We start from the raw sequence: 56,405 nt of genomic DNA, 5'->3' as shown, positions 1-56,405 counted from the left end.
TCGTGCTCGTTCCGCGCGACGGCGGCCCGGCGCGGATCGTGGAGCACGAGACGCTCGTCCACCTCCATGTTGCCAACGCCTTCGAGGACGGCGCGGACACCGTCGTCGACCTGGTGCAGTTCGATGACTACGAGGCGATCAGGCGCGACCTCACCGGCTTCCGCGCGCGCTTCCCCGGGCTGCCGTCCAGCCGGCTGATGCGGTACCGGATCACGCCGTCGGGACGCGTGATCGAGACGCCGCTGGCCGACGTGACCGGCGAGTTCCCGCAGTACGACTGGCGCCGCTCCACGCGCAGGCACCGGTACACCTACATGGCTGGACGGACGGGTTCCGAAGGTCAGTACGACCAGGTCCTGAAAGTCGACAACGACACCGGCCGCACAGAGACCCATGAGGTCGGGCCGCACGCGTACGTGGGCGAGCCCATCTTCGTGCCCCGTTCGCCCGACGCGGCCGAGGACGACGGCTGGCTGCTGGCCGTGGTGTACCTCGCCGCAGAACACCGGTCGCAGCTCACCATCCTGGACGCTCGCGGCCTGGAGGGCGTCGCGGCGCTGAAGCTGAAGCACCACCTTCCGTTCGGTTTCCACGGCACGTTCACGAGCCGTGTCGCCGACCCCGGCGCCCCCATCCCGCACCCCGACCGACTCCCGCTGTGGTGAACGCCACGGCCGTTTGACCAGGGCCGCATCACTCTTCGTAATGGCGGTTCGATACCGTTCGGTCGAGATGGCGATGAGCAGACCGACGGTGGCGCAGTTGCGGGCGTTCCTTGCGCTCGCCGAGCATCTGCACTTCAGGGACGCCGCCGCCGCGCTGCGCATGAGCCAGCCCGCGCTGTCCGGAGCCGTGGCCGCGCTGGAGGACACCCTCGGCACCCGGCTGGTCGAACGGACGACCCGCAAGGTTCTGCTGACCCCGGCGGGGGAGCGGGTCGCACGGCGGGCGGAGGTCGTCCTAGCCGAACTGGACCGCCTGGTAGACGAGGTCAAGGCCGTCCAAGGGACGCTTGTGGGGCCGCTCAGGGTCGGTGTGATCCCGACCGTCGCGCCGTACCTGCTCCCGCTGGTCCTGCCGAGGCTCGCCAAGGAGTTCCCCGACCTGGAGCTGTCGGTTCACGAGGAGCAGACCGAGCACATCGTCGCCGAACTGCTCGCCGGACGCCTCGACGTGGTGCTGCTGGCGCTGCCCGTCGCCGCGGACGGCGTCGCGGAGATCGTCCTGTACGACGAGGACTTCGTGCTCGTCGCGCCGCCCGGGTTCGAGCTGGGCGACGAGGAGGTCCCGCGCGAGGCGCTGAACGACCTCGACGTCCTGCTGCTCAACAAGGGCCACTGCATGCGCGACCAGGCCCTGGACATCTGCCGGGACGTCGGTGCGCGCGCCGCCGCCGCGACCTACGCGACGAGCCTGGCGACGCTTGTCCAGCTCGTGTCGGGCGGGTTCGGCGTGACGCTCGTCCCGGAGACGGCCCTGCCGGTGGAGACGCGCCGGGCGCCGAACCTCGGCCTGCACCGGTTCGCGGCGCCGGCGCCGTTCCGCCGGATCGGGCTCGGGTTCCGGTCGACGTCGCCGCGCGCGGACGAGTTCGAGGCGCTCGCGGAGAGCGTCCGCGGCGCCGTCGCCGACTCCGGGGTGGCCGACGGGGTCCGTCCCGGCGGGTCAAGCGCCGAAGCGTAAGGCTGCGGTAAATCGCGGCCAGGTGAGGTCAAGTCTGCGTCAGGGGACGGGACGGCAATGGCGATGCGTGTTCATGTGGTGGCGTAACGTCACCATGCTCTGTGGGGCGAGGAGGAGGCCCCATGTCCCCGAAGCTCAGCGTCGTCGTGCCGTTCCACAACATCGAGGAGTACTTCCAGGAGTGCCTGGAGTCGCTGGCCGGTCAGACGCTGCGCGACCTTGAGGTGATCCTGGTGGACGACGGGTCCACCGACGGCAGCGCCGTCATCGCCAAGGAGATGTGCGCCCGCGACCCCCGGTTCCGCCTGTTCATGCGTGAGCAGGAAGGTCCCGGGCCGGCCCGCAACGCGGGGGTGCGGCAGGCGCGGGGCGAGTACCTGGCCTTCGCCGACGCCGACGACGTCGTGGACCGGGACGCCTATACGCGGCTCGTCGCGTCCCTGGACCGGACGGGTTCCGACATGGCGGGCGGCAACGTCCAGCGCATGGACGAGGAGCGCACGTGGCAGTCGCCCCTGCACGACGGTGTGTTCACGGAGACGTGCCTGCGGACGCATGTGTCGTCCAAGCCGGTCCTCATGCGCGACCGCACGCCGTGGAACAAGGTGTACCGGCGTGCCTTCTGGGACAAGGCCGCTTTGGAGTTCCCCACCGGCTTCTACGAGGACCCTCCCGTCATGGCGCGCGCGCACGCGCTGGCCCGTTCCGTGGACGTCCTCAGTGAGACGGTCTACTACTGGCGCAGGCGGCCGGGGTCCATCACCGGCGACCGCCATGACCGGGACAACATCCAGCAGCGGTTCGCGTCCGCGTCCGCGCTGCGGGAGGCGATGGCCGAGTACGCGCCCCAGTTCCTGAACGCCTACGACGAGCACTCGCTCATCGAGATCGACCTCCGCATCCTCCTGGAGGCCCTCCCCAGAACGCAGGACGAGCACCGCGAGGAGCTCGTCGCGACGGGCGCCGCGCTGGCGCGCCGGATCGGCCCGCGCGTGCTGAAGCGGCAGCCCGCGATCATGCGCCTGCAACTGCACCTGCTCTGCCGCCGGATGCTGCCGGAACTGCTGGAGGTGCTGCGGTTCGTCCGGCTGCGGAGGGTGGCGGACGCGCCGCGCGTCCGGCGCGGCCTGCGGCACCGCTGGTACGCCGAGTTCCCGTTCTTCGAGGACGAGGAGCGGGGCGTCCCCGCGCACGTCTACGACGTGACCGACGAGCTGACGCCGGTCGCGGCGGTCGACCGCGCCGACTGGGTGGACGGGCGGCTCCGCATCGAGGGGCACGCCTACATCCGGCACCTGGACTCCTCCACCGAGGACGGGTCCCGCATCCGGCTGTGGCTGGTGGCGGCGAACAAGCGCGGCCTCATGCGCGTGCCGGTCACCCGGGTCCGCCGGCCGGACGTGACCGCCCGGTCGCGGCAGTCGGCGGTGTCCTACGACTGGTCCGGCTTCGCCGCCGAGATCGACCCGGCGGCGCTGAAGATGTTCGGGCGCTGGCGGGACGTCGACTGGGTGCCGTGCGTGGAGATCGTGAACCGGGGGCTGCGGCGCCGCGCCACGCTCGGCAACCCGCGCCTCACCCCCCGGCAGTGGCCGGACGACCTTGAGTGCGCGCCGGGCGTCCGCGTGCAGGGCGTCGCGGGGCGGCACCGTTTCACCGTGCAGGTGCGGCGGACGCCCGCCGCGGTCGTCGGCTGCCATCTGGAGGGCGGCGAGCTGTGCCTGGACGGCTGGACCCGCGCCCCGCTCGGCGACGAGCCGCGCGTCACCGCGACGCCGAAGGCGGGCCGGGCCACCGTGACGGGCCCGGTCGAGAGCGTCGGCGGCGAGGGGTTCCGGGCCCGGCTGCCCGTCGCCGGGCTGGTCCGGCGGGAGGGGAACTGGGAGATCGCCCTGCCGGGCGGCGTCAAGCCGTACCTGGACGCCGACGCGGCCGGGACCGGGCTGCCCTTCCCCGGCGGTGAGCTGGAGATCGCCAGGACGCGGCGGAGCACGCTGCGGATCGTCGTGCGCGGGCGGGCCCTCATCGTCGACGAGGTGTCCTGGTCGCCCGAGGGCGCCCTGCACCTGGCGGGGACGTGCACCGACCGCGTCGGACGGCCCGACTCGCTGACGCTGCGGCGGCGGCGCTCGTCCGAGGAGCACGCCGTCGGGCTGCTGTGGGACGGCGACCGCTTCACCGCGAAGTTCGCGCCCGCGCGCATGCCGGTGTTCGGGCTGTCGCGTCCTCTGGTGGCCGGCCGCTGGGACGTCCTCGCGACCGTCGGCGGGCAGGAGCAGCCGGTCGTCATCAGGCGCCACAGCCTGCGCGCCCTGCCGGAGCCCTTTGAGGCGGGCCTTCACCGCATCACCGTCCGCGTCCAGAAGACCGACCAACTGCTGCTGCGGGTCGAGACCGCCCTGGACGACGACGAGCGCGGGGCCTACGCGCAGAGCCGGATACGGTCCGGGCACTACAGGCGCCACCTCAACCTGCCCGTGCGCGACCTCGCCGTGTTCGACGCGTACCGGGGACGCCAGTACTCGTGCAACCCGCGCGGCATCTACGACGAGCTACGGCGGCGCGGCACCGACCTGGAATGCGTGTGGGTCACCGAGAACGGGCAGTTCGGCCGTCCGTCGGGTGCCCGCACCGTCCTGGTCGGCACGCGGGAGCACTACGAGGCTCTCGCCCGCGCGCGCTACGTGTTCGGCAACTGGTCGCAGAGGGACTGGTTCATCAAACGCGAAGACCAGACGTACGTGCAGTGCTGGCACGGCACGCCGCTGAAGAAGCTGGGCTACGACGTCAAGGAGATGCCCTTCAAGCGCACTGAGGGCGTCGACTGGATGGAGTACGACGTCCCCCAGTGGGATCTGCTCCTCGCGCAGAACGCGTTCTCCGTGCCGCTGTTCCGGCGGGCGTTCCGCTACGGCGGTGACGTCTTCCAGAGCGGCTATCCCCGCAACGACATCCTGAACAGCCCGCACCGCGAAGAGATCGCGGCGGCGGTCAGGCGGCGGCTCGGCATCCCCGGGCACAAGCGGGTCGTGCTGTACGCGCCGACATGGCGGGACGACTTCCACCACGCCATCGGGAAGCGCGCGTTCAGCCTCGAACTCGACCTCGACCAGTTCCGGGCCGCGCTCGGCCGCGACCACGTCCTGCTGCTGCGCACGCACTACCTCGTCACCGACCGGCCGAAGCTGCGGCCGGGCGACTGCGTGATGGACGTGTCCGTCTACCCCGACATCTCCGAACTCTTCCTGATCTGCGATGTGCTCGTCACGGACTACTCGTCGTCCATGTTCGACTTCGCCGTCACCGGCCGGCCGATGGTGTTCTTCGCCTACGACCTGGAGCGCTACCGCGACCACGTGCGCGGCTTCTACTTCGACTTCGACGCGGAGGCCCCCGGGCCGCTGCTGCGGACGTCGCGGGAGGTCGTCGAGGCGCTGCGCGACCCGGCCGCGCTCGACGCCGGGTTCCGGGACGCGCGCGCCGCGTTCACCGCCCGGTACTGCCCGCACGACGACGGCCAGGCCGCCGCCCGCGTCCTCGACCGCGTGCTGCGCTGACCCCGGCCGCCCGCCGCACCACCTCGCTCACCCCGCTTCCACCCCATCACGGAGTCGCTCGTGTCCCCGCAGATCAGCATCGTCGTCCCGTTCCGCAGCACCGGCGGCCGCCTCGCCGAGTGCCTGGAGTCGCTCGCCGCGCAGACGTTGCGCGACGTCGAGGTGCTCATGGTGGACGACGCGGCCGACGACGGCGACGTCGCCGTCGCCGAGGAGTTCGCCGGGCGCGACGACCGCTTCACGCTGCTGCGGCCCGATCCGGACGCACCCGCCGGTGACGCCGGCGTCGAACAGGCCAAGGGCAGGTACCTGGCGTTCGCGGACGGCGAGGACGCGCTCCCGCCCTACGCCTACGAACTGCTGGTCGGCACCCTGGACTCCACCGGATCGGACGTCGCCGGCGGAAACGTCATGTGCCTGGACGAGGACCAGGTGTGGCAGTCCCCGCTGCACAGCGAGCCCTACGCGAAGACGATGCGGTCGACGCACGTGACCCGGCACCCCGCCCTCCTCCAGGACCGGATGCTCTGGAACAAGGTCTACCGCCGTTCGTTCTGGGACGCGCACAACCTCGAACTGGGCACGGACCAGGACGCCCTGGTCGCCGTCCAGACCCAGCTCCTGGCCTCCCTCGTGGACGTGCTGGACACGACCGTCTACTACTGGCGCGACCGCCCGGGAACCGCGACGCGGCTCCGTCCTGACTCGGCCAACATCACCCACCGGATGGCGACCCTCACCGCCGTGCGGAACTACGTCCACGACCACGCGCCGGAGCTTCTCGCCGTCCACGACATGTTCGCGCTGGACCTCGACGTGCGCGAGCTGATGCTCGCCCTGCCGGGCGCCACCGACGAGGAGCGCGAGCGCCTGGTCAAGCTGGGCGCTGAGGTCGTCGCCGACGCCGACCGTTCGGCCGCCGCCGGGCTGGAGGCGATCCGGCGCCTGGAACTGCACCTGCTCAGCGAGCGGAAGGTGCCCGAACTGCTCGACGTGCTCCGCTTCGAGGCGAACGGCCTCCAGGACGTGCCGGTCGTGTCCAAGGGGCGCCTGCGTCCGCGCTGGTACGCCCGCTACCCGTTCTACGAGGACGCTGAGCTCCGCATCCCCGAGGCCGTGTACGAGGTCACCGAGGAGATCGGCCTGCTGGCGGACGTCGACGGGGTCGAATGGGACGTCGACACCCTCATCGTCCAAGGGCACGCCCGCTTCGACCGGTTCGAGGTGTCGTCGGAGGCGGACTCCCGCATCCGGCTCTGGATGCGGGACGCGAAGACCGGGCGGGAGATCCGGCTGCCGGTGGAGCGGGTCCGCCGCCCGGACGTCACGGCGGCGTCAGGCCAGTCGGCGGTGTCCTACGACTGGTCCGGTTTCACCGCGCGAGTGGAGCCGGAGTACCTGCTGGACGGCGACGAGTGGCGGACGGCCACCTACGAGCTGTTCGCCGAGGTCTCCACGGCGGGGCGCAGGGCGGCGCAGCGGCTCACCACGACCGCCCCGGCCGTGCGCTGGACGGCGGCGCGGCAGGTGGACGAGCACGTCGCCGTCCAGCCCGCCGCCGGTGACGACGACCTGTTCGTGGTCCACGTCAAGCGGGCCAAGGCCGTCCTCACCCGCATCCGCGTCGACGGGGACGCGCTCGAACTGTCCGGCTGGACGCGGCGCGCCCTCGGCGCCGGCGCCGCCATGGTCGCGGCCCGCCGGCACGGCGGGGAGGAGGTCCGCGGCGAGGTGACGCTGCGCCAGTCGTCCGTCCTGCGGATGGCGGAGGGCACCGGCTTCGACTTCACGGCCCGGCTGCCGCTGGAGTTCCTGTCCTCCCTGCGGGACGGCCCCGCACCCCGCCAGGCGCACCTGCGGGACGCCATCGACTGGGACGTCCGGCTGACCGGCGAGGGCGGCCCGCTGCGGCTCACCGTCGCGAGCAACGTCAAGCCGGTGCGCTGCCTGCTGCCCGCGGCCGCCGGCGGCGGGCGCAGGGAGTTCGCGCTGACGCGGACGGCGTTCGGCAACCTGCGCGGCGTCGAGCGCAGCGTCCGCCCGGTCGTCCGGACGGCCGAGTGGGACGCCGACGGACGGCTCACGCTGCACGGCGACTTCGCCGCCCCCGAGAACCGCCCCGACCATTTCGTGCTCCGGCGGCGCAGGTCCGGCGACGAGCAGCGCGTCCCCGTCACCTGGGAGGACGGCAACTTCTCCGCGGCCTTCACACCTGCCGCCATGGCCGTCTTCGGGACGGACCTGCCGTTGAGCAGCGGCACATGGGACGTGCTGGCGCGATCCACCGAGGGGGACGTGGCGGTCGTCGTCGAGCGCGAGGCGATCCCGGCGCTGCCCGCCTGGCGGCGCGTCGGCACGCACGAGTTCGAGGTGGGCGTCCACCAGATCGATGCGCTGGTACTGCACAGCCGTCCCGCCTACGGCGACGACGAGCGAGGCGGGCACGCGCAGGTGCAGCTCTGGCAGCGCGACTACCCCGTCTACCTGCGCAGCCCCCTGGCGGACGTCGTCGTCTTCTGCAGCTACGCCGGAACCCAGTACAGCTGCAGCCCCAGGGCCATCTACGAGGAACTCGTACGCCGCAACACCGACGTGGAATGCGTGTGGGTCACCCAGGACGGCCAGTTCTCCATCGACGCCCAAGAGGACGCCAAGACCAGGACGGTGCTGGAAGGAACCCGCGAGCACTACCGCGTGCTCGCGCGCGCACGGCACATCATCACCAACCACTGCCTTCCCGGCTGGTACATGAAGCGTGAGGGCCAGACCTACGTCCAGACCTGGCACGGCACCCCGCTGAAGCGCATCGGCCACGACCTCAAGGACGTCCCCTACCAGCGCAGCGAGCAGCGGCCCTGGCTGGACTGGGAGGTGCCGCGATGGGACCTGCTGCTGTCCCCGAGCCCGTACGCCACCGAGGTCATGCGTCAGGCGTTCCAGTACGAGGGCGAGGTCATGGAGGCGGGCTATCCGCGCAATGACGTCCTCAGCACCCCCGAGTGGGAGAACATCGGGACGGGCATACGCAAGCGCCTAGGGATCCCCGACGGCAAGAAGGTCGTCCTGTACGCCCCGACCTGGCGGGACGACCGGCGCCACGCCCCCGGCAAGCAGGGCTTCTCCCTCGCACTCGACATGGACGCCATGCGCCAGGCACTGGGCGACGACCACATCGTCCTCCTGCGGGCCCACCACGCCGTCACGGACAAGGCCCCTGTGGTGACGGACGACTTCGTCATCGACGTCACCCGCTACCCCGACGTGGCCGAGCTCTACATGGCGGCGGACGTGCTCGTCACGGACTACTCGTCCGCCATGTTCGACTATGCCGTCCTAGGGCGCCCCATCGTCCTCTACACCTACGACCTGGAGTGGTACCGCGACCATCTGCGCGGCCTCTACATCGACCTGGAGGTGGAGGCGCCCGGCCCGCTCGTGAGGACGCCGGCAGAGGTCGCCGAGGCGGTCAGGGCCGCGCCCGGCAGCGAGGAGCAGTACGCGGACGCCTACGACCGCTTCTTCGTGAAGTACTGCCCGCATGACGACGGGAAGGCGGCGGCCAGGGTCGTCGACCGCCTCTTCGGCGACGGGAGCGCGTGACGGGGCGCGCGTGACGGGGGCGCGTGACGGGGGCGCGTGACGGGGGCGCGTGACGGAGGGCGCATGACGGAGGGCGCATGACGGAGGGCGCGTGACGGGTCAGCCGGGGCGGCGGGCCCGCGCGAACAGCCAGGTCCCGGGGCAGCCGCCCAGCGGCAGCCGCCGCTCCAGCGCGGCGGACAGCCGCAGCGCCTCGTTGGCGAGCGGGTGCAGCGGGGCGAGGTCCTCGCGGCGGGCCGTCCGGTGCCTGAACCGGCGCAGGAGCGGCCGGAGCAGCACGCCCCGGCTCCACAGCCCCTCCAGCACCAGCCCGGCGCCCTCGACCAGCTCGGTGAGCGCCCGGCGGGTGTAGCGGCGGACGCGGCCGACCGCGACGTCATGAGCCGACCACAGCGCCATGTCGCACGGCACGGACACGAGCGCGACGCCGCCCGGCCGCAGCACCCGGGCGATCTCCGCCGCCGCGCGCGCGTCGTCCTCGATGTGCTCCAGGACGTCCAGCGCCAGCGCCAGGTCGTACTCGGACGGCGGCAGCGGCAGGTAGCGCGCGTCGCCCTCGTACGCCTCGGTGCCGTGCGCGCGCGCCAGGGACACCGCGTCCGGGCTCAGGTCGATGCCCGTCGCGTGCCAGCCGTGCTCGGCGAGGACCCGGCAGGCCGCGCCGGACGCGCAGCCGATGTCGACGGCCGTCCCCGGCATGCTGAACCGCAGCAGCTCCGCGGTCAGGACGTCCCGCCGCTCGCGGTACCACCAGTTGTCGTTCTCGATCCGCGCGACCCGCTGGAGCTCGATCGTGTCCACGGGACAAGCCGACGGCATCGGCGGCGGCGCGTTCCACCGTCGTCGCCGTACACGGGCGGATCGTTGACCCGTGCTTGACCCCGCCCCTGCGCTCGGCCCTCCGCCGACCGGCACTGCCGACCGGCCCCGCGGACCGGTCGCGGCGTCAGCGCTTGCGGCGGCGGCGCCGCAGGAGGAACCGGATGGCGAGCAGCAGCGCGACCAGCCCGCCGAGCGCCGGGACGGCCCGCTTGGCGACCGAGGGCCCCGCAACCTCCAGCAGGTCGATCGCGTCCTCCTCGTCCGCCACGTGCAGCGGGCGCCGCTCGGGACGCTCCGGCGCGGCGGCGGGGACGGCCGCCTCGGCCCTGGCGGCGGCCTCCTCCGTGGCCTTCACGGGGCCCGGCTTGTCCTCCGGCTCCGCGGGCGCCTCCGGCTCCAGGTCCGGCACGGCGACGGGCTTGGCGGGGGCCTCGGCCGCCCCGGCCGGCGCCGCCGGCGCCTCGGCGGCCCCGGCCGCCTCGCCGGACGACTCCAGCTCGGCCGCCAGCGCCTTCGCGAACCGCGCGATGATCTTCGAACCGACCTCGGACAGGATGTTGCGGCCGAACTGCGCGGGCCGCCCCGTCACGTTCAGCTTGGTGTGCACGGCCACCCGCGTGGTGCCGTCCTCGGCGTGCAGCCGCGCCTGGACGGTCGCCGACGCCGTGCCGGAGCCGCGCGCCTCCTTCGCGGCGGCCTCCATCGTCACGGCGCGGCCGGCCTCGTCCGCCGAGACGATCCGCGCGGTGCCGCGGTAGGTGATGGTCATCGCGCCGACCTTCACCTTCATCCGCCCCGAGTACTCCTCGCCGTCGACCGAGTCGAGCGTCGCGCCCGGCATGCAGGCCGCGACCCGCTCCACGTCGAGCAGCACCGACCAGGCCTGATCCACCGGTACGGGGACGGTGAATTCGTGGTCGAGCTCCATGAGCAAAGTCCTTATCGTCCGGAGAACTTGTCCGCGACCCTACGGCGGTGGTCCGCCGCGTCGCCAGTGGGGTCCGCCGACAGGCGGTCCGTTACCCGGCGGGGGTGCGATCATGCGGCCGGGCCCCGGGGCGACGGGGCCCGGCCGCATGCTCGCGGCTCGGATCAGCCGGCGGCCGCCGCCAGCGCCCGCGCGGTGAGCACCGTCGCCAGATGCGTCCGGTACTCCGACGAACCGTGCAGGTCGGTGGGCGGCTCGGTGCCGGCCGCGGCCTGCGCGGCGGCGGTGCGGTACGCGTCCTCGGACGCGGGCCCGCCCCGGACGGCGGTCTCGACCGCGCTCGCCCGCACGGGCACCGGGCCCATGCTGCTCAGCGCGACCCGCGCCTCCCCGACGCCGTCACCGTCGCGGCGGACGGCGCACGCGACGCCGACGATCGCCCACGCCTGCGCCGTCCGGTGGAACTTCTCGTAGTGCACGCCCCAGCCCGCGCCGAGCTTCGGCACGCGCACGCCCACGAGCAGCTCGTCGGGTTCCATCGCCGTCGTCATCCAGTCGACGAAGAACTCCGCCGCGGGGATCTCCCGCTCGCCGCGCACGGACCGGACGAGCAGCACCGCGTCCAGCGCCAGCGCGACCGCGGGCAGGTCGGCGGCCGAGTCGGCGTGGGCGAGCGACCCGCCGAACGTGCCGCGGTGCCGGACGGCCGGGTCGGCGACCGTCTCCGTCGTCACCGCGATCAGCGGGGCGTGCTCGCGCACCAGCGGGTCGCGCATCACCTGGTGGTGCGTCGCCATCGCGCCGATGACGATCGCGTCGCCGGCGTCGCGGATCTCGCGGAGCCCGTCGAGCCGGTCCAGGTCGATCAGCGCGTCCGGGATGGCGAGCCGCATCCGCAGCAGCGGCATCAGGCTCTGCCCGCCGGCCAGCACCTTCGCGTCCTCGCCCGCGTCCGACAGCGCCCTGACGGCGTCGTCGACCGTGGCGGGCCGCGCGTAGTCGAACGTCGCGGGGATCACAGGTCACCTCCGGCCGAGCCGAGCCCGCCGCCGGCGCCCGGTTCGGCGGCCGCGGGCGTGGATTCGGCGCGCAGCGCGCGCCAGACGCGTTCGGGCGTGCACGGCATCGGCACGTCGTGGACGCCGTGCGGGCGCAGCGCGTCCACGATCGCGTTGACGACCGCCGGGGTGGAGGCGATCGTGCCCGCCTCGCCGACGCCCTTCACGCCCATCGGGTTGGACGTGGCCGGGGTCTCCGTGCGGTCGGTCGTGAACGTCGGCAGGTCCATCGCCGACGGGATCAGGTAGTCGGCCATCGTGGTCGTCGTCAGGTTGCCGTCGTCGTCGTACACGGCCTCCTCGTAGAGCGCCTGCGCGATGCCCTGCGCGAGCCCGCCGTGGACCTGGCCCTCCACGATGAGCGGGTTGACGACCTTGCCGACGTCGTCGACCGCCACGTACTTGCGGATCTTCACCATGCCCGTCTCGGTGTCGACCTCCGCCGCGCACAGGTGCGTGCCGTGCGGGAAGGAGAAGTTGTCCGGGTCGAACGTGGCGTCGGAGTCGAGCGAGGGCTCGATGCCGTCCGGCAGGTCGTGCGCGGCGAACGCGGCCAGCGCGACCTCCTGCAGCGTCTTGCCCTCCTGCTGGACGCCGCGGACGCTGAACCGCCCGCCGCTGAACTCCAGGTCCTGCTCGGACGCCTCCAGCAGGTGCGCGGCGACCTTGCGGGCCTTGTCGACGACCTTTTCGCAGGCGGAGAACAGCGCGACCCCGCCCACGGCCAGGGAACGGGACCCGTAGGTGTCCATGCCCTTGTGCGAGATGGCGGTGTCGCCGTGCAGGACCTTCACGTCCTCGAACGGGACGCCGAGCCTGTCCGCGGTGATCTGCGCCCAGGCCGTCTCATGGCCCTGCCCATGCGCGGACGAGCCCGTGACCACCTCGACCTTGCCGGACGGCAGGACGCGCACAGCCGCGTGCTCCCATCCGCCTGCGCCGTAGGAGAGCGAGCCCAGCACGCGCGAGGGCGCGAGCCCGCACATCTCCGTGAACGTGGACACGCCGATGCCGAGCTGGACGGGGTCTTGCCGTTCCCTCCGGTCGGCCTGCTCGGCGCGGAGCTTGTCGTACTCGAACAGCTCCAGGGCCTTGTCGGTCGCCGCCTCGTAGTTGCCGGAGTCGTAGGTGAGGCCCGCGATCGTCTCGTACGGGAACTCCTCGTGCTTGATCCAGTTGCGGCGGCGCACCTCGATGGGGTCGATGCCGAGCTCGTTGGCGAGCTCGTCCATCAGCCGCTCGATCGCGTACGTGGCCTCGGGACGGCCCGCGCCCCGGTACGCGTCCGTGGGCATCTTCGTCGTGAAGACGCCCGTGCAGGTGAACGACAGTGCGTCCATCTTGTAGATGCCGTTGAACATGAACGCGCCCAGCAGCGGGATGCCGGGCGTGACCAGCATGAGGTACGCGCCCATGTCGGCCAGCAGATCCACCTTCAGGCCGCGGATCCGGCCGTCGCGGTCGGCCGCGAGCGTGAGCCGCTGGATCTGGTCGCGCCCGTGGTGGACGGTCATGTTGCCCTCGCTGCGCGTCTCCGTCCACTTGACCGGGCGGCCGAGCCGGCGGGCCAGCAGCAGCGCGAGCACCTCCTCCCCGTACACCTGGAGCTTGGAGCCGAAGCCGCCGCCCACGTCCGGGGCGACGACCCTGATCCGGTGCTCGGGGATGCCGGTGACCGTGGCCAGCATCAGCCGCAGGATGTGCGGGATCTGCGTCGCCGAGTACAGCGTGAACTCGTCGCCCTCCGGGACGCACAGCACCGACCGCGGCTCCATCGCCGTGGGGATGAGCCGCTGCTGGACGTAGCGGCGCTCGATGACGACCGGGGCGTCCCTCATCGCCGCGTCGAGATCCCCGTTCTCGAACACCCACGTGTAGGACTTGTTCGTCCCCAGGTCGTCGTGCACGAGGTCGGCGCCCTCGGCCAGTGCCGCCTCCATGTCCACCACCGCGGACAGCGGCTCGTAGTCGACGTCGATCTCTTCCAGGGCGTCCACGGCGGCGGCCTTGTCGCGGGCGATGACGCACGCCACGGGTTCACCGACGTAGCGCACCTCGGTCACCGCCATGGGCGGGTGGTCCGGGTGCTTCATGTCCTCGGTGACGACCCATGCGCACGGCAGCGACCCCTGCTCGTCGGCGAGGTCCTGCCCGCTGAACACCGCGACCACGCCGGGACTCTTCTTCGCCTGGGACGTGTCGACGCCCGTGATCCGCGCGTGGGCGAGGGGGCTGCGCAGGAACGCCACGTGCAGCGTGCCCGCCGGGGTCATGTTGTCGGTCCACCGGGTGCGGCCGGTGATGAGCCGGGCGTCCTCCGACCGCTTGCGCGGACTGCCGACCTCCTGCACGGTCACGGCGTCACCTCCCGCCCGGCGGGCTCGCGCATCTCGCTCGCCGCCCGCCGCACCGCCTTGACGATGTTCTGGTAGCCCGTGCACCGGCACAGGTTGCCCTCAAGCCCCTCCCGGACCTCCGCCTCGGACGGGTCGGGGTTCTCCCGCAGCAGATCCAGCGACGCCATGATCATGCCGGGCGTGCAGTAGCCGCACTGGAGCGCGTGCTCCTCGTGGAAGGCGCGCTGCATCGGATGCGTTTCACCGTCGATGCCGAGGCCCTCGACGGTCGTCACGTCGCGGCCGTCCGCCTGGACGGCCAGCACGGAGCAGCTCTTCACGCTCATCCCGTCCATCAGGACGGTGCAGGCTCCGCAGTTGCTGGTGTCGCACCCGACCGGGGTCCCGACCTTTCCCAGCCGTTCGCGCAGATAGTGGACGAGAAGGAGGCGCGGTTCGACGTCGTCTTCGTACGTCGTCCCGTCGACCTCGACACGGATACGTGGCATGCGTTTCTCCCAGGGAACGTCTCGGGGTGGACATGGAGAGAGAAGTCCCCAGGGCGGGGCGCGCTGGTCAGGCCACGTCATCGGGGCCACCTCCGTGGAAGGCGACCCTACGAACCTATGCCGGGGTTGAATTCCGTACTAGCCCCTGGGATCGCTTATTTACCGACGTCTGATGCAACGATGGCCGTTGTTGCACGCGAAAAGGAACCTTCGGGGTAAGAGGGCGTTATGTTCCTCTTCTCCTCCTCTCGCCTTGGCTGTCTGGGTTCCTTGGCTCTGACGCTGGTCCTCAGCGGGCTCGTCTATCTGCTCATCAGCCGCTGACCCGGTGCCCGGCCCGGCGGCCGTTCAGCGGCGCGGCGAGAGGGTCTCGGTGTGCAGGGCGGTGCCGTGGAGGTCCCGCAGGTGGACGGTGAGCGTCTCCGACCGTCCGTCGATCTCGACCTCCCCGAAGAACTGGAAGCCCTCGGCCGGGGACGTGTTCGCGCGAGGCGGCGCCTGGACGAACTTGAGCTGGGGACCGAACGTGCCGTCGAGCTTGTTAGGTCCAAAGGCGCCGGCGTTGAGCGGCCCGGAGACGAACTCCCAGAACGGATCGAAGTCGGAGAAGGCGGCCTTCGCGGGGTCGTAGTAGTGGGCCGCCGTGTAGTGGACGTCGGCGGTCAGCCAGACCATGTTCCGGACGCGGTGCCGCCGCGCGTAGGAGAGCAGGTCGGCGATCTCGCGCTCCCGGCCGAGCGGGGCGCCGCCGTCGCCCTGGGCGGCGGACTCCTGCGCGGTGCCGTCGGGGACGATCAGCCCGATGGGCAGGTCCGCCGCGACGACCTTCCAGGTGGCCTTCGAGTGGCGCAGCTCGCGCTTGAGCCAGGCCGCCTGCTCGGCGCCGAGCAGGCCGTCCCGCTGGGTCGGGGACGTGCCGGCGTCGTTCGGGGACTTGTACGTCCGCATGTCGAGCATGAAGACGTCCAGCAGCGGGCCGTAGGAGATCTTCCGGTAGAGGCGGCCGGAGCGCGCGGTACGGACGGGCGTGTATTCGAGCATCGCCCTGCGCGCGCGCCCCGCCAGGACGTCCACCCGCTTCTCGGTGTACTGCGGGAGGTCGAGGATCTCACCCGGGTACCAGTTGTTCGTGACCTCGTGGTCGTCCCACTGGTAGAGCATCGGGACCCGCGCGTTGAACGCCCTGAGGTTCGCGTCCATCAGGTTGTAGCGGAACTGCCCTCGGTACTCGGCGAGCGTCTGCGCGACGGCCGACTTCTCCTCGGTGACGATGTTGCGCCACGTACGGCCGTCCGGGAGCGCCACCGTCTCGGTCAGAGGGCCGTCGGAGTAGACGAAGTCGCCGCTGCACAGGAAGAAGTCGGGGTCGCGGCGGTCCATCGCCGTGAAGATGCGGTAGCCGCCCAGGTCGGGGTTGATGCCCCAGCCCTGGCCGGCGAGGTCGCCCGACCAGACGAAGCGGATGTCCTGCCGCCGCCGGGGCGCGGTGCGCAGCCGCCCGGCGACCGGCTCGGACGACAGCCCCCGGTCGAGGTCGGCCAGCCGCACCCGGTAGTGCAGCTCCTCGCCCGGCGGCAGGCCGCGCAGCAGCGCCTTGCCGGTGAGGTCGGTGTCCGGGGTCACGACGGGGCCGCGCACGGTGCGGGCGTCCCGGAAGTCGGGCCGGCGGCCCACCTCGACGAGCATCCGGGCGGGACGGTCGGAACGCGCCCACACCACGGCCTCCCGCGCGGTCACGTCGCCGCTCTGCACGCCGTGCGTGAGGGCCGGGCGGCCGCGCAGCAGCGCCGCGGCGGGCCGCGCGGCCATGGTCGGCAGCGCCGCGGCGCCGGTCATCAGGAGGCCACCGCGCAGCACGGTTCGACGGTCCATGGGTGCTCCGTTCCTTGATCCGCTCCCGGGCATGCTCGCCGGGCGGAACGGATTCGCGGTGGACACGCGGTGATCGGTTTGACAATCCTCGGTGACCGAGTGTCTCCTTGTGCTCGTGACCCAGCGCCCGTCGACCCAGGCGTCGACCAGCAGCCCCGTGGCCCTGCGCCGCGCGGCCAGCGCGCTGTGTCCTTCGTGTTGTCGCTGAACCGTTCGCACCGGCCCGACATCCGTACACACGAAGGACCCGTCTTCCCATGGACCTCTCCGTGGTTCCCGACATCGCCATGCGCGGCCAGGACGATCCGCACGGCCGCGCCGTCGCCGTCCGCCCGCCGACCGCCGGGCAGCTCGCCGCCCGTGTCCGCGACCTGGCCGGACGCCCCGACGCGTGGTGGCGGCTCGTCCGGTTCGACGCGGCCGGCCCGCGGGACGTCCCGCTCGGCGACGGCGTCTGGCTGACGACCTGGCCGCCCGGCCACGGCGGCACCGTGCACGGCGGCGTCAGCACGCTCGTCGCGGGGGAGCTGGCCGTCGTCGCGATCACCGAGCGCGGCGTCACCGAGCGGCCGCTGCGCGCCAACCGGGTCCGCGTGCACGGCGGCCCGCAGGCGCTCACGAACCCCGGCCCGGCCTTCGCCGTCAGCCTGCACGCCGTCAGCACGCCCGCCGTCGGCCTGCACGCCGCCGAGCCGGACGCCCGGCCTTAACGCGGCTCGTCGGTGAGGTAGCGGGACGCCGCCTCCCGTCCGACGAGCGGCAGCAGCGCGAAGTAGGTCAGCGAGGGCAGCAGCGACGGCAGTTCCGCCGCGTCGCCCGTCTCCATCTGGACGTGGATCGCGCTGTAGACGCCGCCCACGATCGCGTCGACCACGGCGACCGGGACGGGCGGCAGCGACGGGCCGGTGAAGAACGCGCGGAACCGGGCGAGGTCGTCCAGCCGCGCCTGCCGGACCTGCGGGCCCGCCGCGTGCGCCTCCACCAGCGACGCCCGCGCGAACCGGGGCTCGCGGGCCAGCGCGGCGAGCAGCGTGCGCAGCGCCGCGTGGATCCCGTCCGGGGTGCTCGGCGCCGCCTCGTACGCCTGCGTCATGCGGCCGAGCAGGATGTCCATGCCGCGCCGGTAGGCGGCGAGGAAGCACTCGTCCAGATCGGTGAAGTGCGCGTAGAACGTCTTCTTGGTGACGCCGGCGGCCTCGGTGACCCGGCTGATCGTGGTGTGCGCGAACCCGCGCTCGGAGACGACCTGGACGAACGCGTCGATCAGCCGCCCCCGCTGGATGCCGGCGACGGTCTCGGGGGAGAGGCCGTGCCGTCCGGGCTTGATGGCGCGGCCCGGGTCCAGCGCGGACCGGGATCCGGGCAGCACGTCCGCGCAGCCCGCGTCGGGCGCCCCGGCCTGCCCCGTCATGGAAACCCGCTCCCGGAGATCCGCTCCCTCATCTGCCGTCGGGGATCACCCTACTTCCCGTTCCCCCGCGGCGGGATCAGCGCGGGCCGCGACGGCGGGACCGGAGCGGGCGGCGGCGGGATCAGCGCAGGTGCCGGCGGCGCCCGCGGGTCAGCACCCGGACGGTCCCGACGAGGCCGAGGCCGATCAGCACCACCGGGGCCAGCACGGTCCCGGACAGGATCCGCTCGTCCGACAGCCCCTCGGCGAGGAACAGCCCCGCCAGGGCGAGGAAGAACACCCCCGTCACCGGCCCCGCCGGGTCGAACCGGTACCGCTTCACCGCGCTCCCCGCGCTCTCTCGCCGCTCAGCCACGGTTCACGTCCACGTCTCCGACCTTCCCGCGTATGCGCAGCTCGATCAGCGGCGGGTTGCCGCCCGGCGTCTCCGGTTCGAGCACCTGCGTGACCTTGGCGTTGGGCCCGCTCGTCGTCCGGTTCTGGACGCGCAGGTCGCCGAGCGTGATCCGCGCGTCCACGGTGACCCGGGCGCCGGGCGGCAGCGTGACCGCCAGCCCGCCGAGGAGCACCTCCGCGTCGATGGTGACGCGCTGGCCAGGGGCGATCGGCAGCGCGGTGAGGTCGAGGTCGCCCTGGCCGACGCCGACCTTGTAGACCTGGTTCGTCTGCGACATGTCGGTGGGACGCCAGTCGACGGCCCCGTACTCGGCGTTGCGCGGCATGTCCCCCGCCACGGTCGTGGTCAGCATGCTCAGGGTCAGCAGGGTGCCCGCCGTGGCGAGGCCCCGCGTCCGGAACCAGCCGCCGACGACGAGGCCGAGCCCGACGACCGCGAGCGCGGGCGCCATGACGATCAGCCACGAGTCGGGCGCCGGGTACCCGTTCGCGACGGGGATCAGCGCCGCGCCCGCCGCCATCGCGGCCAGCAGCGTGATCGCGGTCGCCGGCGACCGGTCGCGCTTCCCGCACGCCTCCCGCTCGGCCTTCGCCGCGGGGACGTCCTCGGTGTGCGCGCCGGCGCGCGTGGCGGAGTACTCGGCGAGGTCGATCATTCCGGCGGGCAGCCCGCCGCCCGCCCGCGGCCCCTCGGGGACGTCCTTGTCGAGCGACACGCCGCCCGCCGCCGGCCGCTCCCACGCGGCGGACGGCTCCGGCGGGTGCCCGGCGAGCCGCTCGGGGACCGACCGCGCGGCGGCCACCAGGTCCGCGCCCCGCGAGTGCGCCACCACCAGCACCAGCCCGAACACCACCATCACGGCGATCGTGTCGGTGTAGGCCCCGCCGAGCAGGCTGAGTGCGACGCCGACGCACAGCAGCGCGCCGAGGATCGACAGGACGGCCTGCGCGTCGAACCACCGCTTGAACAGCTGCTCCGCGAGCGACGACTCGCCGGGGCTCCCGGGCATCAGCAGCGCCGCCGCGATGTAGAGGAGGACCCCCTGCCCGTGCGCCAGCACGAGGATCGCGAAGCCCACCCGGAAGACGACCGGGTCGATGCCGGTGTAGCGGCCGAGCCCCGTGCACACGCCGGCGAGGAGCCGCCGGTCGGCCTCGCGCGTCAGCCGCGAGTAGCCCGGCCCCTTCCGCTCCCGCGTCGCCTGCTCAGCGTCCATGCCTGCCATGCCCATGCACATATGGTGGCCTGCGGCCCGCCGCGCGGGGTATCGGGGACGTCCCTGACCCGACCCTGAACCGGGACCGGGGTAGGTCCCTGATGCGGTCCGGGCCCAGGGCGTGTGACGATCGGTGACGTGGGAGTTCCGAGGGAAGGGCGGCGGTGAGCCGGGAGGCGGCGGGCACGGAGAAGGCGGGCACCGAGAAGCCGGGCACGGAGGCTGCTGGGCGGCCGGACGCGGCGCCGGTGCCGTCGCCGCCGCTGGAGCGCGCCGCCGAGGGCAGGCTGCTGGCCGGAGTGTGCCGCGGCCTCGCCGGGCATCTGGGCGTGGACGTGGTGCTCGTCCGGGCCGCGTTCGTGCTGCTGACGGTGGCGAGCGGGCTCGGCGTCGCCGCGTACGCCGCGTTCTGGATCCTGGTGCCCGTCGCCGAGAAGGCGCCGCGGGACGGTGCGACGGCCGCCGTGACGGGTGCGGCGCCGGGCGGCCGCCGGCGCGGCCGCGACTGGGGCCAGCTGCTCGCCTACACGGCCGTCACGCTGGGGCTCGCGGCGCTGCCGTGGGGCGCGGCGGGGGTCGTCCAGTGGGCGCTGTGGCCGTTCGTCGTCGGCGGGGTCGGCGCCGCGATCCTGTGGCAGCAGGCCGACCGCGACCAGCGGCAGCGGTGGACGCTGCCGCTCCGCCAGCGGTGGCTGCGCAGCCTGCTCGGGCTGCTGCTGGTCGTCGGCGGCATCGGCGGCGTCGTCGTGCAGAACGTGGAGGCCGCGCAGGCGCGGTCCGTGATCGTCGCCATGCTGATCATCCTGACCGGGGTCGCGGTGATCGTGACGCCGTGGGTGGTGCGGCTCTGGCAGGACCTGGACGCCGAGCGGCACGAGCGCATCCGCTCCCAGGAGCGCGCCGAGCTGGCCGCGCACATCCACGACTCGGTGCTGCACACGCTGACGCTGATCCAGCGGAACGCGCACGACACGCGGGAGGTGCAGCGGCTCGCCCGGTCCCAGGAGCGGACGCTGCGGACATGGCTCTACCAGCCGCGCGCCGACCCCGACCTGACGTTCGCCGCCGCGATCAGGGAGGCCGCCGGGGAGGTCGAGGACGACCACGGCGTGCCCATCGAGATCGTCTGCGTGGGCGACACGGCGCTGGACGAGCGGCTCGGCGCGGCGCTGCAGGCCGCGCGGGAGGCGATGGTGAACGCCGCCAAGTACGCGGAGGCGCCGTCGGTGTCGGTGTACGCGGAGGTCTCGGGCGAGGAGATCGCCATTTTCGTCCGCGACCGGGGCAAGGGATTCGACCTCGACGCGGTCCCGGCGGACCGGATGGGCGTCCGAGGGTCCATCATCGGACGTATGGAGCGCAACGGCGGGAAGGCGACCGTCCGCACCGCTCCCGGCGAGGGCACCGAGGTTCGGCTGGAGATCAAGAAATCATGAGTGACGCGTTGAAGCGGGTCGTGCTGGTGGACGACCACCAGATGTTCCGGACCGGCGTGAAGGCGGAGCTGGGCGGTGGCGTCGAGATCGTCGGGGAGGCGGGCGACGTCGACGAGGCGGTGGCGGTGATCCGCGAGGCGCGGCCGGACGTGGTGCTGCTGGACGTGCACCTGCCGGGCGGCGGCGGGATCGAGGTGCTGCGCCGGCTGCACGGCGCCGTCCCGTCGAAGTTCCTCGCGCTGTCGGTGTCGGACGCGGCGGAGGACGTGATCGGGGTCGTGCGCGGCGGGGCGCGCGGCTACGTCACCAAGACGATCTCGGGGCCGGAGCTGACGGACGCGATCGGCCGGGTCGCGGAGGGCGACGCCGTGTTCTCGCCGCGGCTCGCCGGGTTCGTGCTCGACGCGTTCGCCGCGTCCGACGTCCCCGCCGTGGACCCCGAGCTCGACCAGATCACCCAGCGGGAGCGGGACGTCCTGCGGCTGATCGCGCGCGGCTACGCCTACAAGGAGATCGCCAAGGAGCTGTTCATCTCGGTGAAGACGGTCGAGACGCACGTGAGCAGCGTGCTGCGGAAGCTGCAGCTGTCGAACCGGCACGAGCTGTCGCGCTGGGCCGCGGCCCGCCGCCTGGTCTGACCATCCGCGCGGCGATCATTTCGCCGCAAACGTGTATCGGTGCCCGATACAGTCACTGGTCATGACATATCCTCCCCCCGGATCCGGGTACCCGGGTCCGCAGCCCCCTTACCAGCCGCCGCCGGCGCCGCCCGGCCCGCCCGGCCCGCCCGGGTACGGCTCCCCGTACCGCAACGACTCGACCAACGGGCTCGCGGTCGCGGCCTTCATCACCGGGCTGCTCGGCTGCCTCGGCGTCCTCGGGATCATCCTCGGGGCGATCTCGCTGAGCCAGATCGGCCGGAACGGCGGGCGCGGCCGCGGGTTCGCGATCGCCGGCATCGTCCTGTCCTCCTTCTGGATCCTCGGCGCGGTCGTGGTCGGCGTCGTGGCCGCCGCCAGCGACTCCTCGTCCGACGGCGGCAGCGCGCTGCCGCGGCCGTCGCAGAGCAAGACCCAGACGGTGGACGCGCAGAAGATGAAGGTCGGCGACTGCATCAACGACGCCGCGACCGCGACCAACCCGTCCGACACCGAGCCGGTGGAGGTCGAGAGCGTGAAGATCGTGCCGTGCACCGGGCCGCATGACGGCGAGGTCGCGGCGGTCTTCCGGCTGACGGGTTCCCTCATGCCGCCGGAGTCCGAGCTGCAGCAGCAGGCGTCGGACGGCTGCAAGCTCCGCACCCGCGCGCGCATCAACCGCGACCCGGCGGCGAGCCGCCTCGCGAACTCCTTCTACTACCCCACGGACGAGTCGTGGCGGCAGGGCGACCGCACCGTCACCTGCGTGATCGTCGCGGCGAACGACGGCACGAAGCTCACCCGGCCGGTGCGCCCCTGAGGTGACCGGCATCCGCCGGGCGGCCGGCCCGCCGCCCGGGCCCGCGGGACCCCGTGACCGTTCCGGGAGCCCCGCGACCCCGCCGGCTCACGGATGCGAGTCGCGCATGGTGCTCACGACCATCTCGGCCATGTGCTCGACCGTGTCCACGCCCTTCTCCATCGTCGGGCTGTCCCCGCTGCACACCGCGATCAGGAAGTCGTGGTCGCGTCCGGTGATGCGGCCGATGCTGTTGACCGCCCATCCGTGCCCCTGGAAGCGGACCGGCGTCCAGCCGTTCTTCAGCGCCACCTTCTCGCCCGGACGGGCCGCCGCGCTGACACCCCAGGCCTGCTCCTTCACCACCGTGCCCATCAGGCCCAGGATGTACTGGCGGTGCGCCGCCTTGATGGGGCTCTTGTCCGATGCCAGGTTCTGCAGCAGCCTCACCTGGTCGGCCGGTGTGGTCAGGGACGAGCCCCACGACCCCGCGAACGGCGTGGTGTTCTTCAGGCCGAGGCTCCGGTTCGCCTTCCTGACGCCGCCGTTGCCGCCGGCCGCGGAGTAGAGCGCGTCGGCCGCCGAGTTGTCGCTTTCGCGGATCATCTGCCCGGCGAGGTCCCGCTGCCCCGCCGTCAGCGCGTCCCGCCCGCGCTGCTGCCGCAGGACGAGGCTGGACAGGATGTCGACCTTCATGACGCTCGCGGTGACGAACCGCCCGTTCTCGTTCTCCCCGAAGGACAGGCCCGTGCGCAGGTCGGTGGCCATGATCCCCGCCTTGCCCGGACGGGTGCCGAGGTAGGCGCGGACGGCCTGGGTCAGCGCCGTCCGGTCGAACGGGCGGGTCCGGGCCTCGTTCGCCACGGCCGCCTCCCGCCCGGCCTTGATCGGTCCGGTGGCGCCGACGGTCGCCCCGCTCTTGCGCTGCGGTGCGTCGGCGACGAGCCAGTGGGCGGTGAGTCCCGCCCCGGTGGCGCCTGCGGCCAGGGCGAGCACGATGATATGACGTCGCATCGATCCCCCCGAATTCGTGCGACAGGTGATGGTCCGAAGAGCGCTAGAGGACGCCGGGCAGCCGCGCCGGGCAGCCGGGCTCGCAGCGCTCGGCGTGCCAGGCGACGCGGCGCGCGTACGACCCGAACCGGCGGCGCAGGGCGGCCCGCGTGACGCGGCCGGTCCCCGGGAACCCCTCGACCTCGCCGCGCCAGCGGATCAGCGTCCCGCCGGAGTGCGGCTCCAGCGTCACGTCGACCAGGACGCGGCGCCGGGGCGGGCCGGTGCGGGCGATGTAGCCGTAGTGCCGCGGCGGGTCCCAGGCCACGACCTCCTCGCGCCAGGGCGGGACGGACCGGACGGCCCCGATGCCGTTCGGGTGCTCGGTCCCGTCGGCCTCGCGCCGCGCGCGGATCCAGAAGCCGCCCCACTCGCCCCACGCCTCGGCGAGGCACAGGTGCTTGAAGATCACTTCCGGTTCGGCGCGGGATCTGGCGGTGGCCTCGATCTCATGCGGCATGACAACCCCCCGTGTTCTGTCACGTGGGGTGCATGCCCGATCTGCGACCAATTACGGCATGTAAGGGGGCGGATTTATAGCGTGACCGAAATTTGGAGTGCGTTCAGGCGGTGTCGACGACCTGGAAGGACTCGGCGAGGCGGCCCTCCGGCAGGCCCGCCGCCGCCGCGTTGGCGCCCAGCCAGCCGCGCAGCATCTCCGGCAGCCCGTCGCCCATGTGCCCGGTCTGGCTCACGTGCGCGCGCAGCGCGTTCACCTTGCGCTCGAAGCGGTCGGTGATGTCGACGTAGTGGTTCACGACGGGGCCGCCGCTGATCCACACCTCCCGCGCCGTCCACGCCTCCAGGCCCTCGTCGGCGAGCAGCTCCGGGAACGCGAACGGGTTGCGGGCGTCGGGGTAGACGGCGTCGAGCGCGGCCGAGCCGACCGCCCGGTGGTCGGGGTGGCTCGGGTAGATCCGCTCGTAGTTGCGCTCCGGGCTCGGCATGAGCACCAGGTCCGGCCGCACCTGCCGGATCACCCGGGCGATGTCGCGGCGCAGGTCCAGGATCGCCTCGACGCGCCCGTCCGGGTAGCCGAGGAACCGGACGTCGGTCACCCCGACGCACTTGGCCGCCGCGCGCTGCTCCTCCCGGCGCAGCGTCGCCATCTCCGCGCGGGAGACCTTGTCGTCGAAGCCGCCCGCGTCGCCGTCGGTCACCATGAGGTAGACGACCTCGATGCCCCGGTCGGTCCAGCCCGCCACGGTCCCGGCCGCGCCGAAGTCGACGTCGTCGGGGTGCGCCATCACGGCGAGGACCCGCCGCACTCCGCCGTCCTCCGGCCCCGGCCCGCCGCCGTCCAGCGGACGAGCTCCGCCCGGCCCATCGTCGTCCAGAACGTTGGTCACGGTTTCAACAATAAGGTCCGCGAACGTTCCGGGCACCTCCGGAAGATCAGGTATTCGCGCGCCGCGGGGTCGGAGCGCGGTCGGGACGCGCTCAGAATGAGGTCAGAACGAGGTCAGCGCCGCGAGAAGGCGGTCCTGGAACGCCGCCACGTCGCTGCCGACGGCGACCTTGACCGGGCGGCGGGTGTCCTCGGCGGGCAGCGACCGCGCGTCCCACACGGTCGTGCCGCGCGTCAGCTCGCCCCGCAGCTCCACCCGGACGGGCCGGTGGGCGTACTCGCCGAGCCCCGGGTCCACGGCCAGCATCGCGGCGAGCGCGTCGTGGATGACCGCGCCCCGGCGCTTCAGCGTCGGCGTGTAGGCGACCTCGTAGAACTTCAGGATCCGCGCGGCGAAGCGGGCGACCTCGCCGTCGTGCGCGGCGAGCCGGTCGAGCCAGTCGTCGTGGACGGCGGTCGGGTGGGTGGCGTCCAGCGGCACCAGCACGACCGGCCAGTCCGCCGCGAACACCAGGTCGGCGGCCTCCGGGTCGTGCCAGATGTTCGCCTCGGCGTGCGTCGTGATGTTGCCCGGGTGGTCGAACGCGCCGCCCATGACGACGACCTCGCGGATCAGCGACGGGAGCTCGCCGTCCAGCAGCAGCGCCGCGCCCAGGTTCGTCAGCGGGCCGGTCGCCAGCAGCGTCAGCTCGCCGGGCCGCTCGCGCGCCAGCCGGACGATCTGCGCCGGGGCGGGCTCGGCGACCGGCCGTCCCGCCGGGTCGGGCAGGTGCGTGTCGCCGAGGCCGTCCGTCCCGTGCCAGTCCAGCGCGTAGTGGACGTCCTGCGCCATCGGCCGGTCCGCGCCGACCGCGACCGGGACGCCCCCGGTGATCCCGGCCGCCTCCAGCACGCGCAGCGTGTTCAGCGCGCCGGTCAGCGGGTCGATGTTGCCGTGCACCGTGCCGACCGCCGCCAGCTCCGCCTCGCCCGCCCGGACCAGCGAGGCCAGGTAGAGCAGCGTCATCGCGTCGTCGATGCCGGTGTCGCAGTCGTAGAGGAACGCGGGTCCGTTGGTCACGACCGAAAACCTATACGGGCGCGGGCGGTGAAGATCGCGGACCGTCCGCGATTGGGTCTGGGACGCGGCGCCGCACCGGGGTAGAGCAAGAGACATGCGCAAACTCATCAACGCCCCGGCGGACGTGGTCTCCGACGCGCTGCGCGGCCTGGCCGCCGCGCACCCCTCGCTGAACGTCGACCCGGCGAACGGCACCGTCGTGCGGGCGGACGCGCCCCGCGCCGGGAAGGTCGCCCTGGTGTCGGGCGGGGGATCCGGTCACGAGCCGCTGCACGCCGGGTTCGTCGGCCACGGCATGCTGGACGCGGCCTGCTGCGGCGAAGTGTTCACCTCGCCCGTCCCCGACCAGATCATCGCGGCGACGATGGCGGTGAACGGCGGCGCCGGAGTGGTGCACCTGGTGAAGAACTACACCGGTGACGTCATGAACTTCCAGCTGGCCGCCGAACTCGCCGAGGACGAGGACATCGAGGTCACCTCGGTCATCGTGAACGACGACGTCGCCGTCGAGGACAGCACGTTCACCGCCGGGCGGCGCGGCACCGGCGCGACCCTGTTCGTCGAGAAGATCGCGGGCGCGCTCGCCGAGGAGGGCGCGGCGCTGGACGCGGTCGCGGCGGTGGCGCGGGAGGTCAACGAGCGCAGCCGGTCGTTCGGCGTCGCGATCTCGCCGTGCACGGTGCCCGCCGCCGGGACGCCCACGTTCGAGCTGGGCGAGGGCGAGATGGAGCTCGGCATCGGCATCCACGGCGAGCCCGGCCGGGAGCGTGTCGCGCTCGGCACGGCGGCGGAGATCGTGGCCGCGTCGCTCAGCGCGATCGACGCGGACATGGCGCTGTCCGGGTCCGAGGTGCTGGTGCTGGTGAACGGGATGGGCGGCACCCCGCTGATCGAGCAGTACATCGCCTACGCGGCGGCGGCCGACTGGCTGGAGGGGCACGGCGCGACCGTCGTCCGCACCCTGGTCGGCCCGTACGTGACGAGCCTGGAGATGGCCGGCTGCATGATCAGCGTCTGCCGGATGACGCCCGACCTGACCCGCCTCTGGGACGCGCCCGTCGAGACCCCCGGGCTCCGGTGGGGCCGATGAACACCGGCACGATGAACCCCGGCTCGATGAACGCCGACGACTTCGCCTCCTGGATCCGGCACGCCGCCGAACTGGTCACCGCCGACGCCGAGCGGCTCACCCGGCTGGACGCGGCCATCGGCGACGGCGACCACGGCCACAACCTCGACCGGGGCTTCCGCGCCGCCGTCGACGCCCTCCCGGACGGCGTCCCGCCCGGCAAGGTGCTGATCGCGGCCGGGCGCGCCATCGTGTCCAAGACCGGCGGCGCGTCCGGCCCCCTCTACGGGACGGCGCTGCGCCGCGCGGGCAAGGCCCTCGGCGACGCCGCCGACGTGGACGCCGCCGCGCTCGGCGCCGCGCTGCGGGCCGCGCTGGACGGCGTCCGCGACCTCGGGAAGGCCGCCGACGGCGACAAGACGATGGTCGACGCGCTCGCCCCGGCCGTCGCGGCCTACGAGGCGGCGCTGGCGGACGGCTCCGGCCTCGCCGGGTGCGTGCGCACCGCCGCCGAGGCCGCCGCCAAGGGCGCGGACGACACCGTCCCGATGCAGGCGCGCAAGGGCCGGGCGAGCTACCTCGGAGCGCGCAGCGTCGGGCACCTGGACCCGGGTGCCGCGTCCACCGCGCTCCTGTTCGGGGCGCTCGCCGACGTGACGGGGGAGGGCTGATGGTCGGCATCGTGATCATCTCGCACAGCCGGACGCTGGCCGAGGGCGCCGCCGAGGTGGCCCGGGCGATGGGCGTCGGCAAGGCCGTCGTCGAGCCCGCCGGCGGCGACTCCGAGGGCCGCCTCGGCACCAGCATCGACCTGGTCGAGCAGGCCGTCGCCGCCGCCGGCGACGGTGACGGCGTGGTGCTGCTCGCCGACCTCGGCAGCTCCGTCCTCACCGCCAAGATGCTCATCGAGGACGCCGACGGCGACGACGTCCTGCTCGCGGACGCGCCCCTGGTGGAGGGCGCGGTCGCCGCCGCGTCCATGGCGGCGACGGGCGCCGACCTCGCCACCGTCCACGCGGCCGCCGAGTCGGCCCGCGACCACCGCAAGACGTCCTGACCTCCGGCCGTGGCGGGTCCGTGCGCGGCCCGCCACGGCCGCGGTCACGTCGTGTCGGGCCCTTGCAGTGCGTCGGGCCCTTGCAGCAGGGCGCCGAGGACGGACGAGGCGCCCGCCGGATCACCGCGCACCTCGAAGACGCGCGGCTCCGCGCCGGCCTCGTCCACCGTGACGCGGTACGCGGGCAGGTCGGCGCCGACCTCGCCTCCCTCGCCCTGGGCCGCGGCCAGCGCGTCCACCGCGTCCCGGACGCGGCCGGCCCGCCCGGCGGAGAGCGCGTCCGTGTCGTACAGCGCGACGACGGCGTTCCGGCCGGTGAACCCGCCGGTGCTCTCGATCTTCACGCGCATGGCGCCTCCCCGCCGGGGGTGGTCAGGCGCCGGCCGTCACTTGCTGAAGGCCCGGCGCAGCTCGTCCAGGTCGTCCCGGAGGATGTCATCGTCCTCCAGCGGGCCCCGCATGGCCAGTTTCTCCGGGGCCACGACCTGGTACTCGGGCATCTGCATGGTGCCGCAGCAGCGCGACCTGTCCTGGTCGGCCCGCAGGCTCGCGGAGTGCTCGTCGTGCGGCGCCACCTCCGTGACGTCCCGCCCGTCCCCGGTGTAGCCGGGCTCGGTCATCGCCATCCGCCCGCTCATCAGGTCGCGCAGCGGCGTCTCCGCCGTGGTGATCTCGCGGACCGCGAACCGGTTCCGGACGAACGTCCGGTAGATCGCCGGGTCGCCGCGGCCGGCCGAGATCTCCAGCATCTTGTTCGCCACGTCCACGTACCGGGCGCCCGTCGCCGGGGCCGCCACGATCGCGTCGAACACCAGCTTGCACAGCGCCGACGCCGTCTCGATCAGGATCACGGAGGCGTCCTTGGTGCGCCGCTGCCGGCTCAGCTCGAACGTGTAGACGTCGGCCAGCACGTCGTAGACCGCGCCGGTGAACACCTGCGAGATCGCGTGGACCTCGTTGCCGACCTGGCTGAGCTTGAGGTCGTTGTCGGCGTTGCGCAGCCCGGACGGCATCCCGAGCGCCCTGCCGAACTCCTCCGCCAGGTCCGCGAGGAACGACTTGTCGTGCAGGTTGGCCTTGGTCAGCGCCACCAGCGCCTCCGCCTGGTCCGGCTGCGCCAGCGCCAGGAAGATCGCGGTGATGTCGCCGAACGCCTCGTGCAGGCCGCCGGTCTGCGGCGGGTTGCCCGCCGACAGCCAGCCCGGCTTGAGGCCGTCCAGGATCGCGTGGCCCGTCTCGTGGGCGACGATGTCCAGCGACCGGCAGGTGTGCAGGACGGTGCCCTGCGGCTGCCCCTGCGGCGTGAAGAACAGGAACTTGAGCGCCTGGCCCGTCCGCGTGTAGAACGCGTTCGCACCCTCGCCGGCGTGGGGGAACACCGTGATGCGGTCGGTGTTGCCGCCGACGTTCCACGCGAACGGGATCGGGTTGCCGCCGTTGTGGCGTTCGTACATCGCCATCGTCTGCCGGACGACGGCGAACGTGTGCGCGCAGTCGAACTGCGCGCTCGCGGCGGCGAACACGAAGTCGCCGTTGACGTTGCGGGCCACCGGGGTGACGCCCGCCAGCTCCGTCCGGACGCGGGCGTCCGCCGGGCCGTTCAGCACCACGGTCGGGACGTAGACCAGCCGGGCGCCGAGCTCGGCGACGGACGGGTCCTGCTTGTAGACGAGGAACCGGTGCCCGGTCCTCAGCGGCACCGGGACCGGCACCGGGCGCGGCACGGGCCGCGGGAGCGGCGGGGCCGCCTCCCGGACGCCCCCCGGCCGCCGGGCGGGAATCTCGACCTCCGCGGTCGCGGCGTCCCGCGGCGCCTGGAACTCCTGCTGGTGGATCGTCATCGAAGCCACCTCCCCTGACAGTGCGCGAGTCCCTGCTGACTCCGCGCTGCTGCGAGCGGACATGCGGGGTCGAAGTACGGGGCCTTTGGCTCCGGGGCCGGCCCGGTGGATCCCGGGTGGTCCGGTTGTCCGCTCCGTCCCGTCGAACGCTCCGCCGGTGGCGAGATCGAGTCAACCCGCGGGCCCCGAAAGCCGCCCCGTCTGTCCACATGAAGCCACCCGCCGGGGTACCGGGCGCACCGGGCGGTGCGGCGGACGCGCCGAAATCGTCCGCGCCGCGCCGTAGACTCGCACGTGATGTCGAAGACCGAAGCTCACCCCTTGCTCGATGGCCTCAACCCGCAGCAGCGCGCCGCCGTCGTGCACTCCGGCGGCCCCCTGCTGATCGTCGCGGGCGCCGGCTCGGGCAAGACCCGGGTGCTCACCCACCGCATCGCGCACCTGCTCGGCGAGCGGGACGTGCACCCCGGCCAGATCCTCGCGATCACCTTCACCAACAAGGCCGCCGCCGAGATGAAGGAGCGCGTCGACGCCCTCGTCGGGCCGCGCTCGCGCGCCATGTGGGTGATGACGTTCCACTCCGCCTGCGTGCGGATCCTGCGCCGCGAGGCCAAGCGGCTGGGCTTCCCCACGAGCTTCTCGATCTACGACCAGGCCGACGCGAACCGGCTGATGGCGCTGGTCTGCCGCGAGCTCGACCTCGACCCGAAGCGGTACCCGCCGAAGTCGTTCAGCGCCCAGGTGTCCAACCTGAAGAACGAGCTGATCGACTACGAGACGTTCAAGGACCGCGCCTCGACCCACATGGAGCAGACGCTCGCCGAGGCGTACGAGATGTACCAGGCGCGGCTCCAGCAGGCCGGCGCCATGGACTTCGACGACCTGATCATGATGACGGTCAACCTGCTGCAGGTGTTCCCGGAGGCCGCCGAGCACTACCGGCGCCGGTTCCGGCACGTCCTCGTCGACGAGTACCAGGACACCAACCACGCGCAGTACGAGCTCGTCCGCGAGCTGACCGCCCCGGTCGAGGGGGTCGGCGCGGCGGAGCTGTGCGTCGTCGGCGACGCCGACCAGTCGATCTACGCGTTCCGCGGCGCGACGATCCGCAACATCCTGGAGTTCGAGCGCGACTACCCGGACGCCACGACGATCCTGCTGGAGCAGAACTACCGCTCCACGCAGACGATCCTGTCCGCGGCCAACGCGGTGATCGAGCGCAACGCCGACCGCAAGCCGAAGAAGCTGTGGTCCGACCAGGGCGAGGGCCACAAGATCACCGGCTATGTGGCCGACAACGAGCACGACGAGGCCGCGTTCGTCGCCCACGAGGTCGACCGGCTCACCGACGAGGGCGACGCCCGCCCCGGCGACGTCGCCGTGTTCTACCGCACCAACGCCCAGTCGCGCGTCTTCGAAGAGGTGTTCATCCGCGTCGGGCTGCCCTACAAGGTCGTCGGCGGCGTCCGGTTCTACGAGCGCAAGGAGATCCGCGACGCCCTCGCCTACCTGCGCTGCCTCGCCAACCCCGAGGACACCGTCTCGTTGCGGCGCATCCTGAACGTCCCGAAGCGCGGCATCGGCGACCGCGCCGAAGCGTGCGTCGAGGCGTACGCGTCCCGCGAGCGCATCTCGTTCTGGCAGGCGCTCCGCGTGCCCGAGGACGTCCCCGGCATGGCGACCCGCTCGATCAACGCCGTCCGCGAGTTCGTCACCCTGCTGGACGAGCTGCGCGCCGCCGCCGAGTCGCTCACCCCCGCCGACCTGATCGCCGAGGTGCTCAAGGCCAGCGGCTACCTGGAGGAGCTCCAGAACTCCAAGGACCCGCAGGACGAGACCCGCGTCGAGAACCTCCAGGAGCTGGAGGCCGTCGCCCGCGAGTTCGAGGAGCGCCTCGACGGCGAGTCCGCCGAGGGCCGCCTCCCCGAGTTCCTGGAGCAGGTCGCGCTGGTCGCCGACGCCGACTCCATTCCCGGCGGCGCCAAGGGCGGCCCCGTCCCGCCGGGCGAGCAGCCCGAGGAGAGCGAGCACGGCGTCGTCACCCTGATGACCCTGCACACCGCGAAGGGCCTCGAATTCCCGGTCGTGTTCCTCACCGGCATGGAGGACGGCGTCTTCCCGCACCTGCGCGCCATGAGCAACCCCAAGGAGCTCGAAGAGGAGCGCCGCCTCGCCTACGTGGGCATCACCCGCGCCCGGCAGCGCCTCTACGTCTCCCGCGCCGCGATGCGCAGCTCGTGGGGCGCGCCGCAGGTGAACCCGCCGTCACGGTTCCTCGGCGAGGTCCCGAAGAGCCTCGTCGAGTGGGAGCGCGAGGCGTCGTCGACGTCCAGCCCGGCGATGTCGCGCATGGCGGCGCGGCCCGGCACCCGCTCACCGGGGAACCGCCCCGTCCCGTCCCTCTCCCCGGGCGACAAGGTCACCCACGACGCGTTCGGGCTCGGCACCGTCGTCTCGGTCTACGACCGCGGCGAGAAGGCCAGCATCGACTTCGGCGGCGAGTACGGGGTCCGCACCCTCGTCCTGCGCTTCGCCACCATCGAGAAGCTCTGACCCGCCCGGCCCCGGTCAGGCGGGGCGGCGGCGCAGGAGGTTCATCGGGAGGGTGTGCAGGACGACCTGGTCGTCCTGGTTGAGGAGTTCGGCCCGGGTGCGGACGATGCCGCGGTCGGGCTTGGAGCGGGACGGGCGCGCCTCCAGGACGGCGACGCGCAGCCGGAGGCGGTCGCCGGGGCGGACGGGCGCCGGCCAGCGCAGCTCGTCCACGCCGGGGGAGGCGAGGCTCGCGACGCGGGACAGGAAGTGGTCGGCGAACAGCCGCATCATGATCGAGCCGGTGTGCCAGCCGCTCGCGATGATGCCGGCGAACGGGCCGGTCGCGGCGAACTCCGGGTCGACGTGGATCGGCTGCGGGTCGAACCGGCGGGCGAACTCGATGATCTCGGCCTCGTCCGGCGTGACGTGGCCGTACTCGTAGACCGAGCCCTCCTTGTAGTCCTCGAAGTAGCGGTCGTCGATCGGGGTGGGGAAGTCGGCGCCGAGGGCCCGCGTGCTGATCGTCATGGCCCCAGCATCGCGCGTTCTCACTCCGCGGGGGAGTCCGGGGCGGGGGACGCCAGGGACGCCAGGAACCCGTCGAGCATGGCGATCTGCCGGTCGGGCGGGAAGGCCGCGGGGTCGAAGAGGGCGTGGACGACGAGCCCGTGCGCGAAGGCGGCGGCGGACGCGACGACCTCGTCCACGTCGCGGGAGCCGGGCAGCTCGCCGCGGGCGACCGCCGCCGCCACGTGCGGGCGCAGGCGGTCGCGCCAGCCGCCGTAGCGGTCCCGCTGGCGGGCGGCGAGGTCGCGGTCGGCGAGCGAGACGTCCCAGGAGCTGACCCACACGCGGTTCATGGCCGTCGCGGCGGGGGTGAGGGACAGGACGTCGAGGAGGGCGGCGCGCAGGCCGGGCAGGCCCGGCCGCGCGGTGCGGAGCGGGCGGTTCGCGGTGCGCTCGTCGGCGACGTCGAGGGCGTGCTCGACGAGGGCCCGCTTGTTCGGGAAGTAGTGGGTGAGCAGGCCGGTGGAGGCGCCCATCTCGGCCGCGACGGCGCGCAGGGTCAGGCCGCCGAAGCCGTGCTCGGCGAGGACGCGCCAGACGGCCTCGGACACGTCCCGGCGGCGGGCGTCGTGATCACCTCGGGCGGGCATTCCCGTAGGATACATAACAAACGTTCGGTACGTACCGCCTGGAGGTCCGATGTTCGCTCTCACGCTCGCCGACGGCGCCGAGCTCCGCCCGCTGGAACCGTGGCGGGCGGCGGAGTTCGCCGAGCACGCGCGGGCGGTCCGCGCCGAGATCGACGAGTACATCCCCTGGGCCCGGACGGTCGTGGACGAGGAGACGGCCCGCGCCCTGCTCCAGTCGTACGCGGAGAAGCAGGCCGCCGACCGGGGGCGCATCTACGGCATCTGGGTCGACGGCGTCCTCCAGGGCGGGACCGTCTTCCGGACGTTCGACGCGAGTCAGGGCACCTGCGAGGCGGGCGTCTGGCTCGCGGCGGGGGCGCGCGGGCGGGGGCTCATCACGACGGCCGTCCGCCACATGATCGACTGGGCGTTCGGCGTGCGGGGGCTGCACCGGGTCGAGTGGCTCTGCGATCCGCGCAACACGGCCAGCGCGGCGGTCGCGAAGCGGCTCGGCATGACCTGCGAGGGCGTGCTGCGGCAGGGGTTCACGCTGGGCGGCGAGCGCCGGGACGTCCAGGTCTGGGCCGTCCTCGCCGACGAGTGGACCTCGTGACGCCCCCGGGGACGCCGATAGGGTAACCAGCGATCTCTGATTCACTCCTTACCCCCGGGAGTCCCCGTGCACGCCGAGCAGGTGCTCATGCTGCTGGCCGCCGCCGTCGCGGCCGGCTGGGTCGACGCGGTGGTGGGCGGGGGCGGGCTGATCCAGCTGCCCGCGCTGCTGCTGGCCAACCCGGGGCAGCCGGTCGCGGCGGCGCTCGCCACCAACAAGCTCGGCTCGATCGCGGGCACGGCGTCCGCGGCCGTCGCCTACGCGCGCAAGGCCAAGCCGGACGTGCGCGTCGCCGTCCCGGCGGGGGTGCTCGCGGTGTGCTGCGCGGCGGGCGGGGCGCTGTGCGCGACGGTGATCTCCTCGGACGTCCTCAAGCCGGTCATCATGGTCGTGCTGCTGTCGGTGGCCGCGATCGTGGTGCTGAAGCCCGATCTCGGCCGGGCGCCGCGGCTGGTGCTGCGGACCCGCCGCCGGGTCGCCGCCGCCGTGCTCGTCCCGGGCGTCGCCATCGCCTTCTACGACGGGCTCGTCGGGCCCGGCACCGGGACGTTCCTGGTCGTGGCGTTCACCGCGCTGCTCGGCATGGACTTCGTGGACGCGTCCGCCACCTCGAAGATCATCAACGCCTGCACCAACCTCGGGGCGCTGCTGGTCTTCGCCGCGCAGGGGCACGTGCTGTGGGCGGTCGGCCTGGGCATGGCGGTGGCCAACGCGGTCGGCGCGCAGCTCGGCGCGCGCATGGCGATCAAGCGCGGTGCGGGGTTCGTCCGGGTCGTCCTGCTCTGCGTGGTCAGCGCGCTCGTCGCGAAGCTCGCCTACGAGCAGTTCAGCTAGGGGACGGGCAGCGGGCGCTCCAGCGCCGCCAGGCTGAGCAGCACGAGGGACGCCGTCCACCCGAGCGGCGCCGGGCCGGCGGGCTTGCCGGTCGGGCCGACCTTCTCTGGCAGGACGCCGAGGGACGTGCGGTGCGCCGCCAGCCAGCTCAGCCGGGAGAGCGCCTCCTCCGTGCGGCCCGCCGCGGCGGCGTTCAGCCCGAACAGGGCCGTCTCCGGGGTCCAGGCGACGTCCGGGGTGCCGGACCAGCGCTCGCCCGGCAGCACGCCCCCGTTCGGCAGCGACTGCTTGCGCGCGGCGTTCCCGATCGCGGCGGTGACCTCGGGGTCCTCCGGCGCGAACGGCGGGGCGAGGAACGTCACGGAGGTGTCCATCAGGCCGCCGGGGACGGGCGAGCGCGGGTAGCCGTAGGGCGCGAACTGCCGGGCCACGGCGTCGGCGACCCGCTGCGCCGCGCCCAGCCACTCGGAGGACTTGCCGGGCTCGCCGCGCATCCCCGCGAGGTCGGCGGCGGCCCGCAGCCCCGCCAGCACGGGACCGACGACGCCGAGCGTGGGGCGGCGCGGGTCCTGCTCGCGGCCGGGGTCGCGCTCCCAGTAGTCGGACGAGGCGGGCGGCAGGCCCTCGGCGTCCAGCGAGCGGGTCAGGTGGTCGGCGGCGCGCCGCACCATCGGCCACAGGTCGGGCAGCTCGTCCGGCGCGCCGGTCTGCACCCGGTAGAACCAGGCCGCCCACAGCACCCAGCCGAGCGAGTCGAGCTGCGGGACGCGGCCGTCGGTGACGGCCGTCCCGTCGGCGTTGTAGCGCGCGGCCCACATGCCGTTGTCGCTCTGCACGCGCGCGAGGAAGCGCAGGACGCGGCGGGCCTCCGACGGGTGCCCGGTGACGGTGAAGGCGGCGACGGTGAACGCGGAGTCGCGCGGCCAGGAGTACCGCCACTTGCTGTACCAGGACGCGAGCGACGCCCCGTTCGGGCGAGTGAGGAGCCGCAGGTCGAGCAGCGCGCGCGCCGACATGTCGCGGTAGGTCTGGCCCTGCCCGCCGGTGGGGACGGTGCCCTGCGCGAGCCAGGCGTTGTCGGACCGGACGGCCCTGCCGACGCGCGGGTCGGACGCGTCCACCGTGATGGGCTTGTCGCCGCCGGACGGGATCAGCCGCACGCGCCCGTCCGCGAGCCGGACGACGGAGCTGTCCGGCAGGTAGGCGGCCCCTTCGGCCTGCTCGGGGGAGAGCGGGACGCCGGTGAACGGCCAGCCGCCCCCGCCGACGAGGCCGGGGCTCGCCCAGCCGGAGCCGGCCGGTTCGGGGGCCGTGGCGCCGCCGGTCGCGATGAGCGCGGCGATGAGCAGCAGCGCGGTGGCGCGGCGCACCTTGCGGGCGCCCGACCGCCGCCGGCCGCGGCCTCCGGTGCCGCGCTGCTCGGGCCCGCGCCGCGCGGGCGGCACGATGGGAGTGCCCGGTGCGGGCCGTGCGTGGACGGAGGCCGTGACGGACGCTGTGACGGACGCGTCCCGTTCCTCCGCCATCGCCATCCGTTCGCCCCCTTCGCCACAGCCCAGCGCAGCGAAATAAGTACATCAAACTACGTCAATTGGTTCATCCTCCTCACGAGCCACTACGTGCCCACACCTCAGGATGAGACACCTCGGACCTCGCCGCCCTTGCCGCCGGGGAGAACTATCGGTGACATATGGACCCGGCGGCATCACCATGAAGGCGGGTTGACTAGGCTGCATCGACGGAGCGGACCGCAGAGTGCCGGCCGCACGGAAACCCGTGTAGATCGCCGACTCGTGTGGTCTTTGGCTGTCGATCCGTTAAGGACGCCCTCGTGGACCTGTTCGAACATCAGGCGAAGGAACTCTTCGCCGAGTACGGGGTACCGGTGCCCACCGGCAAGGTCGCCCATACTCCCCAGGAAGCGCGCGCCATCGCGGAGGAGCTGTTCTCCGCGGGCAGCAAGAAGGTCGTGGTCAAGGCCCAGGTGAAGACCGGCGGCCGCGGCAAGGCCGGCGGTGTGAAGCTGGCCGACACGGCCGACGAGGCGGAGACGCTCGCCGGCCGGATCCTCGGCATGGACATCAAGGGCCACACGGTCCACAAGGTCCTGGTCGAGGAAGGCAGCGCGATCGCGCAGGAGTACTACTTCTCCTTCCTGCTCGACCGCGCCAACCGCACCTTTCTGTCCATCTGCTCCGTCGAGGGCGGCGTGGAGATCGAGGAGGTGCCGCACGACCGGCTGGCGATGGTCCCCGTCTCCCCGCTGGACGGCGTCGACCGGGCCCAGGCCCGTGCGATCGCCGAGCAGGGCCGGCTGCCCGAGGAGGCCCTCGACGGCGCCGCCGAGCTGATCGAGCGGCTGTGGGCCGTGTTCACCGACGAGGACGCCTCCCTCGTCGAGGTGAACCCGATGATCCTCACCGCCGACGGCCAGGTGAAGGCCCTCGACGGCAAGGTCACCCTGGACGACAACGCCGGGTTCCGCCAGGACCACGAGAAGTACGAGGACAAGGCCGCCGCCGACCCGCTGGAGGCCGCGGCCAAGGCCAAGGACCTCAACTACGTCAAGCTCGACGGCAGCGTCGGCATCATCGGCAACGGCGCGGGCCTCGTCATGTCCACCCTGGACGTGGTCGCCTACGCCGGCGAGCAGTTCGGCGGCCAGAAGCCCGCCAACTTCCTCGACATCGGCGGCGGCGCGTCCGCCGAGGTGATGGCGAACGGGCTGGAGATCGTGCTGTCCGACGCGGCCGTCAAGTCGGTCTTCGTCAACGTCTTCGGCGGCATCACGGCCTGCGACGCCGTCGCGAACGGCATCGTCTCCGCCTACCAGCTGCTGGCCGACCGCGGCGAGGCCGTCGACCGGCCCCTCGTCGTCCGGCTCGACGGCAACAACGCCGAGCTCGGCCGCAAGATCCTCAGCGACGCGGCGCTGCCCGGCGTCCAGCAGGTCGACACCATGGACGAAGCGGCCAAGCGCGCCGCCGAACTCGCAGCGGCAGGTGCATGAGCATGGCCATCTGGCTCACCGAGAACAGCAAGATCATCGTGCAGGGCATCACCGGCTCCGAGGGCACCAAGCACGGCCGCCGGATGCTCGCGTCCGGCGCCCAGGTCGTCGGCGGCGTGAACGCCCGCAAGGCCGGCCAGACGGTCGACTTCGACGGCACCTCCCTCCCGGTGTTCGGCACCGTCAAGGAGGCCATGGAGCAGACCGGCGCGGACGTGTCGGTCGTGTTCGTGCCGCCGAAGTTCACCAAGGACGCCGTCGTCGAGGCGATCGACGCCGAGATCCCGCTCTGCGTCGTCATCACCGAGGGCATCCCGGTGCACGACACCGCGCACTTCTGGGCCTACGCCGAGAAGAACGGCAACAAGACCCGCATCATCGGGCCGAACTGCCCCGGCATCGCGTCCCCCGGCAAGTCGAACGCCGGCATCATCCCGGCCGACATCACCACGCCCGGCCGCATCGGCCTCGTGTCCAAGTCCGGCACGCTGACGTACCAGATGATGTACGAGCTGCGCGACATCGGCTTCACCACGTGCGTCGGCATCGGCGGCGACCCCGTCATCGGGACCACCCACATCGATGCCCTCCAGGCGTTCCAGGACGACCCGGACACCGACGCCATCGTGATGATCGGTGAGATCGGGGGCGACGCCGAGGAGCGCGCCGCCGCCTACATCGAGCAGCACGTGACCAAGCCGGTCGTCGGCTACGTCGCCGGGTTCACCGCCCCCGAGGGCAAGACCATGGGCCACGCGGGCGCGATCGTGTCCGGCTCCGCCGGCACCGCGCAGGCGAAGAAGGAGGCCCTGGAGAAGGTCGGCGTCCGGGTCGGCAAGACCCCGAGCGAGACGGCCGTCCTCATGCGGGAGATCATGCAGAAGCTCTGACCTCCTGCGGGACCACCGAAAGGACGCCCGAGCCGCCCCGGCGGCCCGGGCGTCCTTTCGCGTCCGGCCGGACGGGACGGGCGCCGGGGCCGATGACAAAGGCGACACGCCGGGCGGGCGGACGGGGCCGGGGCGGGCGTGGTGCCAGCATGGAGCGGTGAGCGACAAGACCCCCGGGCGGCGTCCGCAGCGGCGGCCGGCGACGGACGCGCCGGCGAAGAGCGAGACCGGCCGCGCCGGAGGTGGCGGCGCGCCCCCCGAGGCCGGCCCCGGGCCCGGCCGCGAGGCCGCCCGGGAGCGGACGGCGGCGCAGGCCGCCCGGCCGCTGTACGTGACGGGGCTGGTCGCGGCGCTGTGGTGCGTCGGCATCGGCCTCGCGGTGCTCACCACGATCACCCTCATCGGGTGGATAGCGGCGCCGAAGACCGCGATGGGCAACGGGATGTCCGGGGTGTTCCGGACGGCCGTGAACTTCTGGCTCGTCGCCCACCACGCGGGCTTCTCCTACGGTCAGGGGCGGGTCGGGCTGCTGCCGCTCGGCGTGCTCGTCCTGCCGGGCGTGCTGCTGTACCGGGGCGGCGGGTGGATGATCCGCGTCGCGGGGCTGCGGCGCCGTCCCCGCATCGCGGTCGTGCACGTCGCCGCCGCGCTGGCCGTGCCGTACGCGGTGCTGGCCGCCCTGCTCGCGCTCGCCGCGTCCTCGGACGAGGTGCGGTCGTCGGCCTGGCAGGCGCTGGTCGGCTGCTTCCTCGTCGCCGTCATCGCGGGCGGCCTCGGCGCCGCCCGCGCCGTGGTCGCCGCGCAGGTCGCGGCGGAGGCGCGCGGCCGGCGGGTCAGGTCGGGGCTCGGCGCGCTGCTGCGGCTGCTGCCGGAGCGGCCCCGCTCGCTGGTGATCGGGGTGGCGGGCGCGCTCGGCGTGCTGCTCGCGTCGGGCGCGGTGCTCGTGGGCGCGGCGCTCGCCATGAACATCGCGGCGGCCGACGACCTGTACGGCATGCTCGCCCCCGGCGTCGTCGGCGGCGTCCTGCTGCTGCTGGTCGAGCTGGCCTTCCTGCCGAACGCGGTGATCTGGGGGATGGCGTACGCGGTCGGGCCGGGCTTCTCGGTCGGCGCCGGGACGAGCGTCTCCCCGACCGGGGTCTTCCTGGACGCCGTGCCCGCGTTCCCGCCGCTCGCGGCGCTGCCGCAGCCGGGCCCGGCGCCCGCGCTGTCGCTGCTCGCGCTGGCCGCGCCGTTCGTCGCGGGCGCGGTCGGCGGCACCCTCACGATCAGGTCGCTGCCGAGCCCGGTGGCGGAGGGCGCGCCGCTGTGGGGGTTCGTGTCGGGGGCGCTGACCGGTGCCGTGGCGGCGCTGCTCAGCGCGCTGTCGGGCGGGCCGCTCGGCGGCGGCCGGATGGCGACCGTGGGGCCGTCCGTCTGGCAGGTGGGGCTGCTGGCGGCCCTGGAGGTGGGCATCTCGGCGGCGATCGCCGCGTGGGTGGCGAACTGGATGGTGCTGCGCCGTCCCGCGCGCGCGCCAAAGAAGGCTCCGCGGAAGGCCGCGAAGAAGGCCGCCAAGAAGGCGAAGCAGCCGAAAAAGGCGAAGCAGCCCGCCGTCCGGCCGGAGCCGGTGGCGGTGCCGCTGTCTGCCCCCGTCCCCGGCGACTACGACCCGCCCGCGCGGCCCGCCGAGGAGGCGGCGCCGCGGGCCCCGCACGCGCCCGATCCGCTGGAGTTCGAGGAGGCCGAGCCCGTCCTCGCGCCGCGGCGGCCCCGGCGGCGCGCCGACCCGCTGCCGGACCTGGCCGAGGAGCGGCCCGCGCCCGCCCCCGAACCGGCGGAGCCGTCGGGCGACGGCACTATCGTCGTCGAGGGCCACCTCGTGGACGAGCCCGAGCCCGAGCCCGAGCCGGAGCCCGAGCCCGCGGAGCCGCGCCGCGCCGTCCCGCCGCCTCGCGCCGACCCGAACCGCACCGAGAACCGGGGCGGCGCCATCTATGTCCTGCGCGAGGAGCCCGAGCGGGACTAGCGGCGGCTCCAGCCAGAGGGGGCGCTCAGAGCAGGTGCCCGTACTCCTCCATCCAGCCGGGCGGCAGGTCGAGCTTCTTCTCGATCTTCGGGTAGTACTCGTCCTGGCACACCTGCCGGTCGGTGTGGGTGTTGGCGGCGTTGACGCAGTCCCAGTAGCCGCTGAACTCCGTCCGCAGGAAGACCGCCATCGCGACCATCACCAGCGACATGCCGAGGCCGATGGCGCCCATCACCATGCCGGGGAGGGCGCCGGGCACGGTGTCGCGGTTCGCGCGGGCCTGCCGGCGGGCCTTGATCCCGACGACGAGCGCGGCGACGCCGAGCACGAGGCCGAGCGGGTAGAAGAACAGCGCGGTCAGCAGCGCGATGCCGCCGAGCCACAGGGCCCGCACGCCGGCCTGCCGCGCCTGTGACGGCCCCGCGGGCGGCTCTCCCGCCGGCCGCCCGTCCGGGCGGTCCTCGGGACGGGCCTCGCGGCCCTGCTGCTCGCTCACTCTTCGTCTCCTCCTGGCCCGTGGGGTGGGGATCCGCCGACCGATTCGGGCGGATCTGCGGTGAAGCGGCGCCGAACCGGCCCGATAGGCTTCGTGGTGGCCGCACATCCCGTCAACGTTCACCGGGGAGTCATGGTGTCCGCCCGGCTCGTCGTCCTCGTCTCCGGCGCGGGGACCAACCTACAAGCGCTGCTCGACGCGTGCGCGGATCCAGCCTACGGTGCCGAAGTCGTGGCCGTGGGGGCGGACCGCCCCGGTATCGCCGGAACCGAGCGAGCGGAACGTGTGGGTTTGCCCACTTTTACGGTCTGCGTTCCGGATTTCCCGTCCCGCGAGGAGTGGGACGCGGCGCTGACCGCGGCCGTCGCCGCGCACGAGCCCGACCTCGTCGTCTCCGCCGGCTTCATGAAGATCCTCGGCCCCCGCTTCCTGGCCCGGTTCGGCGGCCGCACGGTCAACACCCATCCCGCGCTGCTGCCCTCGTTCCCCGGCGCGCACGCCGTACGGGACGCCCTGGCCTACGGCGTGAAGGTCACGGGCTGTACCGTTCACTTCGTCGACGAAGGCGTGGACACCGGACCCGTCATCGCCCAGGAGACCGTCCCCGTGGGCTGGCATGACGACGAAGACTCCCTGCACGAGCGCATCAAGCGGGTGGAGCGCCGGCTCCTCGTCGACGTCGTCGGACGCCTCGCCCGCGACGGCTGGACCGCGCGCGGCAGGCGGGTCTCGATGAAGTGCAGGACCTGTGGTGAATCTTCCGACGACCATGAGGGGAGCTCGGCCGGTGAGTCGGGTGGCGATTAAGCGCGCGCTGATCAGCGTGTACGACAAGACCGGGCTGGAGGAGCTGGCCCGCGGCCTCCACGAGGCGGGGGTGGAGCTCGTCTCGACCGGGTCGACGGCCGGCCGGATCTCCGCCGCCGGCGTCCCGGTGATGAAGGTGGAGAAGCTCACCGGCTTCCCCGAGTGCCTGGACGGCCGGGTCAAGACCCTGCACCCCAGGATCCACGCGGGGCTGCTCGCCGACCGCCGCAAGGAGGACCACCTCCAGCAGCTCGACGACCTCGCCGTGGAGCCGTTCGACCTGGTGGTCGCGAACCTGTACCCGTTCGCCGACACCGTCAACTCGGGCGCGAAGCCGGACGAGTGCGTCGAGCAGATCGACATCGGCGGCCCGACCATGGTCCGCGCCGCCGCGAAGAACCACGCGAGCGTCTCCGTCGTCGTCGACCCGTCCGCCTACGGGACGGTCCTGGACGCGGTGAAGGCCGGCGGCTTCACGCTGGAGGAGCGGCGCCGCCTCGCCGCGCTGGCGTTCGCGCACACCGCGTCCTACGACGTGGCCGTGGCCTCCTGGTTCGCGAGCGCCTACGCCCCCGACGAGACCGCCGCCGGCACCGGCTGGCCCGACTTCCTCGGCGCCACCTGGGAGCGCTCGAACACCCTCCGGTACGGCGAGAACCCGCACCAGCGCGCCGCCCTGTACCGCTCCCCGGGCGAGACCGGCCTGGCGGGCGCGGAGCAGCTGTACGGCAAGGAGATGTCCTACAACAACTACGTGGACACCGACGCCGCCCGCCGCGCCGCCTACGACTTCACCGAGCCCTGCGTCGCGATCATCAAGCACGCCAACCCGTGCGGCATCGCGGTCGGCGCCGACATCGCCGAGGCGCACCGCAAGGCGCACGCCTGCGACCCGGTGTCCGCCTACGGCGGCGTGATCGCGGCGAACCGCCCGGTCACCGCCGCGATGGCCCGGCAGGTCACCGAGAGCTTCGCCGAGGTCGTGATCGCCCCGTCCTTCGACGACGAGGCCGTCACCGTCCTGAAGGACCGGTTCAAGAACGTCCGGCTGCTGGTCTGCCCGGACGCCCCGGCCGGCGCGGTCGAGCACCGGCGCATCGACGGCGGCCTCCTGGTGCAGGGCGTCGACGCGGTGGACGCGCCCGGCGACGACCCGTCCACCTGGGAGCTGAAGACCGGCGCGGCCGTGGACGAGGCGACGCTGCGTGACCTGGCGTTCGCGTGGCGGGCGATCCGCTCGGTCAAGTCCAACGCGATCCTGCTGGCCGCGGACGGCGCGACCGTCGGCGTCGGCATGGGCCAGGTCAACCGGGTCGACTCCGCCAAGCTCGCGGTCGCGCGGGCCGGGGCGGAGCGCGCCGCGTCCGCGGTGGGCGCGTCCGACGCGTTCTTCCCGTTCCCGGACGGCCTGGAGGTGCTGACCGAGGCGGGCGTGAAGGCGATCGTCGAGCCCGGCGGGTCCGTCAACGACGACAAGGTCATCGAAGCAGCGGAGAAGGCGGGCATCAGCCTGTACTTCACCGGCGTCCGGCACTTCTTCCACTGACGCCTCCGGTGACCGGCGGTTCGCCCGGTGTGGCGCGGAACACGTGCCGCACCGGGTTTACCGCCGTCTTCTTTACTTTTTCCGGCGGGTAGCCTCGGCCCGGACCGCGCCCACACCCTCCCATGACCCCCGGCGCGGGCATTCCGTGTTGGAGGCGCGATGGACGTGCTGCTCGCCGCGATACTGCGCTCGGTGTACCTGGTCGAATCGCTGCTGATGGACTCCCGGCAGATGATCGGGCTGGCCGCCGCGTTCCTGGCCGCCCTCCTGGCGGCCCAGCTCGGCTGGCATGGCACCGACCGCGTCCTCGCCTGGCGCCAGCGCTCGGAGGACTAGCGCGGCTGCCGGCGCTCGAAGGACTGGCGCGGCCGCCGGCGCGTCGCTAGCGCAGCCTCGCCCTGAGCGCGGCCGCCGCGGCGGGCCAGTCGTCGTCCGTCATCCCGTACGCGGCGGTGTCGCGGACCGACCCGTCCGCCCGGATCCGGTGCTTGCGGTGGACGCCCTCGAACGCGGCGCCGAGCCGTTCGATCGCCGCCCGCGACCGCGCGTTCCGGACGTGCGTGTGCCAGCCGACCCTGATCGCGCCCAGCTCGTCGAACGCCCGCCCGAGCAGGAGCAGCTTCGCCTCCGTGTTGACCCCCGTCCGCTGCCAGCGCGCGCCGAGCCAGGTGTGGCCGATGCACAGCCCCCGGTGGGACGGGGTGACCTCGTAGTACGACGTCGTCCCGGCGACCTCCCCGGTCGCGGTGTCGATCTGGACCCAGGGGAGCCGGACGCGGCGCTCGCAGTCGGCCAGGGCCCTGTCGACGAGCACGCCCATCTCCCCGGCCGTCGCCGGCTGTCGCTCGCTCAGCCAGGCCCACACCTCCGGGTCCTTCGACGCCTCGAACAGTCCCTCGGCGTGCGCCGGGGACAGCGGCTCCAGCCGCACGTACTGCCCGGTCAGGACGGGCCGTTCGAACCATGCGTCGCTCATGTGCACGACCGTAGAAGCCGGGGAAGGGGCACCGGCAGAGCCACTTGGCGCCGATTTCCACGTGCCACTCGACCGTTACCATGGGTTTTCACGCGACTGGCGCAGTCAAGGTGGATCACCACCGGGGAGCGAACGACAGTCCGGACACCGCGCGCCTGGGTGGACGGGACCGTGAGCCGGGCCCGGTCCCGCGGGCCCTACGGCGAGATCCACGCGGAGGAACGCATGACGGCACAGATTCTGGACGGCAAGGCCACGGCCGCCGAGATCCGCTCGAACCTCAAGGTGCGCGTCGAGGCGCTCCGCGACCGCGGCGTGTCCGTCGGGCTCGGCACGGTGCTGGTCGGCGACGACCCGGGCAGCCACTCCTACGTCAACATGAAGCACCGCGACTGCGCCGAGGTCGGCATCGAGAGCATCCGCCGAGACCTGCCCGCCACCGCCACCCAGGACGACGTGGAGCGGGCCGTCGCCGAGCTGAACGCCGACCCGGCCTGCACCGGCTACATCGTCCAGCTCCCGCTGCCGAAGGGCCTGGACGAGCAGCGCGTGCTGGAGCGCATCGACCCGGCCAAGGACGCCGACGGCCTGCACCCGACGAACCTGGGGCGGCTCGTGCTGATGCAGCCGGGCCCGCTGCCCTGCACGCCGAAGGGCATCATCGAGCTGCTGCGCCGCTTCGACGTCCCGATCAAGGGCGCCGAGGTCACCGTCGTCGGCCGCGGCATCACGGTCGGGCGGTCGCTCGGCCTGCTGCTGACCCGCCGCACCGAGAACGCCACCGTGACGCTGTGCCACACCGCCACCCGCGACCTCGCCGCGCACACCCGCAAGGCCGACATCGTCGTGGCCGCCGCCGGCGTCCCCGGCCTGATCACCGCCGACATGGTGAAGCCGGGCGCGGCCGTCCTCGACGTGGGCGTCTCCCGGGTGGACGGCAAGCTCGCCGGGGACGTCGCCGCCGACGTCCGCGACGTCGCCGGCTGGGTCGCGCCCAACCCCGGCGGCGTCGGCCCGATGACACGCGCCATGCTGCTCGCGAACGTCGTCGAGGCCGCCGAGCAGAGCCTCTGACGCACTCTCCCAGGCACCGCAAGGGCCGCCGCCCCAGCACCGAGGCGGCGGCCCTCCGCACGTTTCCCGGCCGTGGCCGCGCCGTCACCTGCGCGGCCCGGCAGGGGGTCAAGCGATCGCCCTCATAGTGCGCGCTGCCGGGAGGGCGACCGCGGGCTCAGCTCAACTGGCCCTCCGTCCCGCCGTGCTGGGCGCCGGACGGCCCGGCCCGTGGCCGTGCCCCGGCGCGCCGGGCCGGCGCGTCTCCCCGGTGGCCCGGACCCCGGGGACCCGGCCGTCCACCGGGGGGCGCCCCTGGTGCGGGACGTGCACCGGCGGCAGCGGGCGGACGAGGCCCATCGCGATGACCTCGTTGGCGAGCCGCGTGCGCCGGTTGGCGCCCTCGGGGATGCGGAACTTCTGGTAGAGGCGCAGCAGGTGCTGCTTGACGGCCGCCTCCGTGACGACCAGCTCGCCGGCGATGTCGCGCGCCGTGGCGGGGGCCACGAACGCCTCGTCGGACAGGGCGGGTCGGCACAGCGAGGTCAGCACGTCGACCTCGCGGCGGGTGAGCTCGGGCGCGACGGCGCGCCGCAGTTCGACGTCCGGGTCGACCTCCTCACGGGGGATGCCCCCCAACCGGCAGCGCGCCGTGCCGAAGCTCACGACGTCACCGTCCTCCAGCACACGGCGGGCGATCGGCCGGCCGTTGACGCGCGTCCCGTTGCGGGACAGGCCCATGTCCACCACGTAGACGTACGGACCGCGTCGGACGATTTCTGCGTGCAAACGGGACACACTCGGGTCGTCGAGGCGTACGTCGACTCCTCTCCCTCTCCCGACCGTCGTAACGTCGGGGCGCAGCGGCATCACCAGCCCGCTGTCCTCGATCCGCATGAACGGCCCCTCCACGGCAGTCCTCCCAGCTAGTTAGCGACCCCTGTCTGCCGGGTTACCCGGGCGCCGTGCCGTCACACCCTCCTACTGGCGAGTAGCACCGATGGCGCAAGGGATTCCGGCCTCTCGGGCATCACCCGGGCACCATCCGTCCCACCCCTTTTCCCCGCTTCGGACGACAAGACGGACCGTTCCACCCGGGCGGCGCCCGCGAAGGAGTCGTCGGCGGCACCGGTACGGCGTTGGTGCGGCGCCGGCGCGGTGCCGGCGCGGTGCCGTTCGGTGTCGGCGCGAAGGCGTCCAGCGGCTCACGCGGAGGCGTCCAGTGGCTTACGCGATGTCGTCCCCGGGCGCGATCGGCGATACCGTGAGGGCCATGAGCACTCAGGTGCACCGGCGCCGGCGGCGCGCGCCGCGCCGCGGGGGCGCCGCGCCGCACTGGCTGGCGCAGCTGCCGTACCTGCTCGTGCTCAGCGGGGTCGGCGCCGGCCTGACGCTGTGCGCCTTCAACTACTTCCGCAAGGGCTCCGGCCTGATGGCCTCCGCCCTGCTCATCGGCGCCCTCGCCCGGCTGCTGCTGCCCGAGTCGCAGCTCGGCCCGCTCGCCGTCCGCAGCCGCTCCGTCGACTGCTGGACGCTCGTGATCATGGGGGAGATGGTGGCGTTCGTCTCGCTGAGCGTCCCGCCGATGAACAAGACCGGCCTGTCCCTCGCGGGCGCGTTCGGCATCGTGATCGCGCTCACCGCCGCGGCCCGCGGCCTGCGCCTGCTCATCGCCGGCCGCCGCGCCGCGTCCGCCTCCGCCGCCTCCGCCGCGTCCGGCCCGCCCGGCGGTGCCCCGCCCGGGAACGGGCCGCCGTCCTGACGCGTCCTCGCAGGTGGAGGGCTGCCGAGCCAGGCCAGGTCTAGACCGCATGACCGGCTCGGCTAGCCTAGCCAGTTGAGCCTTACAAGGACTTGAGTCCTTTTCGTCCGGCGATCCCGGCGGCCCGAGACACCGCCATGCCCGCCGAGGATGGGAAGGCCTCGCCAGCTGGCCAGGTGTAGGAAAGGGACAGCAACAGCATGCCCAAGATCAAAGTAACGGGCCCGGTCGTCGAACTCGACGGCGACGAAATGACGCGGATCATCTGGAAATTCATCAAGGACCAGCTGATCCTGCCCTACCTCGATGTGGACCTGAAGTACTACGACCTGGGGATCGAGCACCGTGACGCCACGGACGACCAGGTCACCATCGACGCCGCGAACGCCATCAAGGAGCACGGCGTCGGCGTCAAGTGCGCCACCATCACCCCCGACGAGGCGCGCGTCGAGGAGTTCGGCCTGAAGAAGATGTGGCGGTCCCCGAACGGGACGATCCGCAACATCCTGGGCGGCGTGATCTTCCGCGAGCCGATCGTGGTCTCCAACATCCCGCGCCTGGTGCCCGGCTGGACCAAGCCGATCATCATCGGCCGCCACGCCCACGGCGACCAGTACAAGGCCACCGACTTCGTCGTCCCCGGCCCCGGCAAGGTGACGATCACCTACACCCCGTCCGACGAGGGCGAGCCGATGGAGTTCGAGATCGCGGACTTCCCCGGCGGCGGCGTGGCCATGGGCATGTACAACTACGACGACTCGATCCGCGACTTCGCCCGGACGAGCATGCGGTACGCGCTCAACCGCGAGATGCCGCTGTACATGTCCACGAAGAACACGATCCTCAAGGCCTACGACGGCCGGTTCAAGGACCTCTTCCAGGAGATCTACGAGACCGAGTTCAAGGCCGAGTTCGAGGCCAAGGGCCTCACCTACGAGCACCGCCTCATCGACGACATGGTCGCCGCGGCGCTCAAGTGGGAGGGCGGGTTCGTCTGGGCCGCCAAGAACTACGACGGCGACGTCCAGTCCGACACCCTCGCCCAGGGCTTCGGCTCCCTCGGCCTCATGACGTCCGTCCTCATGACCCCGGACGGCAAGACCGTCGAGGCCGAGGCCGCGCACGGCACGGTGACCCGGCACTACCGCCAGCACCAGCAGGGCAAGCCGACGTCGACCAACCCGATCGCGTCCATCTTCGCCTGGACCCGCGGCCTCGAGCACCGCGGCAAGCTCGACGGCAACAAGGAGCTCATCGGCTTCGCGCGCTCCCTCGAAGAGGTCTGCATCGAGACCGTCGAGCACGGCCAGATGACCAAGGACCTGGCCCTCCTGGTCGGGAACGACACGCCGTGGCTGACGACGCAGCAGTTCCTGGAGGCACTCGACACGAACCTCCAGAAGAAGGTCAACGTCTAGCGACCGAGTGATCGCTCTTCGTTAGACCGAGTGCGGAGTCGCTCCCCGCCCATGCGGGGATGAAGGCCGTCCCGGATCCGTCCGGGGCGGCCTTTCGCGTGGGAGGCATGCCGGGGGGTGCACCTGCGCGCCGGCGGGTAGGGGACGCGCGATAGCCTGAGGCCGGAACTATCTCGACGGCGAGAGAAACCGCGGCGGCGCGGCTTCGGCGGTCGGGTACGAAGGATGGCCGCCTGAGCCCCGTCAGGTCACTGCAGGAGAAGAAGGACAATGACGCGCACCCCAGTCACCGTCACCGTTACCGGCGCCGCGGGCCAGATCGGCTACGCGCTGCTGTTCCGCATCGCGTCCGGGCACCTCCTCGGCGCGGACGTCCCCGTCCGCCTGCGCCTGCTGGAGATCCCGCAGGCGGTGAAGGCCGCCGAGGGCACCGCGATGGAGCTGGACGACTGCGCGTTCCCGCTGCTGTCCGGCATCGACATCTTCGACGACGCGACCAAGGCGTTCGAGGGCGCGAACGTCGCCCTGCTCGTCGGCGCCCGCCCGCGCACGAAGGGCATGGAGCGCGGCGACCTGCTGGAGGCCAACGGCGGCATCTTCAAGCCGCAGGGCGAGGCCATCAACGCGGGCGCCGCCGACGACGTGAAGGTCCTGGTGGTCGGCAACCCGGCCAACACCAACGCCCTGATCGCGCAGTCGCACGCGCCGGACGTCCCCGCCGAGCGCTTCACCGCGATGACGCGCCTCGACCACAACCGCGCGCTCGCCCAGCTCTCCAAGAAGGCCGGCGTGTCCGTCGCCGACATCAAGAAGATGACGATCTGGGGCAACCACTCCGCCACCCAGTACCCGGACATCTTCCACGCCGAGATCGGCGGGAAGAACGCCGCCGCGACGGTCAATGACCAGGCGTGGCTGGAGAACGACTTCATCCCGACCGTCGCCAAGCGCGGCGCCGCGATCATCGAGGCGCGCGGCGCCTCCTCGGCGGCGTCCGCCGCGTCCGCCGCGATCGACCACGTCCACACCTGGGTGAACGGCACCGCCGACGGCGACTGGACCTCCATGGCGGTCGTGTCGGACGGCTCCTACGGCGTCCCCGAGGGCCTCATCTCGTCCTTCCCGGTCACCACCAAGGACGGCAAGTGGGAGATCGTCCAGGGCCTGGAGATCGACGACTTCTCCCGCGCCCGGATCGACGCGTCCGTCAACGAGCTCTCCGAGGAGCGCGACGCCGTCCGCAAGCTCGGCCTCATCTGACCCGACTTCACATCGACGAGCCCTGGCCGGATCCGGCCGGGGCTCGTCCCATGTGAGGACCCGATCTCTGACCGCCTCTGGGGCTTCAGCGCTGCCGAGGGCTTTGCCGGAATGGCAAGACTCCGTGCCTGATCGTGGTCGGGTTGGCAAGGCTGAAAGCGCGGTGACCGTCCGGCCGCCGCGCGTCCTCGATGAGAGGGAGTCACCATGCCGTCCACGACCGGCCGCGGTCGCCGCCGCGACACCCCGCCGCCCCGGACGGGAAGCAGCGAGGCCGAAGTCCTGCGCGGATTCCTCGACTACCTCCGCGCCTCGATCGCCGCGAAGGTCGACGGCGCTCCAGAACCGCAGGTGCGGACGGCCATGGTGCCGTCGGGGACGAACCTGATCGGCCTGCTCAACCACCTGACGTGCGTGGAGCGCTCGCTCTTCCTAGGCGACGAGGTCACCGACTGGCAGGCGACGTTCCAGACGGTTGCCGGTGTGCCCGAGGTCGTCGCCGGATACCGGGAGGCGGTCGACCGCGCGAACGATGTGCTGGACGGCTGCACCGACCTCGCGGCACCGCTCCCGCGTCCCCGACCGGGACGTCCCGCCCCGAGCGTCCGCTGGGCCCTGACCCACATGATCGAGGAGACTGGCCGCCACGCTGGCCACGCCGACATCCTCCGCGAGCTCATGGACGGCACGACGGGCCGCTGACCGAGAGCCGCCGGGCTGACATGGATGCCGGCTCATCGCCAAGCACGCCCGACTCCGGATCGCGGGTTCAGGCGATAAGGGCGGCGATGCTCCCGGTGACCAGGCCGACGATGACGATCAGCGGGCTGCCTTTGACCGCCGCGTCGAGATGGAACCGCAGATCCCGGTACTCGGCCATGCCCTCGGTGCCGGGGAGGACCAGCAGGCTGGGGCGCAGTCCGGCGAAGATGATCCAGTCGAAGACGACCAGGTCCCAGACCGCCAGCGTGGCGAAGAGCAGAGCCGCGCACAGAGCCGCTGGCAGGAAGGTCAGACCGCCGTCCAGCGCGCCGTCGAGCCCGACCATCGCCGCGATCATCAGCGGCAGTCCTGCCAAGCCCCACACGACCACGGCGAACAGAACCGCGACCCGGCGACCGCGGGCGCTCTTGGGTTTGCCGTACCGCTGCTGGATCGCCGGCGGGTAGTCGTTCAGCAGGAAGTCCCTGCTTATGGCGGACCCGGCGAAGACCGCGATGGTGAACACCACGCTGAGCGCCACGCCGTAACCCACGCCATACCCGACGACCGCCGACCACTGCATGCCGACCTCCCGGCTTAGTTCGTGATCACTTTGGCTCACCTAACCTTGGAGCGATCCTTAAAGTCAACGCTGTATGAAGTTCAGTGATCGCTACGATGACCCGGTGCCCATCTCCGACCACGCCGAGCCCGCCGAGCCGACATGGGACGAACCTGTCGCCGCCAAGTCCCGGAGACGGCCGGAGTTCCGCAAGGGTCGCCCCACGCTGACCAGGGAGAGGATCGCCCGAGCGGCCTTGGAGATCCTTGGCGAGGCGGGCCCTGCCGAGGTGACGATGCGCGCTGTCGGCGCCCGGCTGCAGGTGTCGCCGCGCGCGCTCTACAACTACGTCGCCGACCGCCGTGACCTGCTCGGGGAAATGGTGGCCGTGTGCCAGAGCGACCGTCCGCAGTCGCGCCTAGACCCCGACCGGTGGGCCGAGAGCCTGCGGGCCTACTGCCGGGAGTTGCGAACGTGGTACCGCGCTCACCCGGGCATGCTGGCGCTCGCCCGCGCCGAGGACCTCACCCCGTTCGCTTCGTCCGACATGCTGCAGGCCGACGACCATGTGGTGGGCTTCTTTCTCGACCTGGGCCTCTCACCGCAGGACGCCTACCGGGCCTGGTCCATCACTGTGCTCCAAGTGGCCGGATTCGCCGAGATCTGGGACGCCTGGCACGACCGGCCGCCGCCCGGCCTGAACCCGGGAGCTTGGTCCGGCGTGCCGGCCGGCGCGCAGCCCGCAGCCCTCCCGCACTTGCGGCACCTGGCGTCCGAGTCCGCGCACGAACCCCCCGACGCACTGTTCGAGTCGGTCCTGACCATGCTGATCGCCGGTATACGCGCCATGCTGTGACGTTGCGCGGTCATCGGAGATCGCGTGTCTCGTCTCGGAGCAGAACGAGAACCTCCCGGCCCGAATCGCCAGGCCAGTCCCAGCCTCTGGGGGAGATGGAAATACGGCTCGCACGCGCCCAGTCACACCGGATGGTTCTGGCGCGTGGCTTATCCGCTAAGCGCAGACGGCACCGCGCCCCGCTCCACGCAGTTGAACGAGACCTCGATGAGCAGTCCATCCAGGACGGGCAAGATGCAGGTCCCGCAACGCTATGGAAGAATGCTCACGGAAGTGCAACGGCAAGGGCGGTAGGCATCGCAGCCTCTGCCTGCCTCGAATGACTCTAAGAGTTGCACCCATATTCGGCGGGAAGAGGTCATCGCCGTTCACAGTCGACCGTTGGCGACAGGACGTAGCAAGCTTCACTTCACGCTGGATTTCGTCGACGTTAGACGCCGAAGGTCGTGGCCATCGATCAAGGTTTGGACGACTCGGTCTCTTCTGATGCCGGGAATTGTGGTGGGGGCGGCGCTGCGTACGGGGCCGCCCCTCCAAAGTCAAGGGCGCCTTCGGCGTCGCTTCGCGATGGGACTCCGTCCCACCCTTGACTTCGGAGCCTCTACGGCCCCTGAGTGCAGCTTTCGTCGGGCAGGCTCCGCCTGCCCTCTGCCCGACGCGCCGCCCCCACCCCAACCAGAAACGCACACGACAACAAGACGGACACCCAATTCGAAATGCCCGAAATGAACCTTTCGTGAAATCGGGTGCGCGATGATCAAGGAAGCCAAAAAGAATCATGGTCGAATTTCGACTCGAAAGGACGAAGTAGCGTCCGGCCGGATATCATAAGGGTATGAGTTCAATCGCGGTCGACCTCGACGCCGCGTCCACCATGGAATTGGTGAACGCGGCATCAGCGATCGCCGCCGAACTCGCCACCCGCACCGCACCCGAATCAGCGGCGGCGTGCATGGAACTCACCGAAACCCTCGCCACCGCCACCGACCTAAATGAAGCCGCCCTCGCAGGATTCATCGGCGCCGTCGACCGATCCCGCGAAGTGCAGCGGTGGGGATACCCCTCCACCCGCTCCTGGCTGCGGTCCCGCCTCGGGATGCGCGAATCCCGCGCCAAGGAACGCCTCACCCTGGCCCGCCAGCGCCACCGCCTGCCCGAGATGACCGAGCGGTGGACCACTGGCCACCTCTCCCACGGCTACGCCGCCACCATCGCCGACGCAGTCACCCGACTCGACGACGATGACTGCCCCGCGGCCGAGAGCATCCTGCTGGGCATGGTCGACCACGGCTTCTCCGCCGGAAAGGTCGCCAGCTTCGCCAAGCGGATCCGAGACGTCATCGCCGAACGCGACGGCACCGAACAAGCCCCCGAGGACGCCCAACGCGGTTATGAGCGGTCATGGATCGACTCGACGCGTTCGCTGGACGGCGGCCGCTACATCAAGGGCTGGCTGAACGCCGAAGACGCCGCCATCTGGGACGGCACCCTGGGCCCGCTGGCCAAACCCGCCGGAACCGACGACCACCGCGACCTGTCCGAACGCACCGCCGCCGCGCTGACCACGGTGCTGTCGGGCGGGCACAAGGCCACCAAGGTCACCGTCATCTGCGACCTGGACACCCTCACCGGCGGCACCACCCCGGCACGCCTCACCGACGGCACCCCCATCCCCGCCGCCCAAGCCCGCCGCATCGCGCTCAACGCAGGGGTGTCTCCGCTCCTACTCGGCGGCGGCAACACCCCGCTCTACCTGGGCCACCGGGTCCGGTTCGCCACCGGCGCACAACGCCAGGTCCTGGAGACCATGTACTCCACCTGCGCGGTCCAGGGCTGCGAGGTGCCCGGGACGCTGTGCGAGGTCGACCACGTCAACGGCTGGGCCCTCGGACGAAGTCCCACCGACATCGACAAACTCGCACTCACCTGCGGATGGCACAACCGCTACAAACACACCCACCCCGACCACCTCCACATCACCAAGAACCCGGACGGCCGCTACACCTACCGCCTCCACCCACCGGGGATTGGAACCCTCCCCGAACCCGGCCGCCCACCACCTTGGGCACAAGCCGCATGATCGGCAGGCCCGCGCCTGCCGTCCCACCAACACAGGCCCGGCCCCACCTGCCTCAGCCTGATCGCCTACCACCCTGGCCTTAGGCCGCATGACCACACACCCCACCCCCAGCCTGCCCGTCTCGTCGGCGCGGGTCTGGGGGGCCGTGGGCTAAGCCTGACCAAGCCTGACCACCTACCGTGCAGGCACAAGGCCGCGTGACCGCAGGCGCGCGCTCGCACCCGACCGCTCCACCCCACGCGCACCCGACAGCCTCCGGCCCGACCGCCCGCAGGGCTGGTCTTGGGCCGCATGGTGGGCAGGCCCACGCTCTGAGCCCGGCCGCCACACCAGCAAGGGCCGAGGCCATCCGCCGTGCTGGGCCAACACCGTGTGATCGGCGGCGCGCCCGGCCCGTTCCACCAAGACGTGTTGGGTGGCGTCCACCCGGGCTGGCCAACTGCCGCGCGCCGGTTTCAAGGTTGGGTGACTGCAAGGGCCGCCTCTGCAGCTGGCTGCTGCACCCACACGTGGGCACGAAGGCACTCTTGCCCCGATCGCCCGCAGTGCTGGTCTTGGGTCGGACGGTGGGCAGGCCCACGTTCTGAACTCGGCCGCCGCACCAACAGGCCGGGGGCCGTCCGCCGTGCTGGCCCGACGCCGTGTGGACGGCGGCGCGCCCGGCCCATCCACCAACACGGACCGGGGGCCGTCTGCCGTGCTGGGCCAACGTCGTCTCTGTTGCATGCTGCTGCACCCACATGTGGGCCCGAGGGCACACTCGTCGGCATCGCCCGCATGCTGGTCTTGGGAGTGCATGGTGGGCAGGGCCACGCTCTGAGCCCGGCTGTTGCACCAGCACGGGCCGAGGGCTGTCCGCCGCGCTAGGTGTACTTGGCCATGATCTTGGTGATACCCGACCGGTAGGTGTTTGATCAGCAAGAAGACCTCCGGGCGTGGTGGAGTTTGCAGGCTTCACCAGCACCCGGAGGTCTCAGTGAGCCGCGCTAACGCCCGGCTGAGGTTCCACGGCAGATGTCTGCTGGTTCGCCGTGTCGTGTTCAATGGCCGCCCGGTCGCGCGCGTCGCGGCCGAGCCGGGAGTGTCGCGGTAGTGCGCGTACCGGTGGGTGGGCCGATACCGGCGTCAGGGATGGGACGGGCTGGCCGGCCGACGGGCGCAGCGGCCCCCGCACGTCCCCGTCCAAGACTGCGGCCCAGACCGAGGAGAGGGTGCTGGCGGCCCGCCGTGAACTGCGGCCCGGACCACATCGCGGCGGCCACCGGGGCGCCGGCCCGCACCGCGACCCGGATCCTGCGCCGTCACCGCGTCCCAGTGCCGGCCGCCTGCGACCCGGTCACCGGGCACCAGAACCGCGCGACCCGCCACAGTGACCGCCGCTACGAACACCCCGAGCCGAGCGCGATGATCCACCTCGACGTCAAGAAGCCCGGCCGGATCCCCGACGGCGGCGGCCGGCGGGTGCACGGCCGCAGTGAGGCCGTCCGCGGCCGCGGTATCGGCTACGACCACGCCCACACCGCCATCGACGACCACACCCGGCTGGCCTACGCGCAGGTGCTGCCCGATGAGAAGAGCACCACCTGCGCGGCGTTCCCGACCCGGGCGGCGGCGTTCTTCACCGCCCACGGCATCACCCGCATCCACCGGGCGCCGACCGACAACCCCCCCGCAACCACCGCACCTCGGCCGCCTTCCAACAGGCCTGCGCCGAACCGGGCGCCCGGCAGAAGTTCACCCGCCCCCGCTGCCCGTGGACCCACGGAAAGGCCGAACGCCTCAACCGCACCCTGGCCACCGAAATGGCCTACCAGCGCCCCTACACCAACAACGACCAGCCCACCCGCACCCTGCCCGCCTGGCTCAAGCACGACAACACCCAACACCCCCACCCGACCCCGGGCGGCAAACCACCCATCACCCGACTGCCACCAAGATCATGACCGAGTACACCTAGCGCAAAGCCGTATGGTCAGCGGCGTGCCCAGCGCGCTCCCCTAAGAAGGACTGGTTGCGTCCCCCTGGGACGCCCCCGCAGCCGCCCGCGGGCCCGCGCGCCCGCTGGTATGGCTGCTGTCGCGCTCCGCCGATCTCGTCGTGCGGCTGTCGGGCGGCGACCCGCGCGCGCTGTGCGAGGAGATCACCGCCGAGCGGATGAGGCTGGCCGGCTG

At 72.6% G+C, this 56,405-nt stretch carries 49 protein-coding genes, 1 pseudogene and 1 riboswitch (1 of these 51 cut by a window edge); of the genes and pseudogenes, 28 read left to right on the top strand and 22 right to left on the bottom strand.

Annotated elements, in window-relative coordinates:
* The 4 genes from ACGFI1_RS21030 to ACGFI1_RS21015 all read left to right on the top strand — a co-directional run.
* A protein-coding gene (locus ACGFI1_RS21030; protein WP_392787195.1) for a carotenoid oxygenase family protein crosses the window boundary here: on the top strand, positions 1-665 show its end. Its footprint begins 790 nt before the window's first position; only the last 665 of its 1,455 coding nucleotides appear in the window; its start codon lies beyond the left edge, outside the window; it ends in the stop codon at positions 663-665.
* 73 nt (positions 666-738) lie between these two features.
* Complete coding sequence (locus tag ACGFI1_RS21025; protein WP_364551065.1) at positions 739-1,683, top strand: LysR substrate-binding domain-containing protein; 945 nt, start codon at positions 739-741, stop codon at positions 1,681-1,683.
* Between the two features lie 122 nt (positions 1,684-1,805).
* Positions 1,806-5,240 carry a bifunctional glycosyltransferase/CDP-glycerol:glycerophosphate glycerophosphotransferase gene (locus tag ACGFI1_RS21020; protein WP_392787193.1) on the top strand — a complete coding sequence of 1,145 codons (3,435 nt, stop codon included), beginning with the start codon at positions 1,806-1,808 and terminating at the stop codon, positions 5,238-5,240.
* 60 nt (positions 5,241-5,300) lie between these two features.
* Complete coding sequence (locus ACGFI1_RS21015; protein WP_392787190.1) at positions 5,301-8,840, top strand: bifunctional glycosyltransferase/CDP-glycerol:glycerophosphate glycerophosphotransferase; 3,540 nt, start codon at positions 5,301-5,303, stop codon at positions 8,838-8,840.
* Between the two features lie 99 nt (positions 8,841-8,939).
* Here ACGFI1_RS21015 and ACGFI1_RS21010 read toward each other — a convergent pair whose 3' ends face one another.
* From ACGFI1_RS21010 to ACGFI1_RS20985, 6 genes are all read right to left on the bottom strand, one after another.
* Positions 8,940-9,641, bottom strand: a complete 702-nt coding sequence (locus ACGFI1_RS21010) for a class I SAM-dependent methyltransferase (RefSeq protein WP_392787188.1) — start codon at positions 9,639-9,641, stop codon at positions 8,940-8,942.
* 145 nt (positions 9,642-9,786) lie between these two features.
* The gene (locus ACGFI1_RS21005) at positions 9,787-10,590 is read right to left on the bottom strand and encodes an SRPBCC family protein (RefSeq protein ID WP_392787184.1); all 804 of its coding nucleotides are present in this window, start codon (positions 10,588-10,590) and stop codon (positions 9,787-9,789) included.
* A gap of 164 nt (positions 10,591-10,754) precedes the next feature.
* Positions 10,755-11,609 carry an FAD binding domain-containing protein gene (locus ACGFI1_RS21000; RefSeq protein ID WP_138634532.1) on the bottom strand — a complete coding sequence of 285 codons (855 nt, stop codon included), beginning with the start codon at positions 11,607-11,609 and terminating at the stop codon, positions 10,755-10,757.
* A complete protein-coding gene (locus ACGFI1_RS20995; RefSeq protein WP_386876039.1) occupies positions 11,606-14,005 on the bottom strand; it encodes a xanthine dehydrogenase family protein molybdopterin-binding subunit in 2,400 nt (799 codons plus the stop codon). The genes ACGFI1_RS21000 and ACGFI1_RS20995 overlap by 4 nt, the downstream gene beginning before the upstream one ends.
* Positions 14,002-14,493: a (2Fe-2S)-binding protein gene (locus tag ACGFI1_RS20990; protein ID WP_138634538.1), complete on the bottom strand. Its 492-nt coding sequence runs from the start codon at positions 14,491-14,493 to the stop codon at positions 14,002-14,004. Before ACGFI1_RS20990 ends, ACGFI1_RS20995 begins: the two co-directional genes overlap by 4 nt.
* Before the next feature lie 348 nt (positions 14,494-14,841).
* Complete coding sequence (locus tag ACGFI1_RS20985) at positions 14,842-16,365, bottom strand: alkaline phosphatase D family protein (RefSeq protein WP_392787182.1); 1,524 nt, start codon at positions 16,363-16,365, stop codon at positions 14,842-14,844.
* Positions 16,366-16,622: 257 nt separating this feature from the next.
* On the opposite strand from ACGFI1_RS20985, the gene ACGFI1_RS20980 reads away from it, so the two are divergent.
* Entirely contained in the window at positions 16,623-17,075 is a 453-nt protein-coding gene (locus tag ACGFI1_RS20980; protein ID WP_392732604.1) for a cysteine dioxygenase, read from the top strand.
* Here the strand turns inward: ACGFI1_RS20980 and ACGFI1_RS20975 are convergent.
* From ACGFI1_RS20975 to ACGFI1_RS20965, 3 genes are all read right to left on the bottom strand, one after another.
* Complete coding sequence (locus tag ACGFI1_RS20975; protein WP_138634543.1) at positions 17,072-17,776, bottom strand: TetR/AcrR family transcriptional regulator; 705 nt, start codon at positions 17,774-17,776, stop codon at positions 17,072-17,074. The two genes, ACGFI1_RS20980 and ACGFI1_RS20975, sit on opposite strands and share 4 nt — an antisense overlap.
* A gap of 121 nt (positions 17,777-17,897) precedes the next feature.
* The gene (locus ACGFI1_RS20970) at positions 17,898-18,131 is read right to left on the bottom strand and encodes a hypothetical protein (RefSeq protein ID WP_138634546.1); all 234 of its coding nucleotides are present in this window, start codon (positions 18,129-18,131) and stop codon (positions 17,898-17,900) included.
* On the bottom strand, positions 18,124-19,404 hold the full coding sequence (locus ACGFI1_RS20965) for a PspC domain-containing protein (protein ID WP_392787180.1): 1,281 nt from the start codon (positions 19,402-19,404) through the stop codon (positions 18,124-18,126). Before ACGFI1_RS20965 ends, ACGFI1_RS20970 begins: the two co-directional genes overlap by 8 nt.
* A gap of 248 nt (positions 19,405-19,652) precedes the next feature.
* On the opposite strand from ACGFI1_RS20965, the gene ACGFI1_RS20960 reads away from it, so the two are divergent.
* The 3 genes from ACGFI1_RS20960 (at position 19,653) to ACGFI1_RS20950 (ending at position 22,283) form a co-directional block, all read left to right on the top strand.
* Positions 19,653-20,825 carry an ATP-binding protein gene (locus ACGFI1_RS20960; protein ID WP_387072337.1) on the top strand — a complete coding sequence of 391 codons (1,173 nt, stop codon included), beginning with the start codon at positions 19,653-19,655 and terminating at the stop codon, positions 20,823-20,825.
* Complete coding sequence (locus ACGFI1_RS20955; protein ID WP_138634552.1) at positions 20,822-21,463, top strand: LuxR C-terminal-related transcriptional regulator; 642 nt, start codon at positions 20,822-20,824, stop codon at positions 21,461-21,463. Before ACGFI1_RS20960 ends, ACGFI1_RS20955 begins: the two co-directional genes overlap by 4 nt.
* A gap of 61 nt (positions 21,464-21,524) precedes the next feature.
* On the top strand, positions 21,525-22,283 hold the full coding sequence (locus ACGFI1_RS20950) for a DUF4190 domain-containing protein (RefSeq protein ID WP_387072302.1): 759 nt from the start codon (positions 21,525-21,527) through the stop codon (positions 22,281-22,283).
* Between the two features lie 87 nt (positions 22,284-22,370).
* On the opposite strand, the gene ACGFI1_RS20945 is transcribed toward ACGFI1_RS20950, so the two are convergent.
* The 4 genes from ACGFI1_RS20945 to ACGFI1_RS20930 all read right to left on the bottom strand — a co-directional run bounded on the left by ACGFI1_RS20945 (position 22,371) and on the right by ACGFI1_RS20930 (position 25,723).
* Positions 22,371-23,276 carry a serine hydrolase gene (locus ACGFI1_RS20945; protein ID WP_392787179.1) on the bottom strand — a complete coding sequence of 302 codons (906 nt, stop codon included), beginning with the start codon at positions 23,274-23,276 and terminating at the stop codon, positions 22,371-22,373.
* 43 nt (positions 23,277-23,319) lie between these two features.
* A complete protein-coding gene (locus tag ACGFI1_RS20940) occupies positions 23,320-23,775 on the bottom strand; it encodes an SRPBCC family protein (protein ID WP_386876056.1) in 456 nt (151 codons plus the stop codon).
* A 103-nt stretch (positions 23,776-23,878) separates the two neighbouring features.
* Positions 23,879-24,562, bottom strand: coding sequence for a PIG-L deacetylase family protein (locus ACGFI1_RS20935; RefSeq protein ID WP_392787538.1), 684 nt, complete (start codon positions 24,560-24,562; stop codon positions 23,879-23,881).
* A 204-nt stretch (positions 24,563-24,766) separates the two neighbouring features.
* Complete coding sequence (locus ACGFI1_RS20930) at positions 24,767-25,723, bottom strand: nucleoside hydrolase (RefSeq protein WP_301174201.1); 957 nt, start codon at positions 25,721-25,723, stop codon at positions 24,767-24,769.
* 94 nt (positions 25,724-25,817) lie between these two features.
* On the opposite strand from ACGFI1_RS20930, the gene dhaK reads away from it, so the two are divergent.
* The 3 genes from dhaK to dhaM are packed head-to-tail and all read left to right on the top strand — an operon-like array spanning position 25,818 to position 27,849.
* Positions 25,818-26,813 carry a dihydroxyacetone kinase subunit DhaK gene (dhaK, locus tag ACGFI1_RS20925; protein WP_392787177.1) on the top strand — a complete coding sequence of 332 codons (996 nt, stop codon included), beginning with the start codon at positions 25,818-25,820 and terminating at the stop codon, positions 26,811-26,813.
* Entirely contained in the window at positions 26,810-27,463 is a 654-nt protein-coding gene (gene dhaL, locus ACGFI1_RS20920; RefSeq protein ID WP_392787176.1) for a dihydroxyacetone kinase subunit DhaL, read from the top strand. The genes dhaK and dhaL overlap by 4 nt, the downstream gene beginning before the upstream one ends.
* Positions 27,463-27,849: a dihydroxyacetone kinase phosphoryl donor subunit DhaM gene (dhaM, locus tag ACGFI1_RS20915; RefSeq protein ID WP_138634570.1), complete on the top strand. Its 387-nt coding sequence runs from the start codon at positions 27,463-27,465 to the stop codon at positions 27,847-27,849. The genes dhaL and dhaM overlap by 1 nt, the downstream gene beginning before the upstream one ends.
* Positions 27,850-27,893: 44 nt before the next feature.
* Here dhaM and ACGFI1_RS20910 read toward each other — a convergent pair whose 3' ends face one another.
* Entirely contained in the window at positions 27,894-28,199 is a 306-nt protein-coding gene (locus ACGFI1_RS20910) for a hypothetical protein (protein WP_392787174.1), read from the bottom strand.
* A 36-nt stretch (positions 28,200-28,235) separates the two neighbouring features.
* A complete protein-coding gene (locus tag ACGFI1_RS20905; RefSeq protein ID WP_392787172.1) occupies positions 28,236-29,690 on the bottom strand; it encodes a hypothetical protein in 1,455 nt (484 codons plus the stop codon).
* Positions 29,691-29,987: 297 nt separating this feature from the next.
* Here ACGFI1_RS20905 and pcrA point away from each other — a divergent pair, with 297 nt between their 5' ends.
* Positions 29,988-32,243, top strand: a complete 2,256-nt coding sequence (pcrA, locus tag ACGFI1_RS20900; protein ID WP_386876066.1) for a DNA helicase PcrA — start codon at positions 29,988-29,990, stop codon at positions 32,241-32,243.
* Positions 32,244-32,258: 15 nt separating this feature from the next.
* Here pcrA and ACGFI1_RS20895 read toward each other — a convergent pair whose 3' ends face one another.
* Together ACGFI1_RS20895 and ACGFI1_RS20890 are read right to left on the bottom strand one after the other, a co-directional pair.
* On the bottom strand, positions 32,259-32,753 hold the full coding sequence (locus ACGFI1_RS20895) for a MaoC family dehydratase (RefSeq protein ID WP_138634573.1): 495 nt from the start codon (positions 32,751-32,753) through the stop codon (positions 32,259-32,261).
* A 20-nt stretch (positions 32,754-32,773) separates the two neighbouring features.
* The gene (locus ACGFI1_RS20890) at positions 32,774-33,382 is read right to left on the bottom strand and encodes a TetR/AcrR family transcriptional regulator (protein WP_392787170.1); all 609 of its coding nucleotides are present in this window, start codon (positions 33,380-33,382) and stop codon (positions 32,774-32,776) included.
* A gap of 49 nt (positions 33,383-33,431) precedes the next feature.
* On the opposite strand from ACGFI1_RS20890, the gene ACGFI1_RS20885 reads away from it, so the two are divergent.
* Positions 33,432-33,974, top strand: a complete 543-nt coding sequence (locus ACGFI1_RS20885) for a GNAT family N-acetyltransferase (RefSeq protein ID WP_301174205.1) — start codon at positions 33,432-33,434, stop codon at positions 33,972-33,974.
* An 87-nt stretch (positions 33,975-34,061) separates the two neighbouring features.
* The gene (locus ACGFI1_RS20880) at positions 34,062-34,808 is read left to right on the top strand and encodes a TSUP family transporter (RefSeq protein WP_205719107.1); all 747 of its coding nucleotides are present in this window, start codon (positions 34,062-34,064) and stop codon (positions 34,806-34,808) included.
* Here ACGFI1_RS20880 and ACGFI1_RS20875 read toward each other — a convergent pair.
* On the bottom strand, positions 34,805-36,340 hold the full coding sequence (locus tag ACGFI1_RS20875) for a glycoside hydrolase family 15 protein (protein WP_392787168.1): 1,536 nt from the start codon (positions 36,338-36,340) through the stop codon (positions 34,805-34,807). The two genes, ACGFI1_RS20880 and ACGFI1_RS20875, sit on opposite strands and share 4 nt — an antisense overlap.
* 299 nt (positions 36,341-36,639) lie before the next feature.
* On the opposite strand from ACGFI1_RS20875, the gene sucC reads away from it, so the two are divergent.
* The 3 genes from sucC (at position 36,640) to ACGFI1_RS20860 (ending at position 40,716) form a co-directional block, all read left to right on the top strand.
* Complete coding sequence (gene sucC / locus ACGFI1_RS20870; RefSeq protein WP_138634585.1) at positions 36,640-37,818, top strand: ADP-forming succinate--CoA ligase subunit beta; 1,179 nt, start codon at positions 36,640-36,642, stop codon at positions 37,816-37,818.
* Between the two features lie 2 nt (positions 37,819-37,820).
* Entirely contained in the window at positions 37,821-38,708 is an 888-nt protein-coding gene (sucD, locus tag ACGFI1_RS20865) for a succinate--CoA ligase subunit alpha (protein WP_138634588.1), read from the top strand.
* Between the two features lie 157 nt (positions 38,709-38,865).
* Positions 38,866-40,716, top strand: coding sequence for a cell division protein PerM (locus tag ACGFI1_RS20860; protein ID WP_392787165.1), 1,851 nt, complete (start codon positions 38,866-38,868; stop codon positions 40,714-40,716).
* A gap of 25 nt (positions 40,717-40,741) precedes the next feature.
* Here ACGFI1_RS20860 and ACGFI1_RS20855 read toward each other — a convergent pair whose 3' ends face one another.
* Positions 40,742-41,212 (bottom strand): DUF4190 domain-containing protein, encoded by a 471-nt coding sequence (locus ACGFI1_RS20855; protein ID WP_138639647.1) that lies wholly within the window; start codon positions 41,210-41,212, stop codon positions 40,742-40,744.
* Between the two features lie 132 nt (positions 41,213-41,344).
* Between ACGFI1_RS20855 and purN the strand changes: the two genes are divergently transcribed.
* The 3 genes from purN (at position 41,345) to ACGFI1_RS20840 (ending at position 43,901) form a co-directional block, all read left to right on the top strand.
* On the top strand, positions 41,345-42,019 hold the full coding sequence (gene purN, locus ACGFI1_RS20850) for a phosphoribosylglycinamide formyltransferase (RefSeq protein WP_138639646.1): 675 nt from the start codon (positions 41,345-41,347) through the stop codon (positions 42,017-42,019).
* On the top strand, positions 42,000-43,565 hold the full coding sequence (gene purH, locus ACGFI1_RS20845) for a bifunctional phosphoribosylaminoimidazolecarboxamide formyltransferase/IMP cyclohydrolase (protein WP_138639645.1): 1,566 nt from the start codon (positions 42,000-42,002) through the stop codon (positions 43,563-43,565). Before purN ends, purH begins: the two co-directional genes overlap by 20 nt.
* Positions 43,566-43,724: 159 nt before the next feature.
* Positions 43,725-43,901, top strand: coding sequence for a hypothetical protein (locus tag ACGFI1_RS20840; RefSeq protein ID WP_171069281.1), 177 nt, complete (start codon positions 43,725-43,727; stop codon positions 43,899-43,901).
* A 46-nt stretch (positions 43,902-43,947) separates the two neighbouring features.
* On the opposite strand, the gene ACGFI1_RS20835 is transcribed toward ACGFI1_RS20840, so the two are convergent.
* A complete protein-coding gene (locus tag ACGFI1_RS20835; RefSeq protein WP_392732592.1) occupies positions 43,948-44,541 on the bottom strand; it encodes a GNAT family N-acetyltransferase in 594 nt (197 codons plus the stop codon).
* 82 nt (positions 44,542-44,623) lie between these two features.
* Positions 44,624-44,709: riboswitch (ZMP/ZTP riboswitch) on the top strand.
* Between the two features lie 57 nt (positions 44,710-44,766).
* On the opposite strand from ACGFI1_RS20835, the gene ACGFI1_RS20830 reads away from it, so the two are divergent.
* Entirely contained in the window at positions 44,767-45,615 is an 849-nt protein-coding gene (locus ACGFI1_RS20830; protein WP_138639643.1) for a bifunctional methylenetetrahydrofolate dehydrogenase/methenyltetrahydrofolate cyclohydrolase, read from the top strand.
* 162 nt (positions 45,616-45,777) lie between these two features.
* On the opposite strand, the gene ACGFI1_RS20825 is transcribed toward ACGFI1_RS20830, so the two are convergent.
* Positions 45,778-46,506: an FHA domain-containing protein gene (locus ACGFI1_RS20825; RefSeq protein WP_138639642.1), complete on the bottom strand. Its 729-nt coding sequence runs from the start codon at positions 46,504-46,506 to the stop codon at positions 45,778-45,780.
* A 361-nt stretch (positions 46,507-46,867) separates the two neighbouring features.
* On the opposite strand from ACGFI1_RS20825, the gene ACGFI1_RS20820 reads away from it, so the two are divergent.
* The 4 genes from ACGFI1_RS20820 (at position 46,868) to ACGFI1_RS20805 (ending at position 50,736) form a co-directional block, all read left to right on the top strand.
* A complete protein-coding gene (locus tag ACGFI1_RS20820; RefSeq protein ID WP_392787161.1) occupies positions 46,868-47,356 on the top strand; it encodes a DUF3017 domain-containing protein in 489 nt (162 codons plus the stop codon).
* A gap of 200 nt (positions 47,357-47,556) precedes the next feature.
* Positions 47,557-48,774, top strand: a complete 1,218-nt coding sequence (locus ACGFI1_RS20815; RefSeq protein WP_138639640.1) for an NADP-dependent isocitrate dehydrogenase — start codon at positions 47,557-47,559, stop codon at positions 48,772-48,774.
* 270 nt (positions 48,775-49,044) lie between these two features.
* The gene (locus ACGFI1_RS20810) at positions 49,045-50,034 is read left to right on the top strand and encodes a malate dehydrogenase (protein WP_138639639.1); all 990 of its coding nucleotides are present in this window, start codon (positions 49,045-49,047) and stop codon (positions 50,032-50,034) included.
* 207 nt (positions 50,035-50,241) lie between these two features.
* Positions 50,242-50,736 (top strand): DinB family protein, encoded by a 495-nt coding sequence (locus tag ACGFI1_RS20805; RefSeq protein ID WP_392787159.1) that lies wholly within the window; start codon positions 50,242-50,244, stop codon positions 50,734-50,736.
* A 67-nt stretch (positions 50,737-50,803) separates the two neighbouring features.
* On the opposite strand, the gene ACGFI1_RS20800 is transcribed toward ACGFI1_RS20805, so the two are convergent.
* On the bottom strand, positions 50,804-51,358 hold the full coding sequence (locus ACGFI1_RS20800) for a hypothetical protein (protein ID WP_392787157.1): 555 nt from the start codon (positions 51,356-51,358) through the stop codon (positions 50,804-50,806).
* A 64-nt stretch (positions 51,359-51,422) separates the two neighbouring features.
* Here ACGFI1_RS20800 and ACGFI1_RS20795 point away from each other — a divergent pair, with 64 nt between their 5' ends.
* The 3 genes and pseudogenes from ACGFI1_RS20795 (at position 51,423) to ACGFI1_RS20785 (ending at position 56,177) form a co-directional block, all read left to right on the top strand.
* Positions 51,423-52,154 carry a TetR/AcrR family transcriptional regulator gene (locus ACGFI1_RS20795; RefSeq protein WP_392787154.1) on the top strand — a complete coding sequence of 244 codons (732 nt, stop codon included), beginning with the start codon at positions 51,423-51,425 and terminating at the stop codon, positions 52,152-52,154.
* An 835-nt stretch (positions 52,155-52,989) separates the two neighbouring features.
* Positions 52,990-54,234: an HNH endonuclease signature motif containing protein gene (locus ACGFI1_RS20790; RefSeq protein WP_392787153.1), complete on the top strand. Its 1,245-nt coding sequence runs from the start codon at positions 52,990-52,992 to the stop codon at positions 54,232-54,234.
* A gap of 976 nt (positions 54,235-55,210) precedes the next feature.
* Positions 55,211-56,177: pseudogene (locus ACGFI1_RS20785) on the top strand (IS481 family transposase).
* Positions 56,178-56,405: the final 228 nt, after the last annotated feature.

The sequence above is a fragment of the Actinomadura geliboluensis genome (genome assembly GCF_043197915.1).
GTDB classification, from domain to species: Bacteria; Actinomycetota; Actinomycetes; order Streptosporangiales; family Streptosporangiaceae; genus Spirillospora; species Spirillospora geliboluensis.
Note: the sequence above shows the minus strand (reverse complement) of the source record. Positions and strands in the feature narration are given on the sequence as shown.

Excerpts from the sequence above, each read along its gene's own strand:
- ACGFI1_RS21025 (WP_364551065.1), top strand. The coding sequence starts at position 739 with ATGAGCAGACCGACGGTGGCGCAGTTGCGGGCGTTCCTTGCGCTCGCC.
- ACGFI1_RS21020 (WP_392787193.1), top strand. The coding sequence starts at position 1,806 with ATGTCCCCGAAGCTCAGCGTCGTCGTGCCGTTCCACAACATCGAGGAG.
- ACGFI1_RS21005 (WP_392787184.1), bottom strand. The coding sequence starts at position 10,590 with ATGGAGCTCGACCACGAATTCACCGTCCCCGTACCGGTGGATCAGGCC.
- ACGFI1_RS20990 (WP_138634538.1), bottom strand. The coding sequence starts at position 14,493 with ATGCCACGTATCCGTGTCGAGGTCGACGGGACGACGTACGAAGACGAC.
- ACGFI1_RS20985 (WP_392787182.1), bottom strand. The coding sequence starts at position 16,365 with ATGGACCGTCGAACCGTGCTGCGCGGTGGCCTCCTGATGACCGGCGCC.
- ACGFI1_RS20980 (WP_392732604.1), top strand. The coding sequence starts at position 16,623 with ATGGACCTCTCCGTGGTTCCCGACATCGCCATGCGCGGCCAGGACGAT.
- ACGFI1_RS20975 (WP_138634543.1), bottom strand. The coding sequence starts at position 17,776 with ATGACGGGGCAGGCCGGGGCGCCCGACGCGGGCTGCGCGGACGTGCTG.
- ACGFI1_RS20965 (WP_392787180.1), bottom strand. The coding sequence starts at position 19,404 with ATGGGCATGGCAGGCATGGACGCTGAGCAGGCGACGCGGGAGCGGAAG.
- ACGFI1_RS20955 (WP_138634552.1), top strand. The coding sequence starts at position 20,822 with ATGAGTGACGCGTTGAAGCGGGTCGTGCTGGTGGACGACCACCAGATG.
- ACGFI1_RS20950 (WP_387072302.1), top strand. The coding sequence starts at position 21,525 with ATGACATATCCTCCCCCCGGATCCGGGTACCCGGGTCCGCAGCCCCCT.
- ACGFI1_RS20945 (WP_392787179.1), bottom strand. The coding sequence starts at position 23,276 with ATGCGACGTCATATCATCGTGCTCGCCCTGGCCGCAGGCGCCACCGGG.
- ACGFI1_RS20940 (WP_386876056.1), bottom strand. The coding sequence starts at position 23,775 with ATGCCGCATGAGATCGAGGCCACCGCCAGATCCCGCGCCGAACCGGAA.
- ACGFI1_RS20935 (WP_392787538.1), bottom strand. The coding sequence starts at position 24,562 with ATGGCGCACCCCGACGACGTCGACTTCGGCGCGGCCGGGACCGTGGCG.
- dhaK (WP_392787177.1), top strand. The coding sequence starts at position 25,818 with ATGCGCAAACTCATCAACGCCCCGGCGGACGTGGTCTCCGACGCGCTG.
- dhaL (WP_392787176.1), top strand. The coding sequence starts at position 26,810 with ATGAACACCGGCACGATGAACCCCGGCTCGATGAACGCCGACGACTTC.
- dhaM (WP_138634570.1), top strand. The coding sequence starts at position 27,463 with ATGGTCGGCATCGTGATCATCTCGCACAGCCGGACGCTGGCCGAGGGC.
- ACGFI1_RS20910 (WP_392787174.1), bottom strand. The coding sequence starts at position 28,199 with ATGCGCGTGAAGATCGAGAGCACCGGCGGGTTCACCGGCCGGAACGCC.
- ACGFI1_RS20905 (WP_392787172.1), bottom strand. The coding sequence starts at position 29,690 with ATGACGATCCACCAGCAGGAGTTCCAGGCGCCGCGGGACGCCGCGACC.
- pcrA (WP_386876066.1), top strand. The coding sequence starts at position 29,988 with ATGTCGAAGACCGAAGCTCACCCCTTGCTCGATGGCCTCAACCCGCAG.
- ACGFI1_RS20895 (WP_138634573.1), bottom strand. The coding sequence starts at position 32,753 with ATGACGATCAGCACGCGGGCCCTCGGCGCCGACTTCCCCACCCCGATC.
- ACGFI1_RS20890 (WP_392787170.1), bottom strand. The coding sequence starts at position 33,382 with ATGCCCGCCCGAGGTGATCACGACGCCCGCCGCCGGGACGTGTCCGAG.
- ACGFI1_RS20885 (WP_301174205.1), top strand. The coding sequence starts at position 33,432 with ATGTTCGCTCTCACGCTCGCCGACGGCGCCGAGCTCCGCCCGCTGGAA.
- ACGFI1_RS20880 (WP_205719107.1), top strand. The coding sequence starts at position 34,062 with ATGCTGCTGGCCGCCGCCGTCGCGGCCGGCTGGGTCGACGCGGTGGTG.
- ACGFI1_RS20875 (WP_392787168.1), bottom strand. The coding sequence starts at position 36,340 with ATGGCGATGGCGGAGGAACGGGACGCGTCCGTCACAGCGTCCGTCACG.
- sucD (WP_138634588.1), top strand. The coding sequence starts at position 37,821 with ATGGCCATCTGGCTCACCGAGAACAGCAAGATCATCGTGCAGGGCATC.
- purN (WP_138639646.1), top strand. The coding sequence starts at position 41,345 with ATGGTGTCCGCCCGGCTCGTCGTCCTCGTCTCCGGCGCGGGGACCAAC.
- ACGFI1_RS20840 (WP_171069281.1), top strand. The coding sequence starts at position 43,725 with ATGGACGTGCTGCTCGCCGCGATACTGCGCTCGGTGTACCTGGTCGAA.
- ACGFI1_RS20835 (WP_392732592.1), bottom strand. The coding sequence starts at position 44,541 with ATGAGCGACGCATGGTTCGAACGGCCCGTCCTGACCGGGCAGTACGTG.
- ACGFI1_RS20830 (WP_138639643.1), top strand. The coding sequence starts at position 44,767 with ATGACGGCACAGATTCTGGACGGCAAGGCCACGGCCGCCGAGATCCGC.
- ACGFI1_RS20820 (WP_392787161.1), top strand. The coding sequence starts at position 46,868 with ATGAGCACTCAGGTGCACCGGCGCCGGCGGCGCGCGCCGCGCCGCGGG.
- ACGFI1_RS20815 (WP_138639640.1), top strand. The coding sequence starts at position 47,557 with ATGCCCAAGATCAAAGTAACGGGCCCGGTCGTCGAACTCGACGGCGAC.
- ACGFI1_RS20810 (WP_138639639.1), top strand. The coding sequence starts at position 49,045 with ATGACGCGCACCCCAGTCACCGTCACCGTTACCGGCGCCGCGGGCCAG.
- ACGFI1_RS20805 (WP_392787159.1), top strand. The coding sequence starts at position 50,242 with ATGCCGTCCACGACCGGCCGCGGTCGCCGCCGCGACACCCCGCCGCCC.
- ACGFI1_RS20790 (WP_392787153.1), top strand. The coding sequence starts at position 52,990 with ATGAGTTCAATCGCGGTCGACCTCGACGCCGCGTCCACCATGGAATTG.